Here is a 57,671-nt window from a genome sequence, read left to right as displayed (position 1 = left end):
TTGCGGCGTTGGCGTTCTCACCCCCACCCCTGGAGGCTGAGTGTAATACCTACTTCCTGGGCCGATGTTCCGTGATCCAGGCCCGCATCTGCGCCCGCGCCTGTTCTCGCGTCAGCTTGCCCTCCAGCACCTGGGCGCGAACCGACTGGCGCTGCGTGCGCAGCTGCTCGACGAATGCCTTCTGTTCCGGCGTGGCGTTGTCGAGGCGTCCGGCCCGCAGGCCGGCCCGGAGCCCGGCACGCGCGCCCGCCCGAATGCCCGCGCGGACGCCGTGCGCGCGCGCGAACCGGCCGTGGCCCTGCATCCGCGCCAGGCGCTGCCCGCGCATCTCCCGCAACTGCTGCCGATGCACCAGACGATTTGCCTCGATGCGAGCCAGTCGATCGACGGCCGGGAACTGCCCGGGTTGCAGGCTTCCCTGCGCGCGGGCTGGGAGTGCGGCCACGGCCATCGCCGCAACAAGGCCCAGGAACTTGATGGTGCGCATCTGCACCTCCGGATGTGCGTCGGGACTGAACTGCCCCGTTGCACCGTAGACGCTGCGGAGGAAGAGGAGTTAACCAAGGTACTTCAATTCACCGTATAGTACTTATGTAAACCATTTATTAATAGGATGTTACATCAATACACTACACATTTGTTTGCCAATACAAACAGCGGGTTGTCCACATTGCTGGGGCGTGTTCACTACCGGTGGCCAGCGAAGTCTCCATTTCTCACACGTTTTCGTTTGCAAATTCACCCTTCCCGACTAGCTTTATCGGTATGGCGGCCACCTCTCTCACCCTCGCCGGATTCAAGGGCCTTCGGAGCGATATCCTCGTCGCGCTCCGGAAGGAGCAGCCGCTTACCATCAAGGCGCTCGCCAAGCAGTTCGGCGTCACCGACAATGCGCTGCGCCGGCACCTGACGGAGCTTCTCGATGCAGGGCTGATCGTCTACCGCCGCGAGATTCGCGGCCAAGGGGCGCCGGTCTTCTCGTACTCGTTGAGCGAGGCGGGCGAAGCGCTCTTTCCGCGCGCCTACATCGACCCGCTCATGGATGCACTCACCTCGCTGCGCGAGCGCGAGGGAACCGAGGCGGTGGTCCAGCTGTTCCGCCGTCGGTGGGACGCGATGGCGGAGGCCGCAAAGCCGCGCCTGGCCACGCTGCCGCTCCAGGAACGGGCGCAGCTCCTCGCCGAGCTCCTCGCGGCCGAGGGCTACATGAGCGAGGCGATTGCCGGCCTCGGCAATGCCACGACCATTCGGCACCACAACTGCGCCGTGCGCGAGATCGCGCTGCGCTTTCCGGAAGTCTGCTCCGCCGAGGCGGAGTTCATCGAGGCGGTGCTCGACGCCCCAGTCGAGCGCCGCCAGCACCTGAAGGACGGCTGCAGCGCCTGCGAGTACGGTGCCATCGGACGCGCGCCCAAGGCCGTGCCCCTGCCTGTTTCCACACCTGAGACAACGCGATGAGTTCTTCGATCGAATCCCTGGTCAACAAGGAATACCAGTACGGCTTCGTCACCGACATCGAGTCCGACGCGATCCCGCGGGGCCTCACCGAGGAGACGGTCCGCCTGATCTCGGCGCGCAAGCATGAGCCGGAGTGGCTGCTCGACTGGCGCCTGAAGGCGTTCAAACGCTGGCAGGCGATGACCGAGCCGCGCTGGCCGAACGTGAAATACAACGAGATCGACTATCAGGCGCAGACGTACTACTCCGCGCCGCGGAGCGTGAAGCCGCTGCAGTCGCTCGAGGAGGTGGATCCGGAGATTCTCAAGACGTACGAGAAGCTCGGCATCTCGCTCAATGAACAGAAACGGCTCTCCGGCGTCGCGGTGGACGCGATCTTCGACTCCGTCTCGGTCGGCACGACGATGAAGGAGGAGCTCCGGAAGCACGGCGTCATCTTCTGCTCGTTCGGCGAGGCGGTGCTCGAGCACCCCGAGCTGGTGCAGAAGTACCTGGGATCGGTCGTCCCGTACTCGGACAATTTCTTCGCCGCGCTCAACTCGGCGGTCTTCAGCGACGGTTCCTTCGTCTACATCCCGAAGGGCGTGCGCTGCCCGCTGGAGCTGTCGACGTACTTCCGCATCAACGCGGCCGACACCGGCCAGTTCGAGCGGACGCTCATCGTCGCGGACGACGGGGCGTACGTCAGCTACCTCGAGGGGTGCACCGCCCCGCGGCGCAGCACCAACCAGCTGCATGCGGCGGTCGTGGAGATCGTCGCCCTCGACAACGCGCAGGTGAAGTACAGCACCGTCCAGAACTGGTACGCCGGCGACAAGGACGGCGTGGGCGGCATCTACAACTTCGTGACCAAGCGCGGCAAGGCGTTCACCAACAGCAAGATCTCGTGGACGCAGGTCGAGACCGGCTCGGCGATCACGTGGAAGTACCCGAGCGTCATCCTGCAGGGCGACAACTCCACCGGCGAGTTCTACTCGGTGGCGGTGGTGAACAACCACCAGCAGGCCGACACGGGGACGAAGATGATCCACATCGGCAAGAACACGAAGTCGACGATCATCTCCAAGGGCATCTCGGCCGGCCACGGGCAGAACTCGTATCGCGGCCAGGTGAAGGTGCTCCCGAAGGCGTCGGGCGCCCGCAACTACACGCAGTGCGACTCGATGCTGATCGGCAACCAGTGCGGCGCGCACACCTTCCCGTACATCGAGATCGCCAACAACACGGCGACGCTCGAGCACGAGGCGAGCACGTCGAAGATCGGCGAGGACCAGATCTTCTACTGCAAGCAGCGCGGCCTGAACGCCGAGCACGCCATCTCGCTCATCGTCGCCGGCTTCTGCAAGGAAGTCTTCAAGGAGCTGCCGATGGAGTTTGCGCTCGAGGCGCAGCAGCTGCTGGGAATCTCACTTGAGGGGTCGGTTGGATAGAGATGGCAGAAGGCGGATGGCGGATGGCAGATAAGTGCCCCGACCGTCCGAACCTTCTCCTGCCATCCGCCATCTGCCATCTGCCATCTGCCATCACTTTCCGACACACAAATACGCATGCTGAAGATTGAAAACCTCACGGCGAACGTAGCCGACAAGCAGATCCTGAAGGGCATCTCCCTCACCGTGAATCCGGGCGAGGTGCATGCCATCATGGGGCCCAACGGGTCGGGCAAGTCGACGCTCGCCCAGGTCATCGCCGGCCATCCGGGTTACCAAGTCACGGGCGGCACGGTGACGTACGAGGGACAGGACCTGCTCGAGATGGACGCCGAGGTGCGCGCCCAGCAGGGCATCTTCCTCGCGTTCCAGTACCCGGTGGAAATTCCCGGCGTCTCCAACGCCTACTTCCTGCGCGCCGCCTACAACGAGGTCCGCAAGGCGCGCGGCGAGGAGGAAGTGGACCCGATGGAGTTCCTCGACATCATGGCCCAGAAGCTCAAGATCGTCGAGATGACGGAAGAGATGCTGCAGCGCTCCGTGAACGCGGGCTTCTCGGGCGGCGAGAAGAAGCGCAACGAGATCCTGCAGATGGCCGTGCTCTCGCCGAAGCTGGCGATCCTCGACGAGACGGACTCGGGGCTCGACATCGACGCGCTGCGCATTGTCGCCGAGGGCGTGAACAAGCTGAAGCGCCCGGACAACGCGACGATCGTGGTGACGCACTACCAGCGCCTCCTCAACTACATCGTGCCGGACTACGTGCACGTGCTGGCGCAGGGGCGCATCGTGCGGTCGGGCGGCAAGGACCTGGCGCTCGAGCTCGAGGAGCGCGGCTACGACTGGCTGCTCGAGACGGCGGGAGCGTCGGCGTGAGCGCGCATCCGAACTACCGCGAGCTGTTCGAGAACGTCAGCCACCCGTCGGCGGCGAAGGACTGGCTCCCCAAGCTGAAGATCGCCGCCATCGAGCACTTCGAGGCGGTGGGCTTTCCGACGACGCGCGACGAGGACTGGCACTTCACGTCGGTCTCGCCGATCGCCGAGCGCACCTTCCGTCCGGCCAGGTCGTCGGGGACGACGCTGACCGGCGATGACATCTCGCAGTTCACCTACGGCCAGAAGGACTGGCACCTGCTGGTCTTCGTGAACGGCCGGTATGAGCCCGCGCTGTCGTCGTTTGCCGAGCTCGACGTGGATGCGCAGGTGATGACGTTCGGCGAGGCGCTCAAGGAGGCGCCGGAACTGCTCGCCGAGCGCCTCGGGACGCTGGCGCCCGCCACGCAGGCCTTCACGGCGCTGAACACGGCCTTCATGGCCGACGGCGTCGTGATCCGCGTGCCGAAGGACGTCGCCCTCGAGACGCCGATCCACATTCTCTACCTCACCGATGCGCACGCCAACAACGCCTCGCTGCATCCGCGCACGCTGGTGATCGCCGAGCGCGGCGCGCAGGTGACGCTGGTCGAGACGTTCGCGACGCTCGGCGGCGGCGCGTATTTCACCAATCATGTGGCCGAAGTGGTGGTGGGCGACAACGCGCGCGTCGATCACTACAAGGTGCAGCGCGAGGGCGGCGACGCCTTCCATGTCGGCACGACGCAGGCGACGCAGGGGCGCGACTCGATCTACCACGCCTTTTCCTTCGCCACGGGCGCCCAGCTCTCGCGCACCAACGTCTACTCCAAGCTGCTCGGCCCGAACGCCGAAGTGCGGCTCAATGGGCTGTACGCGCTGGAAGAGGCGCAGCATGCCGACCACCAGACGTTCGTGGAGCACATCGCGCCGGCCTGTTCGAGCCGCGAGGTGTACAAGGGCATCCTCGACGGCACGTCGCACGGCGTCTTCAACGGCAAGGTCTACGTCGATCCGCAGGCCCAGCAGACCGACGGCAAGCAGACCAACCACGCCCTGCTCATCGGGGACGGCGCGCGGGTGGACACCAAGCCGCAGCTTGAGATCTTCGCGGACGACGTGAAGTGCACGCACGGCGCGACGGTGGGCCGCCTGGACGAGATGGCGCAGTTCTACATGAAGAGCCGCGGCATTGGCGCGGACCGCACGCGCGCGCTGCTCACCTACGCCTTCGCCGCCGAGGTGCTGGAGCTGATCGAGCTCGAGCCGCTGAAGGTGGCGCTCGAGGGCCTGCTGTTCGAACGCTTCATCCCGCCGGAAACGGCCTGAGGGCTTTCGCGTGTCCGCCGAACTCGACGAGCTGTACCAGAGCATCATCCTCGACCACAACCGCCGGCCGCGGAATTTCCGCGTCATGGAGGATGCGAGCACGCACGCCGAGGGGAAGAACCCCCTCTGCGGCGACCAGCTCACCATCTGGCTGAAGCTCGACGGGGACGTGATCAGCGACGTGTCGTTCCAGGGGAGCGGCTGCGCCATCTCCAAGGCGAGCGCGTCGCTGATGACGGCGGCGATCAAGGGCAAGTCGCGCGAGGAAGCCGAGGCGATCTTCACCAAGTTCCACGGCGTGGTGACCGGCACGCATCCCGAGGATGCCGAGGCGCTGGGCTCGCTGAAGGCGCTGGGTGGCGTGTCGCGGTTCCCGCTGCGCGTGAAGTGCGCCTCGCTCGCGTGGCACGCCATGCACGCGGCGCTGCTGCGCAACGACGCGGCGCCGGCGGCGACCCCGGTGAGCACGGTGAGCACGGAGTAAAGGCGAGATGCGCACCGCCGGTGCAGGGTTCAGGAACCTCCGGGCCGACTTCCCGCTGCTCGCGGCCAATCCCGGGCTTGTCTATCTCGATTCGGCGGCGACGTCGCAGAAGCCGGGCGTGGTGCTCGACGCCCTCCGCACGTACTACGAGACGGTGAATGCCAATCCGCATCGTGGCGCCTACAAGCTGAGCGGCGCCGCCACCGAGGCGTATCACGGCGCGCGCGCCGAGATCGCGCGCTTCCTGGGCGCGGCTGACGTCGATTCGCTCCTCTTCACGCGCGGGACCACCGAGGCCGTGAACCTGCTGGCCACCGGGTGGGGCGTGCCGCACGTGCACCGCGGCGACCGCATCGTGGTGACGCGCCTGGAGCACCATGCGAACTTCGTCCCGTGGCAGCAGCTGGCCCGCGCCGTTGGCGCCGAGTTCCGCATCTGCGAGCTGACGAAGGACGGCCGCGTCGATCTCGACCAGCTGCGCCTGCTCGTGACCGCCAACACCAAGGTGGTGGCGTTCGGGCACGTGTCGAACGCGCTGGGCACCATCAACGACGTGCGAGAGATCGTGAAGATCGCGCACGCCATTGGCGCGGTGGCGTTCTGCGATGGCGCGCAGGGGGCGCCGCACCTGCGCGTCGCCTTCGACGACCTGGGCGTGGACGCCTACGCGTTCAGCGGCCACAAGATGCTGGGCCCGATGGGGATTGGCGGCGTCATCGTGCGGCGGCGGGTGCTCGAGACGATGCATCCGTACCAGTTCGGCGGCGACATGATCGAGTTCGTCTTTGACGGCGACACCACATGGAACGTGCCGCCGCACAAGTTCGAAGCCGGCACCCCGAATGTCGAAGGCGCCGTGGGACTCGCCGCCGCCGTGCAGTACCTCGACGCGCTGGGCATGGACGCGGTGCGGGCGCACGAAGTGGCGCTCACCCGCTACGCGATGGAGCAGCTCGCGGCCATCGAGGGGCTGCAACTCTACGGGCCGCACGAGGCGGACGCGCGCAGCGGCGTCGTGAGCTTCAACCTGGACGACATCCATCCGCACGACCTCAGCACGATGCTGGACGTGGACGGCGTCTGTGTCCGCGCCGGCCATCACTGCGCCCAGCCCCTGATGCGCGCCATCCACCAGAGCGCGACGGTGCGGGCGAGCTTCTACGTGTACAACACCGAAGCGGACGTGGACGCGCTCGTGGAGTCGTTGCAGAAGGCGAAGACGCGCTTCCACGCCCACGCCTGATTCATATGACGGCGCCGACGCCGGCGAGAGGGAACGCGGGCCTCGCGGCCCTCTATCAGGAGCGCATCCTCGACCACTACCGGCGTCCGCGCCACAAGGGAGCGCTCGACGGCGCCACCGGTGTGCACGCGGAGAAGAACCCGCTCTGCGGCGACGATGTCAGTGTGGCCGTCCGGGCGCAGGGCGGTGTGGTCGTCGAGGCGCGGTACACGGGCACGGGCTGCTCCATCATGCAGGCGACGTCCTCGATGCTGATGGAGCTCGTGCGCAACCGCACCCCCGAGGAGATCGGCGTGCTCGCCCGTCGCTTCGACGAGATGCTCGCGAGTGGCGAGGCGGAAGAGTCGCTGGGTGAGTTGAGCGCACTCGCCGGCGTGGCGTCGTTCCCGGCGCGCCATAGGTGCGCGAAGTTGCCATGGCGAGCGTTGCTTGGGGCGCTGGAGCAGTCGAGGGGGTAGGAGCGACAGACGGCGGATGGCGGATGGCGGATGGCAGATGGCGGAGGGCAGATGACGCACGGCACGACGCACATGCTGTCTCTGCCATCCGCCATCTGCCATCCGCCATCACTCTCCCTCAGCACTGTTCCTTGTCGCATCTTTACCCCATGCGCCGTTTCGCTCTCGTTGCCCTGGTCGCCTTGGTCGCCGCCTGCTCCGGGGATGGGCCGACCAGTCCCGTCACGCCGCCGGTCGTTCCGCCGGTCGTTCCGCCCGTCACGCCGCCGGTGACCCCGCCGAGCGCCACGCCGCCCACCGTGGCGCGAGAGTTCCGCGGGCTGTGGGTGGCCACCGTCGGCAACATCGACTGGCCGACGCGCACCGGATTGAGCCAGACCGAGGCGATGGCGGAGATGCGCACGATCCTCGACCGGGCGCAGGCGCTGCGGATGAACGCGGTGATCCTGCACGTGCGCGCGTCGGGCGATGCGCTCTATCGCTCGAACCTCGAGCCGTGGGCGAAGGCGCTGACGGGCACGCAGGGCGTGGATCCCGGCTGGGATCCGCTCGCCACGTGGGTCGAGGAGGCGCATATCCGGGGGCTCGAACTGCACGCCTGGTTCAATCCGTTCCGCGCCGGCAGCGTGAGCGACACGTCCAAGCTGGCGGCCAACCACCTCTGGAAGACGCGCCCCGACCTGGCGCGCATCTGGGAGGGCCAGCTCTGGTTCGATCCCGGAGAGCCGGATGTGCGCACCTGGACGCTGAACGTCATCAAGGACGTAATCACGCGGTACGACGTGGATGCGGTGCACCTCGACGACTACTTCTACCCGTATCCACAGGGGAGCGCGCCGGTCTTCAATGACGACTCGTCGTACAACCGGTACCTCGCGGCCGGCGGTGTGGCGATGGCACGCGCCGACTGGCGGCGCCGCAACGTCGACACCTTCATCCAGCAGCTCTACACCACAGTGCACGGTGCCAAGCCGGCAATGAAGGTCGGGATCTCGCCGTTCGGCATTTGGCAGCCGGGCTACCCGGCCGGTATCACCGGCCTGGATGCGTTCAGTGCCATCTACGCCGACTCGAAGAAGTGGCTCGAGAACGGCTGGGTGGACTATTTCGCGCCGCAACTCTACTGGTCGCTCGCGAGCACGGGACAGAACTTCACCGCGCTCCTCGATTGGTGGATCTCGGTGAACGCGCAGAAGCGGCACCTGTGGCCCGGGCTGGCCGCCTATCGGGTCACCAACGGCGACTATGCGTCCGCGGCAGAGATCACGAACCAGATTGCCGTGACACGCGCCCGGTCTGGCCCGAATGCGGGTGGCGGCAGCGGCACGCTGCTCTACAACACGACCGCGGTGCGCACCAACGCGAGGGGGCTTGCCGACTCGCTCGCCTCCGCGGGATACGCGGGCAATGCGGTGGTGCCGTCGTATTCGTGGCTCGACAACGTCCCCCCGGCGGCGCCAAGCATCGCCGTGACCGACCAGAACTCGATCATGCGCGTGACCATCACGCCAGCGGGCGGCGAGGGCGCGCGATGGTGGATGGTGCAGTGGCGCAACGCCACCACCTGGAACGCCCGCCTCGTCTTTGGCAGCTCAACGGTGGTGAACCTCGCGTACTCCGCCACGGCCGAAAAGGCCGACATGGTGGTGGTCACCGCGTTCGACGCGGCGTGGAACGCCTCGACGGCCGTGACGTGGAAGGCCAGCGGGCAGTAGCAGCCGTCGTTCGTTGCCGCCGGCTTTTTCACCGCGGATACACGGAGGAGCACGGAGGGCCACGGAGAACTGCCACAACTGGGGTAACGACATCGCGCCACGCAGAGTTCTGCGTGGCGCTCGCTGTTCCCCCAAGAAGTCGTAGTCCTCCGTGGCCCTCAGGCGTTTCTCCGTGTCTCCGTGGTGAAGAAAGCCAGCGCTACAGCGGCTCGAACCGCGCCTGGAAGAAGCGGAGGTACTTGGGCTCGTAGACCATCTTGAGCCCCTTCACCGATTCGCGCTGCTCGTACACGGCCTTCACCGACTCGGCCACGACGTCCATGTGCGCCTGTGTATAGACGCGGCGCGGGATCGTGAGGCGCGTCAGCTCAAGCTTGGGGCGGTAGTGGTCTCCCGTCTTGGCGTTGCGGCCCGCGCTCACGATGCCGCGCTCCATCGCCCGGATGCCGCTGTCGAGGTAGAGCTGCGCGGCCAGCGTCTGCGCCGGGAACTCATCCTGCTTCAGCTGCGGGTAGAACCGCCGGGCGTCGAGGAAGATGGCGTGGCCGCCAATCGGCTCCATCATCGGCACGCCCCACTCTTCCAGCAGTCCACCGAGATACCGGACCTGACCGATGCGGGCGCGGATGTGGTCATCCTTGACCGACTCCGCCGTGCCGATGGCCATCGCTTCCATGTCGCGCCCAGCAAGACCGCCGTAGGTATGGAGTCCTTCGAAGACGACCACGAGATTGCGCAGCTCCTCGAAGACGTCCCAGTTGTTCACCGCCACCCAGCCGCCGATGTTGACGAGCGAGTCCTTCTTGGCACTCATCCACGCCCCGTCGGTGTAGCCGCAGAATTCCTTCAGGATCTCCGCCACCTTCTTGTCGGCGTAGCCGGCCTCGCGCTCCTGGATGAAGAACGCATTCTCGATCGCGCGCGTCGCATCGAGGTAGACCTTGATGCCGTGCCTGTCGCCCCAGGCGCGCAGCGCCTTCACGTTCGCCATCGAGACCGGCTGGCCGCCGGCCATGTTGACCGTCGCCGCCAGCGACACGTAGGCGATCTTCTCGGCGCCGTGCTCCTTGACCAGCGCATCGAGCTTGCCCAGGTCCACGTTCCCCTTGAACGCGTTGCGGTTGATCGGGTCGTGCGCCTCGTCACAGATGACGTCCACGAAGATGCCGCCGGCCATTTCCTGGTGCAGGCGCGTCGTCGTGAAGTACATGTTGCCCGGCACGAACTGCCCCGGCTTGATCTCCGTCCGGCTGATCAGGTTCTCGGCGCCGCGTCCCTGATGCGTCGGCACGAGATACTTGTAGCCGTAGTATTGCTGGATGGCCGCTTCGAGATGGTAGAAGTTCTCGGAGCCGGCATAGGCCTCGTCGCCGACCATCATCCCGGCCCACTGGCGGTCGCTCATCGCATTGGTGCCGCTGTCGGTGAGCAGGTCGATGTAGACGTCGGCGGAACGGAGAAGGAAGGTATTGTAGCCCGCTTCGGCCATTGCGCGGTCGCGCGCCGGACGGTCGGTCATGCTCAACGGCTCGACCATCTTGATCTTCCACGGCTCGGCCCAGGAGCGGCGGCCGGCCTGCTGGCCCATGGTGCGGGGAACTTCGTGCTTGTCGGTCATGGCGTTCTGAAGGCGCAACGGCGCTGGTGGGAGGATGTCCCAGAAGGACAGAGGCAAATTCGCCATGTGAGCGCACCTCTATGGATCAGAGTTTTCACGACACGGTGTCAGGCAACACCTGTCTTCTCGAGGGCGCGGCACGGACCAACGATGATCTGGCGGCCGCCTCCAAATGACGGCATGCTATATGGTTCCGTCCGGCGGATTGCCCCCCGGCCGCATGCCACCCAATCCGGTCCCCGACGCCATGCGCCGACTGATTGCCGCCTGTTTCGCCGCGCTGCTCGCCGTTCCCGCCTTCGCCCAGCCTCAGACGGAGGCGGCCGCGCTCGCGGCGCGCATTCGCCAGAACTACCGCAAGCTCGAAGTGCGAATCCCGGTGCGCGACGGCGTGAAGCTCTTCACGTCCATCTACGTGCCGAAGGACACGAGCAAGCGGTATCCCGTGCTGATGTCGCGCACGCCGTATTCGGTGGCGCCGTACGGCGACACGTTGTATCGCGCGTCGATGGGTCCGTCCGGCAACCCGAAGTGGGTGGACGACGGCTACATCTTCGTCTATCAGGACGCGCGCGGCCGGAACTTCTCCGAGGGTGACTTCCGGGAGATGACGCCGATTCTCGAAAAACACGAGAAGCCGACCGACGTGGACGAGGGCACCGACACCTACGACACCATCGAGTGGCTGCTCAAGAACCTGCCGACGAACGGCCGGATGGGGATCTACGGCACCTCGTGGCCCGGCTTCTACGCCAGCGCCAGTTGCCTGTCGCGGCATCCGGCGCTCGTGGCCTGCTCACCGCAGGCGCCCATGACGGACATCTGGGCGGGCGACGACGACTTCCACGGCGGCGCCTTCCTGCTGGCGCACAACTTCGGCTTCTACACCGGCTTCGGCCGCGGGCCGCGCACCGAGCCCGGTCCCGACAAGCGCTATCCGTTTACGCGTGAGACAAACGATGCGTATCAGTTTTACCTCAACATGGGGCCCATCGGGCCGGGGTCGCGCAAATACATCACCCAGGGAACAAGTGAATTCTGGGAGGACCTGCTCGCGCATCCCACGTACGATGCGTTCTGGCAGTCGCGCGACGTGCGGCGGCACCTGCACGACGTGAAGGCGGCGGTGCTGACGGTCGGCGGCTTCTACGACACCGAAGACCTGCACGGTCCGTGGTGGGTGTATGGAAGCATCGCCAAACAGAGCCCGTCCACCGACAACACGCTGATCGTCGGCCCGTGGTCGCACGGCGGATGGAGCCGCGGTGATGGCACCGTGCTGGGCAACCTGCGCTGGGACTACCGGACGGGGCCGTTCTACCGTGACTCGGTGGAGTATCCGTGGTTCGCGCACCACCTCAAGGGGGCACCCAAGCTGGTGGCCACCGGCGTGCACGTTTTCCGCACCGGCGGCGAGCAGTGGGACACGTACGCAACGTGGCCCGCGCCCACTGCCAGGAAGACGGCGCTCTACCTGCAGCCCGACGGCAAGCTCGGCTTCTCCCCGCCCGGCACGAACGGCGCCTTTGATCAGTATGTGAGCGATCCGGCCAGGCCGGTGCCGGTGGTAGGTCGCATCGAACCCAATGGCATGCCACGCGACTACATCACGGACGACCAGCGATTCGCGTCACGGCGTCCTGACGTGCTCACCTACCAATCCGATGTGCTCACCCAGGACGTGACGCTCACCGGACCCGTGAACCCGGTGCTCCATGTCAGCACCACCGGGAGCGATGCCGATTTCATCGTCAAGCTGATTGACGTCTTCCCGAACGATGCCCCGAACTGGACGGGCGACCAGAGTGGATTCATCGTGGGCGGTTACCAGCAGCTCGTGCGCGGTGAGCCATTCCGTGCGCGCTACCGCCGGTCGTTCGAGAGGCCGGTGGCGATGGTACCGAACCAGGCTGATTCCATCCGGTTCGAGATGCCGTCCATCCACCACACCTTCAAGAAGGGACACCGCATCATGGTGCAGGTGCAGAGCACCTGGTTCCCGCACATCGAGCGGAATCCGCAGACCTTCGTGCCCAACATCTTCTTCGCGAAGCCCGCCGATTACCGGACGGCAACGATGCGCGTGTACCATAACGCAGCGAAGCCGACCCGGATCGAGGTGATGCAGCTGCCGTGACGGCTGCGGCGCGCCATCAGCGCCGCCCCAGCCACGAGAGCAGGTACAGTACGTTGGCCGCCCCGTCCATGATCGGCTCGTTCGTGGAGTAGTCGCCCCAGTCGTCGTGGTAGACGATGTGCCCGGTATTCCACTTCGCGTACTGGTCCGGCTTGGTGAGCGAGATGCCCGAAAGATTCCTGAAGATTGATGCATAAACCGGGCCGTCGAGCAGGCCACCGTCGAGCTGGTACTTGAGCTTCACCGAGATGACCGCATGCGGGTCGCGCGCGAAGTTGCCATCGGCGGGCACGCCAATGACCATCGACACGCCCCACGGGTTCGTGCCAAAGAGCCAGTCGATCGCGGCCTGTTCGAGTGCGCGATACTCCTCGTCGCCGGTGATGCGGCGATACCAGAGGGCAGTGACGGCCAGCGAGGTCATCAGGTCGTTGGAGCACCAGATGAAGGGGATGCCAACGCGGAAGCCGTTGTCGGCTTTTCCCGCCACCGCCTTCAGTCCGTCGCGGTAGTAGCCGGCGAGTTTCAATCGTTCATTCAGCGTGCCGCGCCGCGCGGCCTCGTAATGTCCGAGGTTGTGCCACGGATACCACTGGTAGTGATTCGCGGTGTCGGCGCCCATCCACGGCTTGACCTTGGCCTTCGCGGCGTACGACAGCGCCTTTCCCTGATAGCGCGCATCTGATGTCAGGGCATAGAGCGCGGCGGCGCCCAGCTCCATGTCGTCTTCCCAGTCATCCTCTTCGTAGAAGTACGCGCCGCGTCCCGGCGCGGTCTGGCACGCGCCGGGGTACTTCTCGCCGAGGGCAAACGCGGCCACGGCTTTCCGCCGGAGCGTGTCGGCGAGAGCGGGTTCGCGATCGCGATACAGTTGCGCTCCCAACGCGAACGCGGCCGCGAACTTCCCCGCCGTCGAGGCGTAGCCGGTGGCGCGGTTCTGATAGCGCAGCAATCCCTGCGGAATGCCGGTGCACGGATAGAGTGGCCGGGCGCCGCCCTTGCCCCACCCGTAGTCGGCGGAGTCGTAGGGCATCAGGTCGAAGAACATGTGGTCGCGATCATCGCCGAGCTGGTTGAGCATCAGCGAGTCGTCGGGGAACATCCGCAGCAGCCAGGCCAGTCCGTGGCGTGCCTCGTCGAGGACGTCCGGAATGCCGTTCGTTCCCGGCCGGCCGTCGGCGAGGTACTCGTCGCCGAACGCCCTGGGATTGTCGCGCCACGCCTGCATCAGCTGGTACGCGGCGGTGGCCGACGTCGTGACGTACTGCAGGTAGTCCGAGGCGTCGGCCCATCCGCCGGTGGCCGGCAGGTATTCGCCGGCGCGCGTGGGATGATCCACGATGATGCCGTCCTTCGTGTGAATCATCGTGTTGAAGACGGGGTTGTATCCCTTGCGCTGCTGCCGCATGTAGCGCAGTGGCATGTCGGCGAGGCCGTTCCACACCCCAGCGCCGATGCGGACGGCGGGCGAGACGAGGTCTCCGGCGTGGATGCGATAGGTGCCGCCGTCGCGCAGCGCCGTGAAGTCGAGCTGGTACGTCTCCGCGCACGGACCAAATTTCCCGGTCGCCCTGGCGGGCTTCGGACCGAAGACCCGCTTGCCCGCCGCGTTGCGCACTTCGAAGGCATCGAGCGCGCGTGGCGCGAGCGCGCAGACGACTGCCACCTTGGGGGCGTCGGGGAGATAGCCCACCTGATTCACGCGGATGGCATCGTCGGGCGTGCCGCCGCCCTGGGCGGCGCCGGTCAGTGGCTTAAGCGCGAGCAATAGGGGGACGACGGGGACGAACGAGAGCCGTGTCATGCACACGAAAGTACCGTCGCCCGCGGACCCCCGCGAGCACGCTTCACGAGTCAACGTCGGAGCCTTCCGTAGAGTATTTTGGGGTGTTGCCCAGTGCCTCTGCCCGACGCACGCATACGCGCCCCACCCTGAGGTATCTCCGGATGCGCCTTCGTTCGCTGACCACCGCCTGTGCCGCGCTTGCCTTGACCGCCTTTGCCACGCCGGTCGAAGCCCAGCGCACCGCCAAGCCACCCCTGCATGGCCGTCACTGGATGGCCGTGACCGGCAAGCCCCTCGCCGCGACGGCGGGCGCGATGATGTTCGCGAAGGGGGGCAACGCCATCGACGCCGCGTGTGCAATGCTCGGCGCGGTCACCACGATGTGGGACGTGCTGAGCTGGGGCGGTGAGACACAGGCGCTCATCTACCACCCGGGGCTCAAGAAGGTCATCGGCATCAACGCGCTGGGCGTGGCGCCCACGGGCGCGACGGCCGAGTTCTACCGCAACAAAGGTTACCGGTATCCCCCCGAGTTCGGCCCGCTGGCGGCCGTGACTCCGGGAACGCCGGGCGGTCTGCTGACGATGCTCGCCGAGTACGGCACGCTGTCGCTCAAGGAAGTGCTGGCGCCCGCCATCGAGATGGCCGACGGCTACGCCATCGAGGCGCAGACGGCGAATCTCATCGAGAACAACAAGGCGCGCATCAAGCAGTGGAAGTATTCGCCGGCCGTCTATCTCCCGCACCTTGGCCAGAAGCGCGAAGCGCCGGAGGCGGGCGAGATCTTCGTGCAGAAGGATCTCGCCGCCACGCTGCGCAAGCTGGTGGACGCCGAACAGGCCGCCCTGAAGGCCGGCAAGAGCCGCAAGGAAGCCATCTACGCCGCGTACGACCGGTTCTACAAGGGTGACATCGCGCAGGAACTCGTGCGCGGCGTGCAGGAAGAGGGCGGGCTCTTCACCATGCAGGACCTCGCCAACTGGAAGGTGAAGATCGAGGAGCCGCTCTCGACGAACTACAAGGGCGTGGAGGTCTACAAGCTGCAGCAGTGGCAGCAGGGTCCGGCGATGCTGCAGGCGCTCAACATTCTCGAGAACGCCGACCTCAAGGGGATGGGTTACAACAGCGCGCGCTACCTGCACACCGTCTATCAGGCGATGTCGATGGCGTTCGCCGACCGCGATTTCTACTACGGCGATCCCGCGTTCACCAAGGAGCCGCAGCCCATGAAGGGGCTCCTGAGCAAGGAGTACGCGAAGGCGCGCTACGCGCAGATCGACTGGATGAGGAACGACGCCAACGTGAAGCCGGGCGACCCGTACCCGTTCGAGGGGCGCACGAACCCGCTCAAGGCGCGGCTTGACTCCTGGACGGTGATTCCGGCGCCGCAGAGCCTGCCGAGAAGTGGACAGCAGGATCGGCTTCCGCCTGAGCAGATGGCGGATGGCAGAGGGCAGATGGCCGATGACAGCGCGTTCAAGGAGGCATTCTACGCGGGGACCACGTCCATCCAGGCGGCGGACGAGACGGGGTGGGTGATTTCCGTGACGCCGTCGGGCGGGTGGCCGCCGGCGGTGATCGCGGGGCACACGGGCGTCGGGCTCTCGCAGCGCGCGCAGAGCTTCGTCACCGACTCTGCCGACGGCCCATTCAACGTCATCGAGCCGGGCAAGCGTCCACGCGTCACGCTGACGCCCACGCTGGCGATGAAGGACGGCGCCCCGTACATCGCGTTCTCGGTGCAGGGGGGCGATTCGCAGGACCAGAACCTCCTGCAGTTCCTGCTCAACGTGACCGAGTTCGGCATGACGCCGCAGGAAGCGGTGGAAGCGCCCAACATCAACACGTTCCAGATGCGCTCGTCCTTCGGCCAGCACGAGAGCCGGCCGGGGCGGATGCTGGCAGCCGAATCGCTGCCGTTCTACGTGCGCAATGAACTGCGAAAGATGGGCTACACGATGGAGTACGAGGAACGCACGTCGGGACCCATCACGGCGATCCTGTTCGACCGCAAGCACAAGACCATGTGGGGTGCGGCCTCGAACCATGGCGAAGACTACGGCATTGGATGGTAGGGACATGTACGCACTGGTTGTCATGCGGTATCGCGCGCCCCTCGAGACGATCGAGGCGCATACCGAGGCGCACCGCGCCTGGCTGCGTTCGCTCAAGGCGAACGGCACGCTGCTCGCCTCCGGTCCGTTCGTGCCGCGCACCGGGGGCGCGTTCCTGCTGCGCGTCCCCGACGAGGGGGCGGCGGCGGCGCTGGACGCCGTGCGCGACGGCGATCCCTTCCACCGACTCGGGCTGGCCAACTACGAGCTGATCCAGTGGAATCCCGGGATCGGCCGCGAAGGACTGGATACGCTCTAGCGTCCGGCGAGCGCATTCGCCAATTAGGTTGCGGTGCGGGTATTCGCACCGCAGCGTGTCCCGCCGTTGATCCCGACGGATCATGCACCCTTTTGGGCAGGAACCATGGCAAGAGCCGAGCCGTGCACTCTCGACATCGTGGTGCCCTGCTTCAACGAAGAAGCGGTCATCGCCCAGACGCACCAGCGCCTGGCGGGGGTGGCGCGCGGGATCGCGGGCGCGCGCACCACGATCATCTACGTGGATGACGGCAGTCGCGACGCGACACTCGCGAAGCTGCGCGAGATCGCCGCGCAGGACGCCGCCGTTCGCATCGTCGCGCTGTCGCGGAATTTTGGCCACCAGTACGCGCTGACCGCCGGGCTCGATGCCTCGCGGGGTGACGCGGTGGCCGTCATCGACGCCGACCTGCAGGATCCCCCCGAGGTCATTCCCGAGATGCTGGCGCGGTGGCGCGCCGGCGCTGACGTCGTCTACGGGGTGCGTTCGAACCGGCAGGGCGAGTCGGCCTTCAAGCGCGGCACGGCGCATGTCTTCTACCGATTCCTGCAGAAGCTCGGCAACGCCGACATTCCCGCGGACGTCGGCGATTTCCGCCTGATCGACCGGCGTGTCGTCGCCACCCTGCACGAGATGCCGGAGCGTGACCGGTTCCTGCGCGGCCTCGTGGTCTGGGCCGGCTTCCGGCAGGAAGGCGTGTCGTACGAGCGCCAAGCGCGGGCGGCGGGCGAGACCAAGTTTCCCTTCCGCCGGATGTTCAGCTTTGCGCTCGACGGCATCTTCTCCTTCTCGACCGTGCCACTGCGCATGGCCTCGTACCTGGGGTTCTTCGTCTCGATGCTGTCGATGATCGGCATCGTGTACGCGTTCTACATCAAGCTCTTCACCGTCGGGGTGGTCCCTGGCTGGGCGGCACAGTGGATCGGCACGCTCTTCCTCGGCGGCGTGCAGCTGCTCTCGCTGGGCGTCATCGGGGAGTATGTGGGGCGCATCTACGGCGAGGTGAAGCGGCGCCCGCTGTACGTCGTGAAGGAGCGCATCGGCTTCGACCCGCAGGGCTGATGTTCTCCCTTCGCACCAAGCTGGCGCTGGCGCGCGGCCTGCTGGCCCGGGGACGGCACCCGCTGTACGTGCAGTTCTACGTCACGGCCCGCTGCAACCTGAGCTGCAAGCAGTGCAACATCATCTACGCGAATGCCGACGTCGGCGAGGTGTCCTTGCCGCAGGTTGAGGCGATGGCGGAGAACCTCGCGGCCATCGGCACCGGGATGGTGCTCCTGACGGGCGGCGAGCCGTTCGTGCGCAAGGACCTGCCGGGCATCATCCGGGCGTTCACGCGCCGCGGCCTCCACGTCCGCACCCAGACCAACGGCCTGGCGACGCTCGACCAGCTGCACGAAGCGGCGGCGGCCGGCGCCCGCGATATCTCCATATCGCTCGACTCGCTGCTGGCGGAGAAGCAGGACTTCCTGAATGGCTCGCACGACCGCAGCTGGCGGCGCGCCATCGAGGCCATCAGCCGGGTGACGCAGGCGTATCCCCCGCGCCGTTCCTTTGCGGCCTTCGGCACGGTGCTCTCGCCGCAGAACCTCCTCGAGATACCGAACGTCATCCGGTTCGCGTCCCGCATCGGCTGGTACGTCTCGCTCGTGCCGGCGCATGTGGCCGACCCCGCGGAGCCGCACAATTTCCGCAGCTACGACCGCGAGATGATCTTCCCGCCGACGATGTACCCGCTCGTCGACGAGGTGCTCGCGGAGTGCCTGGCGCTGAAGCGCGACGGCCACCTGCTGTACGACTCGCCGGAGTTCCTCGACAACGTCCGGCGATTCATCCGGCGCGAACCGGTGACGTGGCGGCGGCGCAATCACGACGTGTGCGACTCTCCGGGATTGTACTTTGCCGTGCGCCCCAATGGCGACCTGCAGCCCTGTTGCGATCACGTGCTGCAGGAGAGCTACCCCGTCTGGCACCCCGACTTCCCGCGCTGGTATCGCGAGACCGAACTCCGCGGCGCGGTGCACGCCATCACGAGCCGGTGCGGGGGCTGCATGTACGGCAGCTTCCCCGAGATGACGATCACCGCGCGCTTCCCGCTCATCACGCTGAAGCGCTCGCTCATCTTCCTTGGCCAGACCGCCGTGCGAAAACCGTGGCCGCTGACCACCGAGCAACTGCTGGCCATCGTGGACGAGATCAACACCGCGCACCCGGTGGACCACGCGCGTGCCGGCCGGCTGCTCGAGGCGGTGCCGCGGCACGCGGACGTCACGCGCTCGCTGCCGGTGCTCTCATGACCGTCCCGAACGACCTGCTCCATCGCGAGGAGACGTTCCACGACGAGTGGGCGAGGTCCGTGGATCCCGCCGCGGTGCCGGTGCGCGAGGCCTTCACCCTGCCCACCTGCCCGGAGAACCGCTGGATCCACGCCACGCTGGGTGACGTGAGCGGCAAGACGGTGCTCGAACTCGGCGCCGGGCTGGGCGAGGCCTCGGCCTGGTTCGCCCTGCACGGCGCGCGCGTCATCGCCACCGACCTGAGCGGCGGCATGCTGAAGCTTGCCCAGCGGGTCGCCACGCTGCACGGCCGCGCGGTGACCACGGTGCAGATGGATGGGGCGGTGCTTGCGCTCGCGGATGCATCCGTGGACGTCGTCTACGGCGCCAACGTGCTGCATCACGTCGATCAGGCGCAGTGCATCGCCGAGGTGCATCGCGTGCTCCGGCCGGGCGGTGTGGCCGTCTTCTGGGACCCGCTGCGCTACAACCCGGTGATCAACATCTACCGTCGCATGGCCACCGCGGTGAGAACCGAGGACGAGCATCCGCTCGGCGTGGACGACCTCCGCCTGCTGCAACGGACGTTCCATCGGGTGGAGGCCCGCTTTTTCTGGCTCGCCGCGCTGGGGGTTTTCGTCTGGTTCTTCCTCGGGTTGCGCGTGCACCCCAACGCCGAGCGGTACTGGAAGAAGATCATCACGGATTACGCGTCGATTGCGCCGTTGCACCGCGTGCTCGCGGCGGTGGATGGCGTGCTGCTCCGCATTCCCGGCCTGCGCTGGTGGGCCTGGAACATTGTCGTCGTCTGCCGGAAGTGACGCCGATGCTCTACGAACCTCGCGAATCGATCAACCCGCGCACGTTCGCGCTGCGGCACGCCCTGCTGGAGGAGCTCAAGCGCCGCCAGGTGCTGGTGCGCGCCGACGAACGGGCGCCGCTCGTCGCGCTCGCCAGGGCGCTGGATGTCATGTACAACACGTCGACGCGGCAGTTCGTGGTGGGCGGCACCAGCGGTGCGGCGGCACGGGTGCCACTGGATAGCTTCCGCTTCTACGACGCCCGCACCGACGTGGCGTCGGACGCCTGGCACCGGGAGGATGAGATCCTCCGCGCGAATCGCGCGCTGGCCGCGCGCGTCGTCGACCAGTTGCTGGCGCCGCCGGTGAACGAGACGCCGTGATTCGCACCCTTTCGTCGCCCAAGGCAGTTGGTACCGCGTGCGGTGCCACGGCATTTCTGCTGGCGTACCGGGGCGCGCCGACCGCGTTTGATGAGTGGCTGGCGCTGCCCATCGCCATTGAGACGGCCTTTCCCGGCACCTACCCGAAGACGGATCTCCTGGTGCAGGGGAGCATGCAAGGGCCGTTTCATCTCTACAAGCTGGCCAGTGTGCTCTGGACGATGGACGTGAACGTCGATGTGGCGTGGTACGTGCTGCTCGCGCTGTCGCTCGTAGCCTTCTTCCTGGTTGTCTGGCGACTCGCGGGCGCCATGGAGCTGTCCGACCGCGAGCGCGTGCTGCTCGTGCTGGCCATCGCCGCAACGCCGGTCTATCGGGGCACGCTGCACTGGTCGGCGCAACCGATGCTGTCGTTCATCACCGCGTCGGTGGCCGTGCCGGTGGGGCTGCTGGCGCTCACGGCAGCGCTCGAGGATCGACCGCATCTTGCGCTGCTGTACGCGGCCATCGCGTTTGACATCCATCCGTCCATCGGACTGTGCGCCGGCATCGCCGCGCTCAGTATCTCCACCGACTGGTGGACGATGCGGGCGCTGCGCACCGCGTGGCTTCCGGCCGCGTTGGTCGCGGCCCCGAACGTGGCCTACCTGCTGGGCCATCTGCCGGCGCCGGGTGCCGATGCCGGAGCCCAGACGTGGGAGGTGCATCTCACCTACGGGTATCACACGTTCTTTCGCGATCATGCCGACGGCTATCCGTGGTACGCCCTCGCGCTCGCTGTCGCGCTGGCCGGGGCCGCGCTGGGGCCGCGCGCACGGCGGGCGGGACGCGCCGCCCTGGTACTGACGGCGCTGGCGGCCGGGTGGATTGTCGTCATGAACTTCACGCCAGTCCCTGCCCTCCTCCCGCTGTATCTCATCCGCGCCTCGCTGCTGGCGAAGCCACTCATCGTTGGCCTCGCGCTGCTCGCGGTGACGCGCCGCCGCTATGCGGGACGCTACGCGTTCCTGACGCCCTGTGCAGCCGCGCTTGCGGTGGCCCACCCGGACCGCATCGTGGCGGAGGCGGCGCTGGCCATTGTGCTCGGCATCGTGCTGCGCCCGTCCCCCGATCGCCGGCTGGCCGCCGTCGGACTCGCCGCCTGGACGACCGGCATCCTGTTGCTGCTCGTCTTCCTCGCGCGGCAGGCACCCTCGCTCGATGCGCTGACCGAAGCCACCATGCCACTCCGGTGGGTAGGGTTCGCCGTCGGCCTCGCGGCGGCCGCGTTGCTCGTCATCACGCCGTCGGTCAGCGGCGAGCCACGCGCCGCGGTGCCGCGCTGGGCCGCGTGGTCGCTGGCCGTGGCGTTGCCCGTTTTGTCCATTGTCCTCGCGAAACCGATGGGCCGGGGATGGCTGCCCGATTCCCCGAGTCGCATCAGCACGCTATTGCACCTGTCGCGGCCAGCCGCCAGGGAAACGGGGGTGATGGAATGGGCGTTGCGCGCCTCACGGCCGGCCAGCCTCTTCGCCATCCCGCCCGTGGACCAGGCGTGGGTGCGGTTCCGCCTCGCCACGCATCGCGGCGCGTATGTGACGGTGCACGACATCAACCAGATGATGTATGTGCGCAGCAATGTGCGTGAGGCCGTGAACCGGCTCGCCACGCTCGGCGTCCTCGTGCGCGCGCCGCACAAGTTCGACCCGCGGCCGTACCTGCGTCCCACGTGCCGCCGGCTGGCGCAACTGGCCGGCGACCGTGTCGATTACTACATCCTGCCCGCAGAGGCGGCCTTTCCCACGGGAGGCGTGCTGGTGTATCGCGACAAGAGCTACGTCGTGCTCGACGTGCCGCGGACAGCCTCGCGGTGCTCGCCGGTGGCGCGCTGACGATGGCCGTGGAGCGCACCGCGCGCGCGCGCGTCGGAGTCGGGCGCTGGCTGGCCCGGCAGGTGACGCACGTCGGGCACGCCGCCGCGCTTTGCTCGCGCGCCGGGCATAATCTCGAGGTCTGGCGGTCCCGCGGGACGGTTCCGGCCGCGCCCACGCGCTGCACATTCTGCGGCGCGGGGTTCGAGCACCAACTCGTCCTGCCGCTGCGCACGAGCGCCGACGTGCGGGCCCTGGGCGATTACCAGGCCGTGCTCTGCACGGCCTGTGCGAATGCCCGCACCGTTCCCGTCCCGGAGGAGTCGGCGCGGGTCATCACCACGGACGTGCAGCGCGATTCGATGACCGGGATGCAGCGGGCGCTGCTGCGGCGTTTCATTCGTCAGCGGGTGGCGCGCGTTCGCCCGCTGCTGCCGTCCGTTGATCGGCCGCGGGTGGCCGATGTCGGCGGCGGAGCCTGTGCCTTTGCCAACGCGCTGGCTGCAACCGGATGCGATGTCACGGTCTTCGAGCCGAACGCGGCAAATGCGCCGTATGCCGGCGCCGGCGTGCGATTTGTCGCGGCGCCATTCGATGAGCAGGCCGTCCGCGCGTCGGGTCTCGCGGATGGCACGTTGGATGCCATCACGATGTGGCACGCCCTCGAGCACGTGCCGCATCCACCCGCCACGCTGGCCTTGGCGCGACGGCTGTTGCGTCCGGGCGGCGTGCTCTACGTCAGCGTCCCCAACCTCGACTCCCTGCAGGCGGATGTCAGTGCGACGCGCTGGTGTTACGCCGACATTCCCCGGCACCTCTCGCACTTCAGTCCCGAGGGGCTCGAAGGGCAGATGCAGCGGGCGGGGTTCAGCGCGGTCGTTCCGTACTGGTGGAACGCCGAGTATGAGATCTTCGGCTGGTACCAGACCTTGCTCAATCTCCTGACCGGCAGCCACAACTACTTCTACAATCGGGCCAAGAAGGGCAATGCGGCCGACGCCGGACCACATCCCACGTGGACGCGAGTCGCCACCACGCTCGCCCCGCTGCTCCTGCCCGTCGCCCTGACGGCTTCCTGGTGCGGCGCTGCATCGTCAAAACCGGCCTGTGTCGAGATGCACGGAATCGCGTCATGAAGCGCATCGTGATCACCGGAGGCACCGGCTTCATCGGCAGCCGCTTGCTGGAACGCCTCGCGGAGCAAGGCCTGCACGGCGAGCCCGTGCAGCTGATGGCGATCGCGCGTCACCCGGAGAACGCCCCCGCAACGCTCCGCGGCCGCGTGCAATGGTACGCGCTTGACCTCGCGACCGCACCGATGGACGCCATTGCCGCCGCGTGCGGGCGCGGGGCGCTCGTCTTTCATCTCGCGGCGAATGCCTCGGTCGGCGGCGGCGACGCCGCCGCACGACAGAACGTCCAGTCCACGGCACGGCTGCTCGAAGCGCTCCGCGACTGTGCCCCGCAACGCATCGTTTACGCCAGTTCGATCGGGGCCGTGGATCGCACGCCCGACGATTCGTGCTCCGAACCGCTCGGCGAGGAGGCGACGCCGCATCCGCTCACGCGCTACGGGGCGAGCAAGCTGGAGGGCGAGCGGCTGGTGGCCGCATCGGGAATGCCGTTTGCAATCGTGCGCCCGACCTGGGTGTACGGCCCGCGCATGCGCGCTGACAGCCACCTGCGCGTCTTTCTCGAGATGGTGCGCGCCGGGAAGCTCGCCACTCGCGTCGCCTTCCCGGGACGCGTCAGCGTCATTCATGTGGACGACCTCTGCGACGCCTTGCTCGTGGCCGGTGTGCATGAGTCGGCGCAGGCGCAGACGTTCTTTGCGACGGACAACGAGCCGGTCGCGCTCGGCACGCTCTTTCGCGAACTCGGCGAGATCACGGGACGGATGGCGGGCACCATCAAGGTTCCCGGTCTCGTCGTGGCGCTGGCCCGACGGGCGCGCCGCTGGTTTCCGCTGTCGGTGCAGTGCCTCAGTTCCGATGTCCTGCTGGCGAGTAGTGCGCGCCTCAGCGCGCTTGGCTTCACACCGGCGGTGTCGCGCCGCCGGGGCCTCGTCGAGCTGGCCCGCATGACTGCCCCCGCCGGCGCACGCTGGATTGTCACCGGTGCGGCCAGCGGCATCGGCCGGGCGTTGGCGGTGCAGCTACATGCCGCCGGACATACCGTAGTCGCGCTGGACCGCGATGCCAGCGGCCTTGAGGCGCTGCGTGAGGAGTGCCCAGGGATTGCACCGATCGTTGCCGACCTCGCGACCGAGAACGGGCGGGAGGTCTATTTCGGCGCCATCGCCGCCGGTTCATTGGCGGGTGTGGTGAACTGCGCCGGAATTGGCGTGCGGGGCGCGGCGCAGGAGATCCCGAATGACGCACAGGCGCGGCTGCTGGCCGTCAATACACTCGCCTTGGCCGATGCCTCCACACGCGCCGTGCGACGCATGGCGGCCCAGCCATCGGGCGGCATGCTCGTCAACGTGGCATCATCTGCCGCATTGCAGCCACTGCCCTGGATGGCCGCGTACGCTGCGTCCAAGGCTTTTGTCCTGAGCTACAGCGAAGCGCTGGCCGAGGAGCTCGCGACGACGGCGGTCCGCGTGATCACCGTCTGCCCCGGGGGGACGGACACCGGCTTCCAGGCGTCGAGTGGCGTGAAGCGGGTGGAAGGCGAGCGCCTGATGTCGGCGCCCCAGGTTGCCGCGCACATCCTGGCCGCCATCAACCACGGTCGTTCCACCACGCTCTTCGTGGGCGGACGCACGCACGTAATGGCGCTCATGGCGCGTGCGCTGCCGCGGCGGATACTCGTTCGACTCTGGGGACGGCTGATGGGAGCGATGCGCTAGGCGGACGGTCAGCAGAGGTGCACGGCCATCGCCTTGAACGAGGCCGTCACCACCACGCCCGGCCGCAGCGCCAGTTCCTTGGCCGACCGCGTCGTCAGCGAGGCCACGAGCGGAACGCCGTCCACCTCCACGGTCACCCGCGTGAGTGCGCCGAGGGTGGCGACTTCGACAATCGATCCACGGAAACGGTTCCGCGCCGAACCGGAGGGCGGTTCGAGCGACAACACGATCTCTTCGGCGCGAATCACCGCATAACCGGCACTGAGCGGGAAATCGCCGACGGTGTAGAGCGTCAGGGCGCCCGTCGTGAACTCGATGGCATGGTTGCCGTGCGCGAGCCGTGACGGTTCGCCGTCGAGCCAGTCGGGTGCTTCTTCCGCGAGCATCCGGGCCGTGCCGGCCAGCACATTCTCGGCGCCCAGGAACTCGGCGATGTACGGCGAGGCGGGGCGGCGGAACACGTCGTCGGGCGAACCCGACTGCAGGGCGCGACCGCTGTCGAGCAGGATCGCCACGTCGCCGAGCAGGCCGGCCTCGGTGAAATCGTGCGTCACCTGCAGGGTGGTCACGCCCCACTCGCGGTGCAGCGCGCGCACTTCGCGGCGCACGAGCGTGCGGCGACGCGGATCGAGCGAACTGAAGGGTTCATCGAGCAGCACCACCGCGGGCCGCCGCGCGAAGGCGCGCGCCAGCGCGACGAGCTGCCGTTCGCCCCCGGAGAGCGCACGCACGGGGCGGCCCGTGAGTGCATCGGCCCCAAAGCGACGCGCCACCTGCTCGGCGAGTTCCGGCGACGCCGCGCCGTACGCGATGTTGGCCGCCACGCTCAGGTGCGGAAAGAGGTACGCGTGCTGATACACCAGCCCCACGCCCCGCGCCTCGGGGGCGGTCATGGTGCAATCAACGCCGTGCAGCAGGAGCGATCCCGAGGTCGCGGGCACCACGCCGGCGATCGTTTCGAGCAGCGTCGTCTTGCCCGAGCCGGCCGGCCCGATGACGACGCCGTACTGTCCCGCCGGGACGGCAAAGGAGACGTCCGCAAGCCGAAACGTCCCGTGACGCGCACTCAGCGCGCGGCATTCGATCATGGCGCCGCTCCATCGTCCGCGCCACGCAGGGTGCGGAGCGCCGTCAGCGGAATCAGCGCGAGCAGTGCGAGCACGGCCGCCACCGGCAGCGCTTCGTTCAGGCCAAAGCTGGTGAAGCGGTCGTAACTCAGGACGCTCGCCACCTTCGGGTTGTACGTCAGGACGACGATGGCGCCAAATTCGCTGACCGCGCGCGCCCACATCACCACGGCCGATGCCACCAGGCCGCGGCGGGACAGGGGGAGCGTGATGCGCAGGAAGGCCCGTTGCGGGGTATCGCCGAGCGTTCGCGCCACGGCTTCGTATCGGGGGTCCACCTTCGCGAACGCTTCGCGCGCACCACTAATGAAAAGCGGCGCCGCGACGAAGAGCATTGCGGCGACAATGCCGAGAGGGGTGCCGACGACGCGCAATCCGGCCGTGATCATCGCACCGCCGACCACTGATTCGCGCCCAAGCAGGAGGAGGAGCGCGATGCCGGCCACCGGATGCGGGATGAGCAGCGGCAGGTCGAGGACCGCGGAGAGCACGGCACGCCCGCGGAATTCGCGCCGCGCGAGCAAGTAGGCGAGCGGCGTGCCGCCGAGCACACCGAGCAGCGTCGCCGCGGTCGCGGTCATCGCGGTGAGCGAAAGGGCGCCGCGCAGCTCGGCGTCAACGGCCAGCTGTCGCACCCCGGCGGCACCGCCGGCGCCGATCAGCTTGCCGATGGGCACCGCCAGAAAGAGCAGCAGGAGCGAACTGGCGAGCGCCGCCATCACCGCGATGAGGCGTTGGGCGCCCCGCGTCGGCGCGGTGCCAGCCATTGGCGTCACTTCACGATCCCCGCCGGGGCGCCCGTGCCGACGATGGATGGCTGTGCCAGCACATCGAGCCCCTGCTGGCGCAGCACGCGTTGCCCGTCCGCCGACAGGAGGTACCGGACAAAGCGCTCCGCGATCTCTCGATGCGGGGCGGCAAGCGGCACCGAGAGCGCGTACACGATCGGTCGCCCGCGGAACTCCACCGAGTCGGCCCCCCTGCCGCGCACGCGCACGTGCGCGGTCGCATACGAAGCCGAATCAGCCGGCGCGGACAGGTCAATCGCCTCCGGGAGCCGGACGAAGTTGAGTCCGAGGCTCCGCGCCATCGATTCGTACGACCAGATGTAGTCGAACTCGCCCGCCTGGAGCAGGCCAACGAGATCGGCCTCCTTGGGGCGCACATTGCGCGCCGGCATCGCCTGCAGCAACCGCCCGGCAAGTCCAGGCTGCGCGTAATGGCGCTCGGCGAGCTGAAGCACCAGGAGGGTGCGATAGCCGTTGGGGTCGAGTTGCGGGTCGCTGCGTCCCGTTTCAACGCCGTCGCGCAGCAGCACCCGCCACCAGTTGTCTCCCGTAATGGAATCGGCCCCGCGCGACCGGGGGGTGTAGGCCAGCACCATCCGGTTGTGCGCGAATCGCACGTACCACGTCAGGGCACTCGGCATCAACAACTGCGGAAAGACATCCTCGTCGGCGAGCGCGACGACATCGGGAATCTTGCCGAGTTCGGTAAGTTTCCTTGCGGTTTCGAGCGACCCGGCGCTCTCTTGCAGCGCGGTCACGCCTTCCCGCACGGCGAACGAATCGAGCGCCGCACGCAGCGGACGTGCGAGCGAGCCGGCGTTGAAGGCCACCAGCGTCTTGGAGGCCGTGCCGGTGTCGCCGGAGCGACCGCAGGCGGCCACGAAGGCCAACGCAAGAATCCACGAGCGCGTCATAGCCGTAGTGTCACTCAATTGCGCGCCCGTCTCAAGGCTTCCCGCACCCCTTCTCGTCCCCCTCTCTATATTCGGTCACACCTCAATCCAATGAGCCATGGCTGACCTTGCCCTCGAACTCCGGGGGATCACCAAGAAGTTTGCCGAGCATGTCGCGGTTCGCGACCTGAGTCTCGATGTCCCGCGCGGCAGCGTCTACGGACTGCTTGGCCCGAACGGCGCCGGCAAGACGACCACGATCCGGATGATCCTCAACGTGATCGCGCCCGATTCGGGTTCGATCACCGTGCTCGGCCTCCCCAACACCGCCGCGGGGCTGCTCGATCGCGTCGGGTACCTCCCCGAAGAACGCGGCCTGTACAAGAAGATGCAGGTGCGCCGCCTCCTGCGGTTCCTGGCGGAACTCAAGGGCGTGGACGGCCGCACGGCCGACCATCGCATCTCCGAATGGCTGGAACGCCTCTCCCTTCGCACCCCGGAAAAGGACTGGGGCGCCGCCAAGGTCGACGAACTGTCGCGCGGCATGCAGCAGAAGGTCCAGTTCATCGGCACGCTCCTGCACGATCCCGACGTCGTGATCCTCGACGAACCGTTCAGCGGGCTCGACCCGATCAACGCGCAGGCGCTCAAGGACACCGTCGTGGAACTGAAGCATCGCGGGAAGACCGTGATCTTCTCCACGCACCTCATGGACAACGCCGAGCGGCTCTGCGACTCCGTCTGCATCATCGCGCGCGGCGACAAGGTGCTCGACGGATCGGTCTCGGGCGTCAAGTCGGAGCACCACAAGCTGAATGTCGCGCTCTCGCTGGCCGGGTCGCCCTCCGATGCGGTGACCGCGGTGCTCGCCGACACGGGGCTCGTCTCCAAGATGGATGACAACAATCGGTATTTCGAACTCGAGATGGCGACGGGCGGCGATCCGCAGCGGCTCCTCCAGCGCCTCGTTGGCGCCGGGGCGCAGGTGCAGCGCTTCGAGCTGATCCAGCCGTCGCTTCACCAGATCTTCCTCGATCGCGTGGGCGCGGCGGGCGTGGAGGAGGGGATGAGCGGCCATGGCTAAGCTCTGGGCAGTGATCAAGCGCGAGTTCCTGGAACGCGTGCGGAACAAGTGGTTCATCGTCGTCACCATTTTCGGCCCGGTCTTCTTCGGCGTGATCATGGTGCTGCCGGCCTACCTGTCGGTGCGCGGCATGCGCGACGTGAAGGTGAGCGACATCCGCATCATCGACGCCACCGGCACCGGACTTGGCGACCGGGTGGCCACCCGCCTGAATGGCGGCCCGATGGGCGACGCCGCCTCCACCCAGGTCGTGGTCGTCGCGCCCAATGAAGTGGCGGCGGCCGAGTCGCTGGCCACGAAGGACGTGATGGCGAAGGTCCGGCGCGGCTACCTGGTGCTCGACTCCCTCACCATCCAGGAACAGAAGGCGTCGTACGCCGGGCGGAACGCGTCGTCGCTGAACGAGATGGAGTCGCTCCAGAACGCCCTGCGCTCGGCCCTGCTCGGCCAGCGGCTCGAGAAGGAAGGACTCGATCCGCGGCGCGTCGAGGTGCTCACGCGCATCAAGGTGCAGATGAACGCCGAGCGCATCACCGACAAGGGACGCGGCGGCTCCGGCATCGGCAGCGCGATCTTCGGCTTCCTCATCGCCTTCCTGCTGTACATGATGATCGTCCTGTACGGGCAGGCCATCCTGCGCGGCGTGCTGGAGGAGAAGACCACGCGGGTGGCCGAGGTGATCGTGTCATCCGTGTCGCCCGATATTCTGCTCGCCGGCAAGGTGATCGGCGTCGGGGCGGTCGGCCTGCTGCAGCAGGCCATCTGGCTGGGAAGCGCGGTGGCGCTCTATCAGTTCCGCGAGCCGATCTTCCTCAAGCTCGGGATGCCGGCGGCACCGGCCATTCCGCTGCCGCAGGTGCCGCCCATCCTGATCGTATCGCTCGTCCTGTTCTTCATACTCGGGTACGGACTGTATGCCGCGCTCTTCGCCGCCGTGGGGGCGATGTGCTCGAGCCAGGAGGACGCCAACCAGGCGGCACAACCGGTGGTGATGCTGCTCGTCTTCAGCATCATCTTCGCCCAGCCCGTGATGCTGAATCCCACGAGCCGTCTCGCGGAGATTGTGAGCTGGGTGCCGTTCTCGGCGCCGGTCATCATGCCGATGCGCATGAGCGCCATCCAGGTGCCATGGTACGAACTGGCGGCCACGCTTACCGGCGTGGCGCTGACGTGCGCACTCTGTGTCTGGCTTTCGGCGCGCATCTACCGGGTCGGCTTGCTCATGTATGGCAAGCGGCCGAGCATGAGGGAACTGGCGAGGTGGATACGGAAGGCGTAGGGGCAGACAAGCAACAGAGAAACAACAGACAAACAACAGAGAGACAACAGAGGTGAGAAGGCGATGAGGCATCGGCTCGGCGCGCGTTCAAACGCGCCAGGCCAATGCCTCTTCTCTGTTGTCTCTCTGTTGTCTGTCTGTTTTCTCTCTGTTGTTTCTCTCTCCTACCGTCCTCTCGTCGCCTCGATCAGCGCTTCCATATGCCCCAGGTAGCGCTCGAGGGCGCGCTTGCCGGCGGCGGTGAGGCGATACTCGCTCTTGGGCACGCGGCCATCGAAGCCTTTCTGGCAGGTCAGGTAACCGCCTTCCTCGAGCTTGCGCGCGTGCACGCTCAGGTTGCCGTCGGTGAGCGCGAGCAGGTCGCGCAGGTCGGTGAAGCTCAAGCGTTCGTTCACGGCCAGCGCGCTGATGATGCCGAGACGCACCCGGTCGTGGATGAGCTTGTCGAGCGCGGCCGGCACGGGCTCGCCGCCGAGCACGGGTGCCAGTGCCGGGCTCGCGGACGACGATTTGCGATCGCTGCGCTTGATGGCAGCAGACGTGGGCTTAGCCACCGTGGTACCTCGCGACGAAGTAGCCAAAGATCAGATGCGCCCCGCCGAACCCAGCACCGAGCATCCAGGCATGCACGGCCGGCGGGGTGAAGAGCGTGATGGCGCCGAGAACGACCAGCACCGTGCCAAGCGCGGGGACGACACGAACGGAGAAGGCGCCCCCCGAGACTACCGCCGCTCCGTAGCAGACGAGCCACATGCCGGGAATCACCTGCCACGCGCCGGCGGCCACGAGCGCAGCGGTCAGCAGGGCCCCCGCCACCAGGGCCGGCGCGAAGGCCAGCGCGAACGTGCGCGCGGGCCCGGCACGCAGCGACTGGCCCGACCGCCTGGCCTTGCGGGCGATGAACGGCACGGCCACGGCAATCGCCAGCACCGCCGCCGCGAGCCAGAGGAGCAGCCACGCCTGCGCCGAGGCCATCCTTGGCGAGAGCAGGGCGGCCGTGCCCCCGATGAGGCCAATGCCGATGAGGCCCGAGCCCGACACCGCCGTGAACGTCCCCGCGCGCATCATCGTCTCGCGAATGAACGCGAGTTGGTCCGCGGCATGATCAGCCAGCACGGAAGGTGGGCGAGAGGCAGGGCGAGACATGTGCTTTGAAATATAAAGAGAAACAACAGAGAGACAACAGAGAAACAACAGAAAGACAACAGAGCACACCCATTTCCGCGCTGTCTGTTGTCTCTCTGTTGTCTGTCTGTTGTCTCTCTGTTGTCTGTCTGTTGTTTCTCTGTTGTCTGTCTTAAACAAGAAGGACCGGCTCCCGGAAGCCGGTCCTCTTGTCCGCGGACGGTCGTGCCGCCGCGAAGACCAATGCCACGTTCGCATTGGTAACAGAAAAGCTATAATCGCTTCGTCATTTCGCGCCAGAGTCTCTGCACCAAATCTTTCAGCGTGCCGCGGCGGCGGCGCAATGCCGGTCGAAGGCCTGCACGAGGTCCTGCGCGACCTCGCTCGCCGTGCGGCCCTCGATCTGATGCCGCTCGAGCATCGTCACGATGCGGCCGTCCTTGAGCAAGGCAATGGACGGCGATGAGGGCGGATAACCGGTGAAGAACGCACGCGCCGCCTTCGTCGCGTCCACGTCCTGCCCGGCGAACACCGTGAAGAGCTGGTCCGGCTTCACCTCGTGCTGCAGTGCCGTCGCCACCGCCGGACGGGCGTTGCGCGCCGAGCAACCACAGACCGAGTTCACGACCACCAGGGCCGTTCCCTTCGCGTTGCCGAGGGCCTCGGCCACTTCCGCCGACGTGCGCAACTCCTTCACGCCAAGGCAGGTCAGTTCTTCGCGCATCGGCGCGACCATCGGTTCCGGATACATGATGGGACGTTCTTCCGTGTTGGGGGGTCTTCTCGCTGCGGGGGACGGCGGCCGGCGACGCCGCAGGGTGCCACGCGTCCCCATATGAACAATTGGCGTGTGCGCGACGTTCCGGCAGTCCCCGTGCGCGGTCGCTAACGGGCTAGCGTGAGGATCGCCGCCTGCGGCACGACGAGATAGCGCTCCTCGTCGAAGGTGATCTCCACGGCCGCCTTCCGGAAGAAGAGCGCGTAGTCGCCCACCTGCGCCTGCATCGGGACATGCCGCGTCTGTGAACCGGACGTGATGCGCCACGGCTCATCCAGGTGATCCTCGACCACCGGCAGCGGCTGGCCGGGACCGGTGGCCACGATCGTGCCGCCCTGCACCTGCTGCCCTTCGACCGCCGTGGCCGGCAGGTACAGGCCAACCTTGGTGCGCTCTTCGCCGTCCTCGACCCGAATGAGGACGCGATCGCCAACGACAATCAGTTCTTTCTTGCCTCGCTTCATCGCCTACCTCACCAGCCAGAGCTTCTTCTGCTGCCCCTTCACCCAACGCGGCGTTCCGTCCGTGCCGATCATCATGTCCTCTTCGAGCGCCATGCGGACCGCCTGCCCCTTCCACTCCGTGACCGGCGTTGTGGCCTGCAGTTCGATCGAGTACCACATGTTGGCGATCACCTTGGCGTCGCCACGCCCGGGCACGCCTTCCTGATAGTCCCACAGCCCGATCAGCGGCCCCGAGCCATGCCCGTGCATGCCGATGGCGTGCGAGTAGACGGTCCCGGTGATGCCGCGTGCCGCCATTTGTGAACGCGCAGCCTTGAGGATCTCGTTCCCGGTGCGCCCCGGCCGAATTTCCGCCATCACGATATCCTGCAGGGCGTTGCCGTTCGCCAGCGCCGTCCGCAGTCCCGCCGGCGCATCCGTTTCGCCCGGCTTTAGCACATAGGCCATGTGCTGAGTGTCCGAGTTCAGCCCCAGGGCCGTGATCCCGACATCGCAGTGCAGCACGTCACCGCGCTGGATTACGGGATCTGCACCCAACGATTCCTCCGTCGCCCCGGTGCGCTGCACTTCGATGCTGGGCTGGAACCAGGTCCCAAGCCCAAGATCGTTCACGCGCTGGCGCCACCACCAGACGAGGTCGCTGGTCTTCGTCTTGCCCGGTACGATGACCTTGGACGAGTACATCTCGCCCACCAGCTCCCACACCAGCTGCGTGAGCTCCCCGTAAAACGCCTCCTCATCGGCCACGCGCGAGGCGATGAACTGCAGCGGCAGTTCCTCCGCCGGCTTGAGCCGCGCGGTCCAGCGGTCGCCCAGTGCCTCGGTCATCCCGAGATACTCGCCGTGCGTCAGTCCGTCGGAGAAGGCGAAGGTGCGCGAGTAATCGATGCCGATCACCTTCGGGTTGCGCGCGTCCACCACCTTCTTGAGCAGCTTCCACTGCTCATCGCCCCAGAGCTCCGCCTGCTGGCCGCCCACCGGCGCTTCCACCGCCGCCGTCGAGCGCGTTGCCTTCCACACCCCGCCCTGCGATGAACCACCAAGCGCGATGCGCTCCACGCAGGATCCGTCGCCCACGTCGGTGCGCCCGCTCGCCGAGCAGACGTCGAACATCACGTAGATCGTGCGACGACGCGCCGCAAAGGTGGTCGGCGACACCAGTGACGAAAAGACGGGATCCTCGGCGTACTCGCGCATGGGGACGATCCACATGTCGATGCCATTGGCGCGCATCAGCGCGGGAAGGACCGTCTGCATGCGGACCTCGAGCCACTTCTGTTGGCGCGCGGCCTGTTCGCGCAGCGTGCCAAAGGGATGGCGGCGGTCGGCAAGTCGCGCCGCGGGACGCTGGGCGGCCAGCGGCACCGCGGCGCAGAGCAGGGCGGCGGCGAAGGCAACGCGCATAAAACGTGTCATGGGGTCCTGCCCGTAGATGGAATCTCAGGCCGGCGGGGCCGGCGGTTCGTCGCTGACCGCACGCTGGGCTTCCGACACGCGCTGCGCCGTGGAGGTGCGATGCTCCGCCGACAGCAGGAGCCGCCGCACGATCGTCACGACCACGGCCAGCAGCGCCGTGAACGGGATGATCAGCAGAACGCGCCACGCCAGGACCTGCGCGGCGATCGGCAACCAGTCGCTCAGCGACGCGACCCGGCTCCCGATCTTCTCCAGCCCGACCGCGGTGAGCGCCAGCGACATCATGATCTCGGTTCCGGCCTCGAGCGCGGCGAACGTCGGCGCGCGCCACCACCAGTGCCGAACCGTGTGATTGGCCAGGTGCACCGTGAGCATCACCAGCAGCAGCACGGCCCCGATGATGAGCGTCGACCCCACCCACAGCCCGCTCTCCGGCGACCCGTGCGACAGCACATAGGCGCGGTAGAGACGGAGCGTCACGCCCGTGACGAGCGCCATCTCCGGCAGGGAGTTCGAGAACCGCCGGAGCGCCGTCGGATCCTCGACGACTTCCCAGGCGATCGTCTTGCGGGGGAAGAAATCAGTCACGATGGATAATTATGGTGTGGCGATCACGCCCGCGAGCCAGGGGAGGCTCTCGCGGGCGTGGGCGCGCCAGTAGTTCCAGTCGTGCACGCCGGGAAATTCGTCATAGGCCAGCGGCACGCCGCGGGCCTTCAGTGCATCGCGGAAGGCCCGATTGCCTGCCAGGAACGGATCGCCCAGGCCAATGTCGGCCTTGAGCGCCGGCACGGCCGCACCACGCGTTCTCACCCGGTCGACCAGATGCACCGGGTCTCTCGCGTACCAGGCAATGGTGTCCTTGCCGAAGACGGCGCGCATGCTCTGTCCGACCGCGTTGCCATAGATGCGGGTCCACGTGGAGTCGGCGGTCCCGGCGGGCCGATTCAGCACGCCCCCCGGCGCCCACTCGAGCGGCCAGAGCACGCCCGAGTGCGACGCTGCAGCCGCGAACGTCTCGGGAAACTCGAGCGCCAGCAGGAGCGCCCCGTACCCGCCCATGCTCAGCCCCGCCACACCCCGGTGCGCCCGGTCCGCCTTCGTGCGGAAGGTGGCATCCACCCACCGCACCACGTCGTAGTTCACGTAGTCATCGTAGTGCGGCCAAGGAACACAGTAGCTGGCCGCGTCACCGGCATAGTTGGGGAGCGTGCGCACACACCCTGGCAGGTCCGGCAGCGAGTTCGACGTCATCCACCACGCGTCGTCGCCGTCTGGCATGACGACGAGCATCTCACGCATCCCCCGTGCCACCAGCGTGTCCATGGAAGCGTCGATCTTGCCCGCCTTCACCCAGTTGCTCTCGTTCCCACTCCAGCCGTGCAGGTAGTACGCCACGGGATACCGGGTCGACGATCGGTCATACGAGGGCGGCAGGTAGACGACCAGTTTCTTGTAGGCGCCGAGCGCGTACGACCAGAGCGAATCGGTGACGACCCGCCCGGGGCGGACGGCCTGCGCCTGCACCACGGCCGGCGTGAGTAACGTCAACGCCAGCACACTGGTGACGAGGCTCCGCATCCCGGCCGGCATCTGCTGGGTTCGATCCGAGTTCACTTGGCGGCCGCGATGCACTCGATCTCGACGCGCGCATTGAGCGCGAGGCCATTGGCGCCAAAGGCCGAGCGCGCGGGGAAGTTCGGCGCCGTGAAATAGGTGCGGTAGACCGCGTTCATCGCGTCCCACTCCTTCATGTCGGCCATGAAGACCGTGCATTTCACCACGCGGTCCATGGACGACCCCACCGCGGCGAGGACCGCCTTGATATTCTCGAGGGTCTGCTTCGTCTCGACAGCGATCCCGCCGCTCACCACCGCGCCGCTCGCCGAGGCGTCGGTGCCGATCTGCCCAGCAAGGTAGATCAGGTTTCCCACCCGCACGGCTGGCGAGAAGGGGCGCGTCGGCGCCCCATAGGGGTGCAGGAAGGCGACATCAGCGGCGGGCGCTGGCGCCGTGCGTGCGCTTGAGAAGTGGCAGGCGCCCAGCAGGCCGGTGGCCGCGAGTGTGGCGACACGGAGCATTCGCATCGTTCGCATCGGTTAAGGTTTCCCCAAGAGTGCGCCTTGGTCTCGAGGCGGCGCAACCTCCACGCGCTACTTCTTCTCGCCCGAACCCGGGCGGAGCCATAGCACGTGCTCGGTGGCCTGCTCCACCGCGCGCCGACTGTAGACCAGCGAGAAGTACTGGTCGGCGCCCCACAGCGGCAGGAGGTCGCCGTAGTGCGGACTTCCCGGCTGCCCGCTCTGTCCGGGCACGCTCGTCGCCACCGAACGATCCCAGTCGGCCACGTCGATGATCTCCCGGTACGACGCGCCGTGCGTCTGGCGGTCTCCTGCTCCGCCGGAGGCGTAGACGGTGTTCGCGTCGCCGGCGCGTGATACCGCGGGCAGGTCGAACGCCTTGTCCAGCGGGTGCGGGAAGCGCGCCGTGTGGAGCGTCCCCCACCGCCAGCCCGTCGAGTCCGCCCCGTAGGTCTTCAGCACCACACGCTCGACGTCATCCAGCGCGGCGAGCAGCAACGCATCGCGCGACGACGCCGGGCTTGCCCCGAAGGCCGCGTCGGGGGAGCGCAGCAGGGCAATCAGCGCCGGCAACGACCAGCGCGACCCGATGGCGGCGCGCGCCGCGGCCGGTACGCGCGGGGCAAAGACCCGATCGCCAAGCGCATCCACCCAGGCGTGGAACCAGACCACCTGAATGGCATCGCGCGACATCCGGTAATCCCACCGCGCGAACCGCTGCACCGACGGCTTGTCTTGCACTCCGATCCGCTCAGCGGCCGACACGAGCAGCGGCACCAGCGCCGCCGCCGGCAGGGAGTAGTCATCGTGCTGCAGGGCCTGCATCCGCTCGACGGTCAGGCGGCGTTCATGCGCCAGCACGTCGCGCAGGCGATTGCCGCGGAACGGTGCGGTGAACTCGTAGTTGAGGGCGTGACGGTAGCCGGGCGGCAGGATGTTGTCGTTGGCCGTGCCGATAAAGCCGCTTGGCGGATTGTACGCCATCGGCAGTGAATCGAATGGCAGGAAGCCGGACCATTCGAAACCGCCCGTGCCGGGGACGGGCAGCGTTCCCGTCCAGTGGCGCAATGGCATCAGCCCCGCAGCGACCCATCCGATGTTCCCGTCCACGTCGGCATAGACCAGGTTCTCCGTTGGCAGCTTGAAGCGCGCCGCCGCCGACTTGAACGTCGACCAATCACTCGCGCGATCGAGCGAGAGCGATGCCGCATACCCGGCCGTTCCCGGCTCCGCCCCCACGAACTTGAGGGCGAAGGCCCGCTGTCGGCTTGGGTCCTCACCGACGATCGGTCCGTGCTCCGAGTATTCGGTGGCGATGACGCGCGGTGCGGCGCCCTTTACGTGGATCGTGTCCACCTCGCGGCGCAGCGGTTTCCATTGTCCGTTGTTGAGGTAGCATCGTCCCCCCGCATTGGGGCACGCCCCGACCGTTTCGACATAGAGATCCTGCTGGTCCATTCCGACAATCGTGATGCCAAATGCGATGCGGTCATTGTGTCCGATGGCGACGCCGGGCAGGCCCGGTTCGCCCGAACCTATGACGTCCCACCCCGGCCCCACGAGATGCGTGAGGTAGCGCAGTGACGGGTTCTGGATGGCGCGGTGCGGGTCATTGGCGAGGAGCGGCTTGCCGGTGGCCGTCTTCGCGCCGCTCACCACCCAGTTGTTCGAGCCCTGAATGGCGGAGTAGGTGATCGGACCGGCGGTCTCGATCATCGCGGCGATCGCCTTCTCATCGATTCCGGCGTAGTCGAAGCCCGGCACGGGGTCGAGGTCGTGCGCCGGATCGAGCGGCCAGAGCTGCTGCGTCAGCTCCTTCCCCAGCAGCGACAGGCGCCGGGCACGCGTGGCCTCGGCGCTGGCGTTGCGCGTCATCGAGAAGGCGGCGAGGCGCTGCAGCGGAACGTCCGGTGTCCACGGCATTGGCTCGATACCGAGCATCGTGAACTCGATCGGGAGTGCGCGCCGCTGCCGGGCGTCGGCGATGGCAGCGTTCACCCCCTGCACGAATGCTTCCATGATGACCCGGCCGTCGGGGGCATAGCTGGCGTATTCCGCATTCCAGTCGCCGCGGTAGCGCAGGGCGCGCGCAATGCGGTCACGCTCGACGTAGGCGGGTCCCAGCACTTCGGCCAGCCGTCCTTCGCCCGCGCGCCGCCACATCTCCATCTGCCACAGGCGGTCCTGCGCGGCGACGAAACCCTGGGCGAAGAAGAGGTCGTGCTGTGTCTTCGCGTAGATGTGCGGGACGCCCCACCGGTCGCGCCGCACTTCGACGGCGCTGTCAAGACCGGCCAGAGGCACGGTGCCGTCGAGGACGGCCAGGCGCGTGCGCGCCGAGTCCAGGAGGGCGGAAGGCGCCTGCGCCGTCAGCGGCGCAGCGGCGAGCAGCAAGAAGAGCGCGCGCTTCATGGAGCCTCACAATGCAGGAAAGGCGCGGAACACCCCCTCCGCCTCGCATTCCCTGTCTGTTGTCTCTCTGTTGTTTCTCTGTTGTCTCTCTGTTGTTTCTCTATCGAATGATGTGCCCTATCCGTCCCCACCGAATATCGGTGATGAACGACAGGACCTTATCCGACTCGGAACTCGGCACGAACGTGTAATAAATGAAGATCGGGCGTCCGCGGACGTTGTCGCGCGGAACGAAGCCCCAGTAGCGCGAGTCCTTCGAGAAGTAGCGATTGTCACCCATCATGAAGAAGTGACCGGGCGGCACGACGAGCGGCCCCCAGTTGTCGTGCGTGGGCTGGTCCGGCGCCGCCCCGAAACGCGACGCCTTGAGCCCCACCTTCTTCTGCCAGTCGAAGAGCGGGTGCGTCTCGTCGGGATCGCCCTTGGGGTTCTGCTCGGCGCCATATCCCTGGCGCTGGGCGATACCGTCGACGTACAGCACGCCCGCACGCATATAGATGGTGTCGCCCGGCATCCCGACGAGGCGCTTCACCAGTGTCGGCGTCGGGTCGTTGCCGATCTCCGCCTCATCCGGCTGGTACGGCGACTTGAAGACCACCACGTCCCCGCGCTTCGGATCGGAGTAGCCCGGCAGGTTCACGCTGGTGAACGGGACGTTCGGTCCGTAGACGAGCTTGTTGACGAAGAGCCAGTCGCCGACCAGCAGCGTCGGGATCATCGAGCCCGATGGAATGCGGTACGCCTCGACGAAGAAGGCGCGAATGAACAGGAAGATCGCCAGCGTGGCGGCGATGGACTTGAAGTTCTCCCAGGCGCGGCGGGCCATGGGGGGGTTGCCGCCACGGGCGGCGGCGACGGCACTCTTCGGCGTGTCGGTCTTCTTCTTGGCCACGATCGCTGGACTCGAGGGAACGGGTGCGCTCAGTACCCCGCAATCTAACAAAAAGGGGCGCCCCTGCGGGCGCCCCTCTCGCTCTGGCAAGCGTGCCTTACTTGGCGTGCTTGAAGATGTACTTGGTCATCTCGAACATCGTCACGGCGGCCTTGCCACCGAACAGCGCCTTGAGCTTGTCGTCGGCGTTGATCTGACGCTTGTTCTTCTTGTCCTGGAGGCTGTTCTTCTTGATGTACGCCCAGGTTTTCTTCATGATCTCGGTGCGGGGCTGCGGCTTGTCGCCGACGATCGGCGCAAGGATCGCATCCGGCTGAACCGGCTTCATGAACGCGGCGTTCGGCTTGCGGGCGGTCTTCTTCTTCGCCGGCTTCTTGGCGACCTTCTTCGCGGCCTTCTTCGCCGGCTTCTTCGCAGCCTTCTTCTTGGCAGCCATTCGGATTTCTCCTGGAAAGGATGTTCGCGGTCGGCGCTCTCCCGGTAGAACACGCGCCCCGACGTCTCGAAAGTAAATTGTTTCCCTCTGAGCGCAATAGCGTTTCCCTCTGAAAACGACCGAATTTTCGGGGACCCCCAATCCGTTTCCAGAGGGAAACCGCCCGTGGCCCGGCGCACACGGGCGCTCCCCCCGGCCAAAATGGGCACCGGCGCGGCTGGTTGAACGGTCGTTTTTCAGAGGGAAAACGTCGCTACGGCGTGTGCGTCCCGGTCCAGGCGCGGAGGAGCGCCATCATGCGCAGGTCGGCGGAATCGGCGCCGGTGTCCTCGTCTTCCACCTCGCCATAATCGTGCGGCGTCTCGAGGATGCAGGGCACCGTCAGCGCGCGCCGGTCGGCCAGCAGCCACTGGAAGGGCGCCGCGCCGATGGCCCCCTCCCCCAGCAGGGCATGGCGATCCTTGTTCGACCCGAACGGGTGCTGGCTGTCATTCAGGTGGAAGAAGGCGGGCGGCTCGCCAATTGCCTGCTCGAACCGGTCGAGCACGGCGGTCAGCGACGCCGCGCTCGTGGCAATGTCATGCCCCGCGGCGAACAGGTGGCAGGTATCCAGTCCATACCCGGTGCGGTGGCGCAGTTCCGCCGGCACCTGAGCCAGCATCAGGGCGATCTCTTCCGGGGTGCGCCCCATCGTCTTCCCCGCCCCCGCGGTGTTTTCCACCAGCACGCGCGCCGTCCCCGGTACAGCCGCCACGGCATGCCGGATGGTCTCACCCACCTGAATGGCGGCCCGTTCGGGGTCGCCGGTTCCGGCCGAGCCGGGGTGAAAGCAGCATCCCAGCGCACCGATGGCCTGCGTGCGCTCGAGTTCCTTGGTGAGCCCGGCGCGGGCCCGCATTGCCTTCTCTTCCTCCGGAGAGGCGGTGTTCAGCACATACGCCGCGTGCACCAGCACGTCGCCGGGGTTGATCCCTCCCTCGGCCAGCGCGGCGTGGAACTTCGCCGCCTTCTCCGCACGCATCCCGGCGCGTTCGCCATAGTACGTGGGCGGCGCGGTGAACAGCTGCAGGGTGGTCATCCCGGCGGAGGCCGCGCGTCGCGCCGCTATCGCAATGCCACCCGCGTCGTTCGGATGCGATCCGAGCAGTCGCCTCACTTGGGCTTGCCCGGCAGGCTGACGGCGGCGGCGCTCCGCAAATCGAGCATCCGCGCCTCGTTCAGGTACTCCACCGACGCCGCCCGGCGTTCGCGCTCGACGGCGCTGAGCCGCTTCACGACGTCGGCAATCCGCCGGGCCTGCTCGCCGATGACGAGCATCGATTCCTTCATCTCCGCCTCGCCCACCAGCCCGTGCTCGATGAGGGAGGTGTGGGTCAGGAGTGCCGCGAGGGGGTTGTTGATCTCGTGATGCAGGGCGAGCGTCGTCTCGCCGATGCCGGCCAGGTAGCGTGCCCGGCGCAGCTGTTCCTCGGCCGCCTTTCGCGCCCGCGCCACCTCGATCTGCCGTCCGGCGATCCGCAGGCGGGCCTTCAGGTTGTCGGGGGTCACCGGCTTGGACATATAGTCGTCCGCCCCGGCGTCGAGTACCGCCGTCAGGTCCTCGGAGGCGTCGCGTACCGTGACGACGAGGACGAAAGTCGTATCCCCCGCCTCGTGTGCCCGGATGCGGCGGCAGACCTCGAGGCCGTCCATCCCGGGCATCTGCCAGTCCAGAATGACCATCGCCGGGATCTCGGACTGGAAAAGCGTCCACGCCTCGAGGCCGTCGCTCGCCAGCACGGGGTCGTGCCCGCATACCCGCAGCACTTCCTCGTGCAGCAGCCGCATCAGCGGATCGTCATCGGCAATTAGTACGCGCACAAAGCCACGGTCGTCGGGGATGGCGGCAATTTGGGCAGTTGCCCTTACAGTCGCGAGGGGGGAACCGCTCCGGGACGTGCGCGGGCCGCACGGCCGTGAGGGTTGCCGTACGGTTATCTTTGGAGAGCCCTTATCCCACTCGTTCGAGGCTCGACGTTCCATGAACATTCCCGCCGCCCCGGTCAACGCCCTCCGCCGCGTCCCGCCCCCGGTCAACGAACCGGTCAAGTCATACGCTCCCGGCTCTCCCGAAAAGGCTGAGCTGAAGCGCCGCCTCGCCGCCATGTCGGCTGACTGCGCCGACATCCCGGTGGTCGTCGGCGGCAAGGAGATCCGCACCGGGGATCTCGTGGACGTGCGCTCACCGCATAACCACCAGCAGGTCATCGGGCGCTTTCACCGGGCCAAGCCCGAGCATGTGCACGCGGCCATCGCCGCGGCCGCCGAGGCGCAGAAGGAATGGGCGTCGTGGCGCTGGGAAGACCGCGCCGCCGTGATGCTGCGCGCGGCCGAACTGCTGGCCACCACCTGGCGCAGCACGCTCAACGCCGCCACCATGCTGGGCCAGTCGAAGACCGTCTACCAGTCGGAAATCGACGCCGCCTGCGAAATGACGGATTTCCTTCGTTACAACGTCCATTTCGCGCAGGAACTCTACGCCGAGCAGCCCGTCTCGTCGCCGGGGATGTGGAACCAGACCGACTACCGCCACCTCGAGGGCTTCGTCTACGCCGTGACGCCGTTCAACTTCACGGCCATCGGCGGCAACCTCTCGTCGTCGCCGGCGCTGATGGGCAACACGGTGCTCTGGAAGCCCGCCAGTTCGGCCATGCTCTCGGCCTGGTACATGTACCAGCTGTTCGTCGAGGCCGGGCTGCCGCCGGGCGTCATCAACTTCCTGCCGGGCGAGGCCTCGGCCATCTCGGCCGTGGCGCTTTCGGATCCAGGCCTCGCCGGCGTGCACTTCACCGGCTCCACCGGCGTCTTCAACTCGATGTGGGAGACGATCGGCAAGAACATGAACCGTTACCGCTCGTATCCGCGCATCGTGGGCGAGACCGGCGGCAAGGACTTCATCGTCGCACATCCAAGCGCCGACGCCAAGGCGGTGGCGGTGGGGATCGTCCGCGGCGCGTTCGAGTATCAGGGCCAGAAGTGCTCGGCCGCCAGCCGGGCGTACATCCCGAAGTCGCTCTGGAAGGACGTCCTGACGTACGCGCAGGAGATGATCGCCGACATCAAGATGGGCGACGTCGCCGACTTCCGGAATTTCATGGGAGCCGTCATCGACAAGAAGGCGTTCACGAGCATCAGCGAGTACCTGACGGACGCGAACAAGAATGCCAAGGTGCTGGCCGGCGGCAAGGCGCACGGCGAGAAGGGGTGGTTCATCGAGCCGACGCTGGTGCAGACCGACAATCCGTCGTACCGCCTGCTCTGCGAGGAGATCTTTGGCCCGGTAATGACGGTCTACGTGTATGACGACGCCAAGTGGGCGGAGACGCTCCAGATCGTCGACCAGACCTCGCCCTACGCCCTCACCGGCGCGGTCTTCGCGCGCGAACGCCGCGCGATTCTCGAGGCGCACACCGCGCTGCGCAACGCCGCGGGCAATTTCTACGTGAACGACAAGCCGACGGGCGCCGTGGTGGGTCAGCAGCCGTTTGGCGGCGCCCGCGGGAGCGGCACCAACGACAAGGCCGGCTCGAAGATGAACCTGATGCGCTGGGTCAGCGCCCGCACCATCAAGGAAACCTTCGTCCCGCCGACGGACTACAAGTATCCATTCATGGCCGAGGAGTAGGCGACGTTGTCCACGATCCGCTTCATCACGACTGACGTCTTCACGGGCGTTCGCTTCGGCGGCAATCAGCTGGCCGTCATCCCGGACGCCCGGGGGATTCCGGAGGAGCTGCTCCTCCCCATCGCCCGCGAGTTCAACTACTCCGAGACGACCTTCGTGTATCCCCCCGAGCAGGCGGGCCATACCCGGCGCGTGCGCATCTTCACGCCCGGGGGTGAGGTGCCGTTTGCCGGCCACCCGACGATCGGCACCGCAATCGTGCTGGCGGCGACGGGGGAGATCCCGGTCAGCGACGGGGAGGCGCGCATCATCTTCGAGGAGAACGTCGGTCCGGTGCCGGTGGTGATCCGCGGGGTGCATGCCGGCGGCGGGTGGGCGCAGTTGTCGGCGGCGAAGATGCCCGAGATCGGGCCGCCGGTCCCCTCGCGCGGCGTCCTTGCGAAGATGCTCGGCCTGTCCACGGACGACATCATGGCCACCTCGGAGCGGCCGCAGGCGGTCTCGTGCGGCCTACCGTTCCTGATCGTCCCGCTCACGAGCGTCAAGGCAGTGAGCCGCTCGCGCGTGAACGTGGAGCGCTGGGAAGAGACGCTCGCCAACGCCTGGGCGCCGATGATCTTTGTGTACGCGGCGGATCCGGAGGGGGGCGAGCGGCACTACCGCGCCCGCATGTTCGCGCCGGGGATCAGCGTCCCCGAGGATCCGGCCACCGGCTCCGCGGCGGTCACCCTCGCCGGCTACCTCGCGGCGCGGTCACGCGTGCGCGGCGGCACGCTGGCGTGGACCATCGACCAGGGCGTCGAGATGGGTCGCCCCAGCCGTCTCGAAATCGAAGCCGACAAAGCCGACGGCACCATCACCGCACTGCGCGTGGGCGGGGAGGCGGTGTTGGTGTCTGAGGGGCAGATGAGGATCTGAGAAGAGAGACAACAGAGAGACAACAGAGAGACAACAGAAAGACAACAGAGAGACAACAGAAAGAGCGCGCCACGGCATCCGGCCCCGGCGCGCTCTGTTGTTTCTCTGTTGTCTCTCTGTTGTCTCTCTGTTGTCTCTCTGCCCTTACGGCAGCCTTTCGATCTCCCGTGACAGCCTCCGATCCGGCATTCCGAGCTCTCCCGAACTCCGACCGGTCGCCGAATCAAAGACGCGCATCCCGGTCTGCCAGAGCACGGCCTGATCGCGGCCGTTGCGCTTGGCCACGTAGAGGGCCTCGTCGGCCCGTTCCGTAAGGATGCGCACCACGTCGACCGCCGCGGCGGCGTCCGAGGCGACGCCGATGCTGATGGTGATCGTGATCTGCCCGCGAACACTCTGGAAGTAGCGGGTGCGGAAGGCTTCGTTGATGCGCCCCGCCAGGTGCATCGCGCCGGCTTCATCCGTGTCCGGCGCCAGGATGCTGAATTCCTCGCCGCCGAGTCGTGCCACCACGTCGCCGGCGCGTGCCGTATCGCGAATGAGCGCACCGATCTCCTTGATGGCCTCGTCCCCCGTCAGGTGGCCGAAGTCGTCATTGATCCGCTTGAAGTGGTCGACGTCGAGCGCCAGCACCGCCACGCGCCACTTGGCGCGAATGCCGCGCGAGACTTCGCGGTCGCTCAGCTGCTTGAAGCCGCGCCGGTTGAAGCAGCCGCTCAGCGGATCGGTGAGGATGATCGTTTCGAGATGGCCGCGCAGTTCATTGTACGCGCGCCCGATCTGCGTGATGTAGTCGGGGAATTTGTCGCGCCCGTCCGCGTATGGTTCGCTGAAGTCGCCGTCCCGTGCCTTGTCGAACAGGTGCGTGAGGCGTTTCATGCGGACGCCCTGATGCCCAAGCATCCACGCGTACGCCAGCGAACCGGCGCCGAAGAGCGCAAACGTCCACAACTCCTCGATCGGCGATGAAATCATCCCCGCCGCATTCGACACGGCGACGATGCTCCCGTAGCTGATGCCGACGCTGCCGAGCATGAACAGGGTCGTGCGCCAGCCGAAGGAGAGCTGGCTGAACTGCACGAGGAACATCGAGATGATCAGGGTGCGATCGTACTGCGCGGGCGGCGTCAGGAGCAGGGCGCACACGTGAACCGCCAGGGCGTCGGTCGCCAACTGGGTGCGGACGAGCGCCCGCGACGCCTGCCGACGCGTCCGCGCGCGCCACTGGATGACACCCGTGATGGCGATATAGATCGCCGTCGCAAATGCGAACCCCAGCGCGGCAATCTCCGTTCCCCACGCGAGCGCCCCATACGACTCGGCAGAAACAATTTCCAGCGAGCGCAGTAGCAGCGCGCCACCGGCCAGCGCCGCCGCGATGCCCATGCGGTAGGTCCCCTGCCAAAGCAGGACCTCGGCGCGGGCAGCCGCGTCTCCAGTGGCGTGGGTGGGGTCGGTCACGGCGATTTAGACGCGTTAAGAGTGACCAGATTTGTCACTCTGTCGCGAATTTAGCAACCGTTACGCGCCTTGCAGCGTTCAGAACCGAGCCTCCACGCTCAGGTCCACCCGCACCGCCTTTTGCGGATACAGCCCGCGTGCCACGTCGAACCGGATCATCCCGTCGAGGATGGACGCACCAACGCCGACTCCGCTCATCGGACGACCAGGCGACGAGAAGTTCTTCCGGTCGCCCGCCCAGCCAACATCGCCGAAGAGGACCGGCTTGACGACTCGCCGTGACATGGCCAACTCGGCGCGTCCCATCCAGAAGGCGCTGCCGCTCATCGTCCCGGGACGGATGCCGCGCACCGTCTGCAGGCCACCCAGCTGGAAGTTGCGTTGCGCCGGGGCGGTGCCTCCCGTGCTGCCGGCCGACGCGGTGACTGCCAGTTCGGTTCCGAACGGCGTGCCGTGCGACACGGTCAGGTCGAGCAATCCGCGCGTGTAGTCGAAGTCGCCGGCGGCGGCCTCGGCGCGTCCATCCACATTGACGCGCAGGCGACGCGGGTCGAGCCCCCATCCTTTCTGCACGCGCGCCGCGCCGCCGAATTCCACCGCCTTGGCGGCGGTCACGTTTGGCAGCACGCGATCATCCTGCGCGCCGCGGAAGAGCGTGAAGCGCGTCGTCATGGGCGCGTTCCACTGCTGCTCGGCGAAGAGGCGCCATTCGGTCCGCCCGAACCGCGGGGTGGCGCCCGACAGTTCCGCGCCCCACGCGCGGTAGTAGAACCCCTCATCGCCGGCGTACAGCAGCGATGCCAGCCCGGCGCCAAACGAGAGCGGTGAACCGAAGTCGCTGGCCACGGCCAGCCGGCGGAAGAGGGTGCCTCTCAAGGTGGAGCGTCCATTCGAGCGTTCCATGCCGAGGTCGCCGTTCAGCTGGCGGTCGGCCCACGAGCCGCGCAGGCCGGCCATCGCGGTGTAGCCGCGCCCCAATGTCATGCTCGCGAGGGCGCCGGTGCTGAAGCCCTCCACGCGATTGTAGCGCGTCTGGCTCAACCCCCAGACGATGACCGGCTTCTGCGGCATCCACGCCGCCTGCAGGTCGAAGCTGAGCGCCTTCTTGAGGTCTTCGATGTCGTTCGTGCCGAAGACGGACTCGCCCGCCCCCATCAGCGACCCCACGAACTCGGGCGATGATGCGAGTTTCAGGCTGTCACACGGCATCTGCACGGCCATCTGGAGCGCACCGTTGTACTGCGTGCGCATGCGTGTATAGGTGCTTCCGGTCGCGCATTCCTGCTTGCGCAGCGCCTGGGCCCTTGCGTCGCGCTGCTTGCGGAAGTCGCGCAGCAGCGAGTCGCGGGTGACGGAATCCACGCCCGCCTTGCGCAGCGAGTCGCGGACGGCGGCATAACGCACCGCCGGACGCGGAAAGGCCGGCAGCGAATCGAGGCCGTTGACGGACGCGTAGCGAAACCGCTGCTCCACCTGCACCGGCACGCGCATCAGGCTCACCTGCGCGCCGGCTTCCAGCACCTGCAGCTTGGGCATCCAGAAGCGCCCGTTGTACAGCCCGTACTCGATGCTGATGGCGTCCACACCCACCTTGAGCGGCGAGATCATCGGCTTCACCCAGAACGGGACGTCCTTCATGTCCTCCTTGGCCTCGTCCATTGACCAGACGTCGATGGGTACGCTCAGCCGATACACGGCGCGCACGAGATGCGCCGATCCCTGGTCGAACCAGAAGGAGCCGACCGACAGGTTCCACTTGGGAACGCGGGCCTCCACCTTGATCTCGCGCAACGTGAGTTTGCTGTTGTCGGGGAGCGTCATGATCACCGAGTCGCCCGTCTGGTACGTGTAGTACGCCTCGGATCCCTCGGCGATCGGATGCACCAGCTCGCGTTCGTCCACCTCGGTCTTGGCCATCCCGCTGCCGATCCAGAGCTGTTCGCGCCCCGGGAAGTAGGGGATCGGCGGATCGCTCCCCATGTCGACGTTCTCGTCCACCTCGTCCTTGGGCGCGACCGGGAGGGCGGTGCGCGAGCCCTTCACCTCCACCCACGCGCCGCGGGCGCGGTGCCAGCGCACGTTGCTGATGTCCTCGTGGCGCATCAGCACGCGTTCGCGCCCGAAGGCGCGGAGTCCCATCCCCACCGAAAAGCGCTGGTAGGTGCGCGCTTCGTAGCTGACCAGGAGCGAGTCCTGCTTCAGGCGCGCGGCGCGGGCGCGCAGGAGCAGGTCGCGCGCGGTCGCATCCTTGAAGGCCGTCCGGCGCATGTCGTCGGTGACCGCAATCCGCCGCGGCGTGGCGTGATCCTCGTCGTCGTCGTCCGAGCCGCTGCCGCCAATCTGGATGCCAAAGCTGACGTCGCGCTCGTTCTTCTTCGTGGTATCGGCCGCGGCGCGCGCCTTGGTGCTATCGCCCACCGGGCGCTTTTGCACGCCGGCTTTCACCTGGACCTGCAGGGCGGCAACGACGACGAACGGCAGGACGTGCAGCAGCATGCGAGAACTCCCGGGCGTGGACCGGTTTGGGGGTCACCCAATGGTACGCGCCGCGCGAGCCGCCGGTTTCGAGGGGCGCGCCGGCTCCGGGCTACTTCGCCGGCGGCGCTCCCGGCGCCGGTTTCGTCGGCGCGGGCTGGGGTGGGCCGGCCGGCGCGGGAGCCGCGGTCGGCGCGCGCCGCAAACCGCGCGCGGCGCCGATCGAGTCGCGACGCGCACGGTCACGCGACGCCATGGCGTGCCGCTGACTCCGCCGGTCGGCCGCCTCCTCCCGGTCCATCCGCGCCGCATCCTGCACGAGCAGCAATCCCAGCAGGGCCGGCGCCAGCAGTGCCGCCACCCCGCCGGGGAAACGCGGTACCTGCGAAGGATCTCCGGCCATGCGCCGGATCAGGTCAGGGAAGCGCTTCTGCACCCAGACGGTCAGGATGATGATCGAGACGCCAATCATGGCCAGCACGATGGGGAACGCCGTCGTCACCTTGAAGACATCGAAGGCGAGCCATCCGAGGAAGCCGAAGACGCCGAACAGCCCGACAATGAGCAGCACGCGCCGTCGCAGGATGACCGATGCCGTGATGACGAGCAACGACACCGGCGCGAGATACCAGCGCAGACCATAGTCGAACTGGAAGAGCATCAGGCAGCCGAACCAGGTGGCCACGGCCACGGGAAGCCAGAGCCAGGCGCCGTAATCCTCGTCGCGCCGGCGGCGGTCCACCGTGTACGCGACGGCCGCCAGCAGGCTGGCGATGATCACCCACCGCCACCCCATCGCCGCGCCATCAATGCCCGGTCCCGGCGCCCATTCCCGCAGCAACCGTTCCGGAAGCGTGATGCTCACCACCGCGACCGGAATCATGAACGGCGAGAAGGCGAGGAACCGCATGGCCACCAGCGCCGCGCCGACCGCCGCCAGCTCGATGGCGAGCGGCTGGCCCTGACAGACGGCGAACGGATGGTGTTCCTTGACGCAGAGGGCGTCGAGTTCCGGTGTCCACACGCCGATGAAGCGCAGCAGCGCATACATGGCGATCGGCGCCATCCCCACCGCCAGCAGCATCGACACGCCGCGGGCGAAGCTGAACCCTTCCCGCTTCATTACGTGCGCCACGACCAGGAAGATCGCCGCATACCCGAGCGACAGCGCCAGCACTCCCCCGTCGCCGAGCACCTTCCAGCGGTCCACCATGAACCAGCCGAAGGCGAAGAGCACCACGATGGCGCCAATCGCGTACGCGATGGCGATACCGTTGAACGAGCGCTCGGCTTCCTGCGGACGCTCAGTCGATTCCACCGCTCCCAGCAAGGTCTGCAGGGCGGCGCGCTGCTCGGCGGTGATGATGCCCTGAGTGACGCCGAGATTTAGGAGCTCGCGAGTAGTCATGAGTCGAGAGAGACGACAGAGAGACAACAGACAGACAACAGAGATACAACAGACATACTCCCTTCTCGTCGGGTTGGCTATCGCCGTGCAGGCCGGCCCGCAATGGAGTATTTCTCCTCTGTTGTCTCTCTGTTGTTTTTCTGTTGTTTTTCTGTTGTCTCTCTGTTGTCTTTCTGAACATGGATCTGTCACCCGAGCAATACTCTCTCCACGCCCATCGGCTCGCCGACTGGATCGCCACCTACCTGCGCGACGTCGGGGAGTACGAGGTGCTGTCGAGCGTGAAGCCCGGCGCCATTCGCGCGCAGCTTCCCAAGGCACCGCCGGCGGCCGCGGAATCGCTCGACGACATCCTCGCCGACATCGACCGCGTCATCATGCCCGGCGCCACGCACTGGAACCATCCGGGGTTCCTCGCCTATTTCGCCAACACGGCGTCCGTGCCGGGCATCCTCGGCGAGATGATCGCGGCGGCGCTGAACCTCAATGGCATGCTCTGGCGCACGTCACCGGTCGCGACCGAACTCGAACAGGTGGTCACCGATTGGCTGCGTCAGCTCTTCGGCATGGGCGACGGCTGGTTCGGGATGATCACCGACACGGCCTCCATCTCCACCATGTACGCCCTCGCCGCCGCGCGCGAACGCGACCCCGCGCTCGGCATTCGTCAGCGTGGGATGGCCGGGCGCCAAGACCTCCCGCGCCTGCGCGTCTACTGCAGCGAGCACGCGCACTCGTCGGTGGACAAGGCGGCGATGACGCTTGGCCTCGGTCTCGAGAATGTCGTGCACGTGGCGAGCGACGCCGACTTCCGCCTGCGCCCCGAGATGCTCGCTCGCGCCATTCAGGCCGACCGCGCGCAGGGATTTCGCCCCATGGCCGTCGTCGCCACGGCCGGCACGACGAGCATGACCAGCGTCGATCCCATCGACGCCATCGCCACCATCTGCCAGCGCGAGAGCCTCTGGCTGCACGTGGACGGCGCCTACGGCGGCTCGGCGATGTCCGTCCCCGAACTGCGGCCGCTCTTCGCCGGACTCGAGAAGGCCGACTCGCTCGTGGTGAACCCGCACAAGTGGCTCTTCACCCCCATGGACTGCTCGGTGCTCTTCACGCGCCAGCCCAAGGTGCTCCGCCGCGCCTTCTCGCTCGTCCCCGAGTATCTCACCACCACCGAAGGCGACGACGCGCTCAACTACATGGACTACGGTCTCCAGCTCGGGCGCCGCTTCCGCGCGCTCAAGCTGTGGATGGTGGTGCGCGCCTTTGGCGCCGACGGGATCGCCGACCGCATCCGTTATCACTGCCAGCTGGCGCAGCGTTTCGCCGAGACGGTGAAGGCCGCCGGCGACGGCTGGGCCGTGTGCGCCCCCGTGCCTTTTTCAACGGTCTGCTTCCGTCACGTCCCAGCGGGTGAAACCGACGAGGCGGAGATCGCCGCGCACAATGCGGCCATTATGTCCCGGGTGAACGAGAGCGGCGACGTCTTTATCTCCCATACCAAGCTCGGAGACCAGTACGTCCTGCGCGTCGCCATCGGCAACCTGCGCACGTCGGACGCGACCCTCGAGCGAGCCTGGACCTTGCTCCGGGCTGCCGTCGCATAGGCGGTCTTCCTCGCAGTCTCTAAACCGCGACCCCGGGGCAAATCGCCAGTCCTGAGACGCCGAAGTTGACGGCGCATTAACATTCAGAGGATCCCAACGTCCCAGAGGGGCGTGGGCATTCCCTCATCCGACGACAGCCTGCGATCTTCCCCGGGGATCGGCCGGGACATCAGGAGAACCTTGCACATGAAGCTCAGGATTGCCGCCCTCTTTGCCGCCGCCGCTTTCGCCAGCGCATGCGACAACGCCGCCACCGGCCCAAACGCCGCCCGCGAAGCTGCCCTGCTCCAGTTTGACGCGCAGGCAACGATGGACTCGGCGACGCTGGTTCCGCGCGGCCCGGCGTACGAAAACGAGGGTCCGCCGGATGCGCTCAGGCTGACGGATGCACAGAGGGCGGCCATCAAGGCATTGCACGATGCCTTCGCGGCCGCGCACAAGACGCAGTTCGACCAGCTCAAGGCCATCCGCGAGGAGGCCCGTGCCGCCATTCAGGCGGGCAAGACGCGCGAGGAAGTGCGGGCAATCATGGAGAAGAGTCGCGCGATCATGGAAAGCATGAAGACCGACTTCGAGGCGCTCCGCGCCGCGATCGCCGCCATTCTCACGCCCGAACAGAGGGCGTGGGCCGCGGAGCATCGCCGCCAGGGCGGTGGCCCGATGGGCGGCCCTGGACTGGGCGAGCGCGGTGGTCCGATGGGCCCAATGGGTCCCATGGGCCCAATGGGTGGTAACCGACCGTAACAACCAGATAGTCGGCAATGCAGGGAACGCGGAAGGGCCGGGAGCAATCCCGGCCCATCCTTATCCCCCGCACCTTGCACCACACCGTGCCCGTGCTCTTGCACCCTACTTAGCGTTTGCGCAACTGCTCCGGCACCATGTACTCGTCCGTCGGCGGCCGCTTCGGGAAGTTGAACAGTCCGACCACCTTGCGCCGAATGTCGTCGAGGATCTCGTACATCGTCGGGATCACGAGCAGCGTGAGGAACGTGGACGTGATCACGCCGCCGATGATCGCGCGTCCCAGCGGCGCGCGGAAATCGGCCCCTTCGCCGCGGCCGAGCGCCACCGGAATCATGCCCGCGATCAACGCCATCGTCGTCATCATGATCGGACGCAGGCGCACGCGCCCCGCCTCGATGATGGCCGTGCGCCGGTCCATCCCCTGTTCCTGCCCCCACTTGGCGAAGTCGATGAGCAGGATCGCGTTTTTCGCGACGATGCCCATCAACAGGATCACCCCGATCATCGACATGATGTTCAGCGTGTCCCCGGTGATCAGCAGCGCCAGCACGACGCCGATGAGCGACAGCGGGAGCGACATCAGGATTGCGATGGGCTCCAGGAAGCTGCCGAACTGCATCACGAGGATCAGGTACATCAGCATCACGGCGAGTCCCAGCGCCGCCAGCACGCGGCCGAACACTTCCTGCTGGTCCTTCACCTCGCCGCCAGATGAGAACCGCACCCTCGGCGGCGGCACGTAGCCGGCCATCGCCTCGGTGATGGCGCCGTTGACCTCGCCGAGGCTGCGCCCTTCGGCGTTCGCCTGGACGATGACCACGTGGTCGCGGTTCAGGTGCGTGATCACTGCGGGGCCGAGCCCCTGGCGGACGGTCGCGATCTGGCCGAGCGGCATCGTGACACTCCGACCCTGCTCGCCCACCGAGAGCGGGAGCTGTTCGATGTCGGCCGCGCGTCGCCGCGATTCCGGTGACAGGCGCAGGCGGACCTTGCGATTCTCGCCCGACGGATCCACCCAGTCGCCGGCATCGATGCCCGCGAAGGCCGGGCGCATCGCCTGGGCCACCTGTCCCACAGTGACGCCGAGCGACCCGGCGAGTCCGCGGTTCAACTCCACCTCGAGCTCGGGCTTCTGTCCCTTGGTGCTCAGGTCCACGTCCACCGCGCCCGGCACGGTCTTCACCAGCTTCATCACCGTGTCGGCCACGGCGGCGAGCACGCCGGCCTCGTCGCCGCGGATCTCCATCTGGATCTGCTTGCGGGCCCCGCCCATGCCGCCGGTGAAGACCGCCACCTTCGCGCCGCCGATGGCCTTCACTTCGCGCCGCAGGATCTCGCCGAACTGTTCCTGATGAATGTCGCGCGACGCCTTGGGCGTCATGCGGATGTAGACCTGGCCCTGGTCGGTGGCACCGACCGCCGAGCCGGCGTCCATGGACGTCATCCCGCTCCCGATGGTCGCGAACGTGTAGCGCACCAGGCCGCCGTGGCTGCGCGCCAGGCGCGCCGCCTCCTCGGTCTTCATCTTCGTGTATTCGAGATTCGACCCCGGCGGCGTCTGCACGGTCATGATCAGCTCCGAACGGTCGGACTGCGGCGCGAAGCCAAAGCCGCCAAACGTCGCCTGCAGCCAGAGCGCGCCGAAGAACGACGCCGTCGCGATGGTCACCATGCCCAGTCGGTGATCGAGCGCCCAGCCGATGACTCTCGTGTACTGCTCCGCCCGGCGGTCGAACCAGCGGTTGAACTTCTCCAGGGTGCGGGCAATCGGGTTCCGCCGCTCATGCGCCTCGGTCTGCGGATCGGGCCAGTACGCGCTCAGCATCGGGTCGAGCGAGAACGACACGAAGAGCGACACCAGCACGGCGCAGGCGATGGTCAGCGCAAACGGCTTGAACCACTGGCCGGCGATGCCGTACATGAACCCGATCGGCACGAAGACCGCGACAATCGAGAACGTCGTTGCCGCCACGGCGAGACCGATTTCATTGGTCCCCTCGTGCGACGCGCGGAAGTGGTCTTTCCCCATCTCGATGTGGCGTACGATGTTCTCGCGCACCACGATGGCATCGTCAATCAGGATGCCGATGGCCAGCGACAGGCCCAGCAGCGACATCGTGTTGAGCGTGAAGCCGAACGCCCAGACGGCGATGAACGAGGCGAGCACCGAGACGGGCAGGGCCAGGCCGGTGATCACCGTCGAGCGCCACGAATTAAGGAAGAGGAAGACGACCAGCACCGTGAGGGCCGCGCCCTCGATGAGCGCCTCCTCCACGTTGGCGACGCTGCGCTCCACGCGCTCGCCGCTGTTCTGCACGATGTCGATGCTCGTGCCCGGCGGCAGCGTCGTCCTGATGCGCTCCACCGCCGCGAGCACGCGCGTGCTCACCTCGGTGGTGCTGTACCCCTTCGCCTTCTTCACCAGGATACCCACGGCATCCTTGCCATTGTAGATGGCCGCCGTGGAGGCCTCGGCGGTGCCGTCGCGTGCCGTCGCCACTTCACCCAGCCGAATGGCGCGGCCGCCGCGCTGCGCGACCACGAGGTTCATGAAGTCATCCGGCGTCTCGAGCTTGCCCTTGAGCCGGATGGATCGGTCCTCGAGCGAGCCGCGTACCGCGCCCACCGGCACCGCGAGGTTCTGCTGCTGCAGCGCGCCCAGCAGCTGCCCGATGCTGATGTTCGCCTGCTTCATCGCGTCGGGACGGATCTCCACCGTCAGTTCGCGCTGCACCCCGCCCACCACCGACGCCTCGGCGACGCCGCTGATGCCGCGGAGTTCACGCGTGATCCCCGGGTCCGCGATGCGCGTCAGCTCGGGGGACGTGAGCACCGTCGAGTTGAGCGAGAGCTGCACGATGGGCAGGTCCTGCGGATCGAACCGGCTGAGCACCGGCTCCTTCATTTCCGCCGGCAGCTCGCTGCGGATCGTGGAGATCTTGTCGCGGATGTCCTGCGACGCCTGCTGGATGTCCTTCTCGAACACGAACTGGACGGTGATGTTCGCAAAGCCGTCCTGCGCCGTGCCGCTGATGCGGTCCACGCCGCTGATGCCGCTGACCGCCTCTTCCACGCGATCGAGCACCTCGCGCTCCACCACGTCCGGCGCGGCGCCGGGATACGCGATGGCCACGTTGACGATCGGCTGGGCGATGTCGGGGAACTCGTCGGTCTCCAGCTGCCAGAGCGCGAAGAGTCCGAATACCACCAGTGCCACCATCGAGACGATGGTGACGATCGGGCGCTTGATGGCGAAATCAGAAATGAACACGGATGGGCCTCGTTAGCGCTTGGGGTGGTCCGTCGGCACGCTCACCTTGAGCGGCGTGCCGGGGGTGATGCCCAGCGCGGCGCCCACCAGCAGCGTGTCGCCGCGGGCCACGCCCGCCTTGATCTCCACGCGCTCGGTGGCGTCGTCGCGCGCGCCAAGCGTCACTTCCACGCGTTCCACCTTGCCGCCCTTGAGGCGCGACACCAGCGGACGAATGCCACGCAGGTCCACCGCGTTCATGGGCGCGGTGAGCGCCTCATGCACCGTGCTGCTGACGCGCCCTTCCGCAAAGAGCCCCGCCACCAGTCCGGCCCCCGCGTTCGGAATGCGCGCGATCACGCGCACCTGCCGCGTCGTGGCATCGGCGGCCGGCGCGATATGCGTGATCGTTCCCTTGAATCGGCGATCGGGATAGCCGGTGACCGAGAAGGTCACCGGAGCGCCCACGCGCACCGCGCCCAGCTGACTCGCCGGAATGTTCGCCTCCAGCCGCATCGTCGACGGATCGATGACCGTGAACAACGGCGTCCCCGGCGCCACGATGTCGCCGGCGTTGACCGTGCGCTCGGCAACGAGCCCGGCGTACGGCGCCTTCACCACCGTTGCGTCCTTCTGTTTCTGCGCCTGCGACAGGCGGGCCTTGGCGTCCTCGTACTGCGCCTGCGCGGCCAGGCTGGCGCGGCGGGCGTTCTCGGCATCACGGTCGCTGATCGCGCCCGCCGCGCTGAGCTTGGTCGCGCGCTCGAGTTCGCGCTTGGCGATATCCGCGGCAAGCTCGGCCTGCGTCACGCCGCTGCGCGCGCCGAGCCACGCATCGGCGATGGCGCGATCATCGATGCGCGCCAGCGGCTCGCCGGCGGCTACCCGGTCGCCGGGTTCGTGCAGGATCGCCAGCACCTGGCCGTTCACTTCGGCGCGAATCGCCGCGGTGCGTTCCGCGGCGAGCGTGCCGCTCAGCGCCGGGCCGGTGGCGAGCATCGAGACCTCGGTCACCACGATGGCTTCCGGACCGACGAGAACTTCGGTCGGCGCGCCGGCGGACGGCTGGGACTGGCGGCCGCAGGCGGCCGTTGCCGCGAGCGAGACGAGGAGGATCGTATGGCGAATGGACATCGGAGTCATTGGGAGTGAAAGGGCACGGGCACGGTGGGGTGCAAGGGCACGGGCACTGTGTGGTGCAGGGTGCAGGGGAGTCATTAGCGCATTCCTCCCGTCGTGGAAGCGGACGACATGCCGGCCGGCGCACCGCTCAGCGGCAGGTCGCGGAGCAACACCAGGCGCAGGCGGGCCAGTTCAAAGTCGCGCGCCGCCAGCACGCGATTGATGCGCGCCTGCTGCAGCTGCGTGCGCGACTGGTCCAGTTCCAACTGCGTGCTGATCCCCTCCTGATAGCGCACCTCGGCGATGGCGTATGCCTTGGCCGCCTGTTCGTCGGTGCCGACGCTCGCCGCGTACGCGGCCTGCGCCTGTTCGTACTGGCTGATGCTCACGCGGGCGTCGAGTTCCGCCGCCTCGCGCGCCTGCTGCAGGCGCTGCTGCGCCTCCGCGTAGTTGGCCTGCGCCACCATCTTCTCGCCCAGCAGGCGCCCGCTCGTCCAGATCGGGAAGCTGAAGCCCATCGTCGCCGTCCAGTTCGGGTAGAACTGCGCGAACGAGTTCGGCAGGAAGGTGCCATCGCGCGGATAGCCAAAGCGCTGGTAGCTGCTGCTCAGCTGAATGCTCGGCAGGCGCTGCCAGTTGGCGGCGCGCAACGCGTAGCGCTGCGCCTCGAGCGCGTCGGCGGCCTGCCGCACCGCGGCGCGGTGCTCCACGCTCGTGTCGGGCACCGCGCTGGCGTTCTCGCGCGGCAGCGCCACCGGTCCCGTCAGCACCGTGCGGGCGGTCTGCGCCATCGCCTGTTCGGCGGTCAGGTCGTCGCGCACCGAACTGGTGAGCGTCATCGGTCCGGACAGCGAGAGCCCCAGCATCTGCCGCAGGTGCATGTACGCGATGTCGCGGGTGGCGCGCGCCTGGATCGCCATCGGCCGCGAGTTGTCGCGGGTCACGCGCGCGCGCAGCAGGTCAAACTCGGCGCTCGTTCCCACCTGGCGCGCCAGTTCCGTCTGCTTGAGCGCGCGCTCGGCCTGCGCTAGCGCGCTGTCGGCAATCGCCGCCATGCGATCGGCGGCCACCGCGTTGTAGTACGCCTGCGCGACGTCGATCACCAGTTGGGCGCGCGCGGTCGCCACGCCGGCCTGCGCGGCGCGTTCGGCCGCGTCAGCGCCCTTGTTGGCCGCGGTCAGCTTGCCGGCCGTGAAGAG

At 67.3% G+C, this 57,671-nt stretch carries 49 protein-coding genes (1 of these 49 running past the window's edge); 24 read left to right on the top strand and 25 right to left on the bottom strand.

Annotation, left to right across the window (positions count from 1 at the left end):
• Positions 1 to 49 precede the first annotated feature (49 nt).
• Entirely contained in the window at positions 50 to 487 is a 438-nt protein-coding gene (locus VGJ96_11905) for a hypothetical protein (GenBank protein HEY3287811.1), read from the bottom strand.
• A gap of 278 nt (positions 488 to 765) precedes the next feature.
• On the opposite strand from VGJ96_11905, the gene VGJ96_11900 reads away from it, so the two are divergent.
• From VGJ96_11900 to VGJ96_11865, 8 genes are all read left to right on the top strand, one after another.
• Complete coding sequence (locus VGJ96_11900) at positions 766 to 1,458, top strand: helix-turn-helix domain-containing protein (protein ID HEY3287810.1); 693 nt, start codon at positions 766 to 768, stop codon at positions 1,456 to 1,458.
• The gene (gene sufB, locus VGJ96_11895; protein ID HEY3287809.1) at positions 1,455 to 2,888 is read left to right on the top strand and encodes a Fe-S cluster assembly protein SufB; all 1,434 of its coding nucleotides are present in this window, start codon (positions 1,455 to 1,457) and stop codon (positions 2,886 to 2,888) included. Before VGJ96_11900 ends, sufB begins: the two co-directional genes overlap by 4 nt.
• A gap of 117 nt (positions 2,889 to 3,005) precedes the next feature.
• Positions 3,006 to 3,764 carry a Fe-S cluster assembly ATPase SufC gene (gene sufC / locus VGJ96_11890; protein HEY3287808.1) on the top strand — a complete coding sequence of 253 codons (759 nt, stop codon included), beginning with the start codon at positions 3,006 to 3,008 and terminating at the stop codon, positions 3,762 to 3,764.
• Positions 3,761 to 5,071, top strand: a complete 1,311-nt coding sequence (gene sufD, locus VGJ96_11885; GenBank protein ID HEY3287807.1) for a Fe-S cluster assembly protein SufD — start codon at positions 3,761 to 3,763, stop codon at positions 5,069 to 5,071. The genes sufC and sufD overlap by 4 nt, the downstream gene beginning before the upstream one ends.
• A 10-nt stretch (positions 5,072 to 5,081) precedes the next feature.
• On the top strand, positions 5,082 to 5,555 hold the full coding sequence (locus VGJ96_11880) for an SUF system NifU family Fe-S cluster assembly protein (GenBank protein ID HEY3287806.1): 474 nt from the start codon (positions 5,082 to 5,084) through the stop codon (positions 5,553 to 5,555).
• Positions 5,556 to 5,562: 7 nt separating this feature from the next.
• Positions 5,563 to 6,798 carry a SufS family cysteine desulfurase gene (locus VGJ96_11875; protein ID HEY3287805.1) on the top strand — a complete coding sequence of 412 codons (1,236 nt, stop codon included), beginning with the start codon at positions 5,563 to 5,565 and terminating at the stop codon, positions 6,796 to 6,798.
• A gap of 5 nt (positions 6,799 to 6,803) precedes the next feature.
• A complete protein-coding gene (locus VGJ96_11870; GenBank protein HEY3287804.1) occupies positions 6,804 to 7,256 on the top strand; it encodes an SUF system NifU family Fe-S cluster assembly protein in 453 nt (150 codons plus the stop codon).
• Positions 7,257 to 7,405: 149 nt separating this feature from the next.
• Positions 7,406 to 8,971: a family 10 glycosylhydrolase gene (locus tag VGJ96_11865; GenBank protein ID HEY3287803.1), complete on the top strand. Its 1,566-nt coding sequence runs from the start codon at positions 7,406 to 7,408 to the stop codon at positions 8,969 to 8,971.
• A 199-nt stretch (positions 8,972 to 9,170) separates the two neighbouring features.
• Here the strand turns inward: VGJ96_11865 and VGJ96_11860 are convergent, their stop codons facing one another.
• Positions 9,171 to 10,589 (bottom strand): tyrosine phenol-lyase, encoded by a 1,419-nt coding sequence (locus VGJ96_11860; GenBank protein ID HEY3287802.1) that lies wholly within the window; start codon positions 10,587 to 10,589, stop codon positions 9,171 to 9,173.
• Positions 10,590 to 10,836: 247 nt separating this feature from the next.
• Between VGJ96_11860 and VGJ96_11855 the strand changes: the two genes are divergently transcribed.
• Positions 10,837 to 12,726, top strand: a complete 1,890-nt coding sequence (locus VGJ96_11855; GenBank protein ID HEY3287801.1) for a CocE/NonD family hydrolase — start codon at positions 10,837 to 10,839, stop codon at positions 12,724 to 12,726.
• 16 nt (positions 12,727 to 12,742) lie between these two features.
• Here the strand turns inward: VGJ96_11855 and VGJ96_11850 are convergent, their stop codons facing one another.
• Complete coding sequence (locus VGJ96_11850; GenBank protein HEY3287800.1) at positions 12,743 to 14,530, bottom strand: glycoside hydrolase family 9 protein; 1,788 nt, start codon at positions 14,528 to 14,530, stop codon at positions 12,743 to 12,745.
• Between the two features lie 143 nt (positions 14,531 to 14,673).
• Between VGJ96_11850 and VGJ96_11845 the strand changes: the two genes are divergently transcribed.
• The 9 genes from VGJ96_11845 (at position 14,674) to VGJ96_11805 (ending at position 25,045) form a co-directional block, all read left to right on the top strand.
• Complete coding sequence (locus VGJ96_11845) at positions 14,674 to 16,587, top strand: gamma-glutamyltransferase (GenBank protein ID HEY3287799.1); 1,914 nt, start codon at positions 14,674 to 14,676, stop codon at positions 16,585 to 16,587.
• A gap of 4 nt (positions 16,588 to 16,591) precedes the next feature.
• Positions 16,592 to 16,885, top strand: a complete 294-nt coding sequence (locus VGJ96_11840) for a YciI family protein (protein HEY3287798.1) — start codon at positions 16,592 to 16,594, stop codon at positions 16,883 to 16,885.
• A 105-nt stretch (positions 16,886 to 16,990) separates the two neighbouring features.
• On the top strand, positions 16,991 to 17,947 hold the full coding sequence (locus VGJ96_11835; protein HEY3287797.1) for a glycosyltransferase family 2 protein: 957 nt from the start codon (positions 16,991 to 16,993) through the stop codon (positions 17,945 to 17,947).
• Positions 17,947 to 19,182, top strand: a complete 1,236-nt coding sequence (locus tag VGJ96_11830; protein ID HEY3287796.1) for a radical SAM protein — start codon at positions 17,947 to 17,949, stop codon at positions 19,180 to 19,182. The genes VGJ96_11835 and VGJ96_11830 overlap by 1 nt, the downstream gene beginning before the upstream one ends.
• Positions 19,179 to 19,982 (top strand): class I SAM-dependent methyltransferase, encoded by an 804-nt coding sequence (locus tag VGJ96_11825; protein ID HEY3287795.1) that lies wholly within the window; start codon positions 19,179 to 19,181, stop codon positions 19,980 to 19,982. Before VGJ96_11830 ends, VGJ96_11825 begins: the two co-directional genes overlap by 4 nt.
• A 5-nt stretch (positions 19,983 to 19,987) precedes the next feature.
• Positions 19,988 to 20,344 carry a hypothetical protein gene (locus tag VGJ96_11820; GenBank protein ID HEY3287794.1) on the top strand — a complete coding sequence of 119 codons (357 nt, stop codon included), beginning with the start codon at positions 19,988 to 19,990 and terminating at the stop codon, positions 20,342 to 20,344.
• Complete coding sequence (locus VGJ96_11815) at positions 20,341 to 22,215, top strand: hypothetical protein (protein ID HEY3287793.1); 1,875 nt, start codon at positions 20,341 to 20,343, stop codon at positions 22,213 to 22,215. The genes VGJ96_11820 and VGJ96_11815 overlap by 4 nt, the downstream gene beginning before the upstream one ends.
• Positions 22,194 to 23,330 (top strand): class I SAM-dependent methyltransferase, encoded by a 1,137-nt coding sequence (locus VGJ96_11810; protein ID HEY3287792.1) that lies wholly within the window; start codon positions 22,194 to 22,196, stop codon positions 23,328 to 23,330. Before VGJ96_11815 ends, VGJ96_11810 begins: the two co-directional genes overlap by 22 nt.
• Positions 23,327 to 25,045: an SDR family NAD(P)-dependent oxidoreductase gene (locus tag VGJ96_11805; GenBank protein ID HEY3287791.1), complete on the top strand. Its 1,719-nt coding sequence runs from the start codon at positions 23,327 to 23,329 to the stop codon at positions 25,043 to 25,045. The genes VGJ96_11810 and VGJ96_11805 overlap by 4 nt, the downstream gene beginning before the upstream one ends.
• A gap of 8 nt (positions 25,046 to 25,053) precedes the next feature.
• Here the strand turns inward: VGJ96_11805 and VGJ96_11800 are convergent, their stop codons facing one another.
• The 3 genes from VGJ96_11800 to VGJ96_11790 are packed head-to-tail and all read right to left on the bottom strand — an operon-like array spanning position 25,054 to position 27,874.
• Positions 25,054 to 26,133 (bottom strand): ABC transporter ATP-binding protein, encoded by a 1,080-nt coding sequence (locus VGJ96_11800; GenBank protein HEY3287790.1) that lies wholly within the window; start codon positions 26,131 to 26,133, stop codon positions 25,054 to 25,056.
• A complete protein-coding gene (locus tag VGJ96_11795) occupies positions 26,130 to 26,939 on the bottom strand; it encodes an ABC transporter permease (protein HEY3287789.1) in 810 nt (269 codons plus the stop codon). Before VGJ96_11795 ends, VGJ96_11800 begins: the two co-directional genes overlap by 4 nt.
• A gap of 5 nt (positions 26,940 to 26,944) precedes the next feature.
• On the bottom strand, positions 26,945 to 27,874 hold the full coding sequence (locus VGJ96_11790) for an extracellular solute-binding protein (protein HEY3287788.1): 930 nt from the start codon (positions 27,872 to 27,874) through the stop codon (positions 26,945 to 26,947).
• A 97-nt stretch (positions 27,875 to 27,971) separates the two neighbouring features.
• On the opposite strand from VGJ96_11790, the gene VGJ96_11785 reads away from it, so the two are divergent.
• On the top strand, positions 27,972 to 28,937 hold the full coding sequence (locus VGJ96_11785) for an ATP-binding cassette domain-containing protein (GenBank protein HEY3287787.1): 966 nt from the start codon (positions 27,972 to 27,974) through the stop codon (positions 28,935 to 28,937).
• Entirely contained in the window at positions 28,930 to 30,216 is a 1,287-nt protein-coding gene (locus VGJ96_11780; protein ID HEY3287786.1) for an ABC transporter permease, read from the top strand. The genes VGJ96_11785 and VGJ96_11780 overlap by 8 nt, the downstream gene beginning before the upstream one ends.
• 164 nt (positions 30,217 to 30,380) lie before the next feature.
• On the opposite strand, the gene VGJ96_11775 is transcribed toward VGJ96_11780, so the two are convergent.
• From VGJ96_11775 to VGJ96_11715, 13 genes are all read right to left on the bottom strand, one after another.
• Positions 30,381 to 30,770 (bottom strand): transcriptional regulator, encoded by a 390-nt coding sequence (locus VGJ96_11775; protein HEY3287785.1) that lies wholly within the window; start codon positions 30,768 to 30,770, stop codon positions 30,381 to 30,383.
• On the bottom strand, positions 30,763 to 31,332 hold the full coding sequence (locus VGJ96_11770; protein HEY3287784.1) for a hypothetical protein: 570 nt from the start codon (positions 31,330 to 31,332) through the stop codon (positions 30,763 to 30,765). The genes VGJ96_11775 and VGJ96_11770 overlap by 8 nt, the downstream gene beginning before the upstream one ends.
• Positions 31,333 to 31,660: 328 nt before the next feature.
• Complete coding sequence (locus VGJ96_11765) at positions 31,661 to 32,092, bottom strand: BrxA/BrxB family bacilliredoxin (protein ID HEY3287783.1); 432 nt, start codon at positions 32,090 to 32,092, stop codon at positions 31,661 to 31,663.
• Between the two features lie 134 nt (positions 32,093 to 32,226).
• Positions 32,227 to 32,583, bottom strand: a complete 357-nt coding sequence (locus tag VGJ96_11760) for a co-chaperone GroES family protein (protein ID HEY3287782.1) — start codon at positions 32,581 to 32,583, stop codon at positions 32,227 to 32,229.
• Between the two features lie 3 nt (positions 32,584 to 32,586).
• A complete protein-coding gene (locus VGJ96_11755) occupies positions 32,587 to 33,999 on the bottom strand; it encodes a M24 family metallopeptidase (GenBank protein HEY3287781.1) in 1,413 nt (470 codons plus the stop codon).
• Between the two features lie 24 nt (positions 34,000 to 34,023).
• Positions 34,024 to 34,587: a hypothetical protein gene (locus tag VGJ96_11750; protein ID HEY3287780.1), complete on the bottom strand. Its 564-nt coding sequence runs from the start codon at positions 34,585 to 34,587 to the stop codon at positions 34,024 to 34,026.
• Positions 34,588 to 34,596: 9 nt separating this feature from the next.
• Positions 34,597 to 35,616: an alpha/beta hydrolase family protein gene (locus tag VGJ96_11745; protein ID HEY3287779.1), complete on the bottom strand. Its 1,020-nt coding sequence runs from the start codon at positions 35,614 to 35,616 to the stop codon at positions 34,597 to 34,599.
• On the bottom strand, positions 35,613 to 36,086 hold the full coding sequence (locus VGJ96_11740) for a RidA family protein (protein HEY3287778.1): 474 nt from the start codon (positions 36,084 to 36,086) through the stop codon (positions 35,613 to 35,615). The genes VGJ96_11745 and VGJ96_11740 overlap by 4 nt, the downstream gene beginning before the upstream one ends.
• Positions 36,087 to 36,152: 66 nt before the next feature.
• Complete coding sequence (locus tag VGJ96_11735) at positions 36,153 to 38,492, bottom strand: penicillin acylase family protein (protein ID HEY3287777.1); 2,340 nt, start codon at positions 38,490 to 38,492, stop codon at positions 36,153 to 36,155.
• Positions 38,493 to 38,592: 100 nt separating this feature from the next.
• Positions 38,593 to 39,384, bottom strand: a complete 792-nt coding sequence (gene lepB, locus VGJ96_11730; GenBank protein HEY3287776.1) for a signal peptidase I — start codon at positions 39,382 to 39,384, stop codon at positions 38,593 to 38,595.
• A 97-nt stretch (positions 39,385 to 39,481) separates the two neighbouring features.
• The gene (locus tag VGJ96_11725; GenBank protein ID HEY3287775.1) at positions 39,482 to 39,820 is read right to left on the bottom strand and encodes an SWIB/MDM2 domain-containing protein; all 339 of its coding nucleotides are present in this window, start codon (positions 39,818 to 39,820) and stop codon (positions 39,482 to 39,484) included.
• Positions 39,821 to 40,073: 253 nt separating this feature from the next.
• Positions 40,074 to 40,976: a deoxyribonuclease IV gene (locus VGJ96_11720; protein HEY3287774.1), complete on the bottom strand. Its 903-nt coding sequence runs from the start codon at positions 40,974 to 40,976 to the stop codon at positions 40,074 to 40,076.
• Entirely contained in the window at positions 40,973 to 41,680 is a 708-nt protein-coding gene (locus VGJ96_11715; GenBank protein ID HEY3287773.1) for a response regulator, read from the bottom strand. Before VGJ96_11715 ends, VGJ96_11720 begins: the two co-directional genes overlap by 4 nt.
• 160 nt (positions 41,681 to 41,840) lie before the next feature.
• Between VGJ96_11715 and pruA the strand changes: the two genes are divergently transcribed.
• Both pruA and VGJ96_11705 read left to right on the top strand, forming a co-directional pair.
• Positions 41,841 to 43,484, top strand: a complete 1,644-nt coding sequence (gene pruA, locus VGJ96_11710) for an L-glutamate gamma-semialdehyde dehydrogenase (protein ID HEY3287772.1) — start codon at positions 41,841 to 41,843, stop codon at positions 43,482 to 43,484.
• Between the two features lie 6 nt (positions 43,485 to 43,490).
• The gene (locus VGJ96_11705) at positions 43,491 to 44,402 is read left to right on the top strand and encodes a PhzF family phenazine biosynthesis protein (protein ID HEY3287771.1); all 912 of its coding nucleotides are present in this window, start codon (positions 43,491 to 43,493) and stop codon (positions 44,400 to 44,402) included.
• 144 nt (positions 44,403 to 44,546) lie between these two features.
• Here VGJ96_11705 and VGJ96_11700 read toward each other — a convergent pair whose 3' ends face one another.
• The 3 genes from VGJ96_11700 to VGJ96_11690 form a co-directional block, all read right to left on the bottom strand.
• The gene (locus VGJ96_11700) at positions 44,547 to 45,863 is read right to left on the bottom strand and encodes a GGDEF domain-containing protein (GenBank protein ID HEY3287770.1); all 1,317 of its coding nucleotides are present in this window, start codon (positions 45,861 to 45,863) and stop codon (positions 44,547 to 44,549) included.
• A 78-nt stretch (positions 45,864 to 45,941) separates the two neighbouring features.
• Positions 45,942 to 48,359: a ShlB/FhaC/HecB family hemolysin secretion/activation protein gene (locus VGJ96_11695; protein ID HEY3287769.1), complete on the bottom strand. Its 2,418-nt coding sequence runs from the start codon at positions 48,357 to 48,359 to the stop codon at positions 45,942 to 45,944.
• 91 nt (positions 48,360 to 48,450) lie between these two features.
• Positions 48,451 to 49,746 carry a hypothetical protein gene (locus VGJ96_11690; GenBank protein ID HEY3287768.1) on the bottom strand — a complete coding sequence of 432 codons (1,296 nt, stop codon included), beginning with the start codon at positions 49,744 to 49,746 and terminating at the stop codon, positions 48,451 to 48,453.
• 179 nt (positions 49,747 to 49,925) lie between these two features.
• On the opposite strand from VGJ96_11690, the gene VGJ96_11685 reads away from it, so the two are divergent.
• Positions 49,926 to 51,353 carry a pyridoxal-dependent decarboxylase gene (locus VGJ96_11685; protein ID HEY3287767.1) on the top strand — a complete coding sequence of 476 codons (1,428 nt, stop codon included), beginning with the start codon at positions 49,926 to 49,928 and terminating at the stop codon, positions 51,351 to 51,353.
• A gap of 186 nt (positions 51,354 to 51,539) precedes the next feature.
• Positions 51,540 to 52,097 (top strand): Spy/CpxP family protein refolding chaperone, encoded by a 558-nt coding sequence (locus VGJ96_11680; protein HEY3287766.1) that lies wholly within the window; start codon positions 51,540 to 51,542, stop codon positions 52,095 to 52,097.
• Between the two features lie 109 nt (positions 52,098 to 52,206).
• Here VGJ96_11680 and VGJ96_11675 read toward each other — a convergent pair whose 3' ends face one another.
• The 3 genes from VGJ96_11675 to VGJ96_11665 form a co-directional block, all read right to left on the bottom strand.
• Positions 52,207 to 55,371, bottom strand: coding sequence for an efflux RND transporter permease subunit (locus VGJ96_11675; protein ID HEY3287765.1), 3,165 nt, complete (start codon positions 55,369 to 55,371; stop codon positions 52,207 to 52,209).
• A gap of 12 nt (positions 55,372 to 55,383) precedes the next feature.
• The gene (locus VGJ96_11670; protein HEY3287764.1) at positions 55,384 to 56,484 is read right to left on the bottom strand and encodes an efflux RND transporter periplasmic adaptor subunit; all 1,101 of its coding nucleotides are present in this window, start codon (positions 56,482 to 56,484) and stop codon (positions 55,384 to 55,386) included.
• A gap of 83 nt (positions 56,485 to 56,567) precedes the next feature.
• On the bottom strand, positions 56,568 to 57,671 hold the 3' portion of the coding sequence (locus VGJ96_11665) for a TolC family protein (protein ID HEY3287763.1). 468 nt of this gene lie beyond the right edge of the window; the window shows 1,104 of its 1,572 coding nt (coding positions 469–1,572); the start codon falls outside the window, past its right edge; it ends in the stop codon at positions 56,568 to 56,570.

This window comes from Gemmatimonadaceae bacterium (assembly GCA_036504815.1).
Classification (GTDB): domain Bacteria; phylum Gemmatimonadota; class Gemmatimonadetes; order Gemmatimonadales; family Gemmatimonadaceae; genus PNKL01.
The sequence above is the reverse complement of the archived record's forward strand: the minus strand, read 5'-3'. Positions and strand labels throughout refer to the sequence as shown.

What these genes read in the sequence shown, in the direction of transcription:
- VGJ96_11740 (HEY3287778.1), bottom strand. Translation starts at nt 36,086, where the DNA reads ATGCGAATGCTCCGTGTCGCCACACTCGCGGCCACCGGCCTGCTGGGC.
- VGJ96_11805 (HEY3287791.1), top strand. Translation starts at nt 23,327, where the DNA reads ATGAAGCGCATCGTGATCACCGGAGGCACCGGCTTCATCGGCAGCCGC.
- VGJ96_11850 (HEY3287800.1), bottom strand. Translation starts at nt 14,530, where the DNA reads ATGACACGGCTCTCGTTCGTCCCCGTCGTCCCCCTATTGCTCGCGCTT.
- VGJ96_11865 (HEY3287803.1), top strand. Translation starts at nt 7,406, where the DNA reads ATGCGCCGTTTCGCTCTCGTTGCCCTGGTCGCCTTGGTCGCCGCCTGC.
- VGJ96_11670 (HEY3287764.1), bottom strand. Translation starts at nt 56,484, where the DNA reads ATGTCCATTCGCCATACGATCCTCCTCGTCTCGCTCGCGGCAACGGCC.
- VGJ96_11790 (HEY3287788.1), bottom strand. Translation starts at nt 27,874, where the DNA reads ATGACGCGCTCGTGGATTCTTGCGTTGGCCTTCGTGGCCGCCTGCGGT.
- VGJ96_11860 (HEY3287802.1), bottom strand. Translation starts at nt 10,589, where the DNA reads ATGACCGACAAGCACGAAGTTCCCCGCACCATGGGCCAGCAGGCCGGC.
- VGJ96_11685 (HEY3287767.1), top strand. Translation starts at nt 49,926, where the DNA reads ATGGATCTGTCACCCGAGCAATACTCTCTCCACGCCCATCGGCTCGCC.
- VGJ96_11820 (HEY3287794.1), top strand. Translation starts at nt 19,988, where the DNA reads ATGCTCTACGAACCTCGCGAATCGATCAACCCGCGCACGTTCGCGCTG.
- VGJ96_11765 (HEY3287783.1), bottom strand. Translation starts at nt 32,092, where the DNA reads ATGTATCCGGAACCGATGGTCGCGCCGATGCGCGAAGAACTGACCTGC.
- VGJ96_11825 (HEY3287795.1), top strand. Translation starts at nt 19,179, where the DNA reads ATGACCGTCCCGAACGACCTGCTCCATCGCGAGGAGACGTTCCACGAC.
- VGJ96_11835 (HEY3287797.1), top strand. Translation starts at nt 16,991, where the DNA reads ATGGCAAGAGCCGAGCCGTGCACTCTCGACATCGTGGTGCCCTGCTTC.
- VGJ96_11755 (HEY3287781.1), bottom strand. Translation starts at nt 33,999, where the DNA reads ATGACACGTTTTATGCGCGTTGCCTTCGCCGCCGCCCTGCTCTGCGCC.
- VGJ96_11680 (HEY3287766.1), top strand. Translation starts at nt 51,540, where the DNA reads ATGAAGCTCAGGATTGCCGCCCTCTTTGCCGCCGCCGCTTTCGCCAGC.
- VGJ96_11855 (HEY3287801.1), top strand. Translation starts at nt 10,837, where the DNA reads ATGCGCCGACTGATTGCCGCCTGTTTCGCCGCGCTGCTCGCCGTTCCC.
- VGJ96_11900 (HEY3287810.1), top strand. Translation starts at nt 766, where the DNA reads ATGGCGGCCACCTCTCTCACCCTCGCCGGATTCAAGGGCCTTCGGAGC.
- VGJ96_11905 (HEY3287811.1), bottom strand. Translation starts at nt 487, where the DNA reads ATGCGCACCATCAAGTTCCTGGGCCTTGTTGCGGCGATGGCCGTGGCC.
- VGJ96_11870 (HEY3287804.1), top strand. Translation starts at nt 6,804, where the DNA reads ATGACGGCGCCGACGCCGGCGAGAGGGAACGCGGGCCTCGCGGCCCTC.
- VGJ96_11760 (HEY3287782.1), bottom strand. Translation starts at nt 32,583, where the DNA reads ATGAAGCGAGGCAAGAAAGAACTGATTGTCGTTGGCGATCGCGTCCTC.
- VGJ96_11725 (HEY3287775.1), bottom strand. Translation starts at nt 39,820, where the DNA reads ATGGCTGCCAAGAAGAAGGCTGCGAAGAAGCCGGCGAAGAAGGCCGCG.
- pruA (HEY3287772.1), top strand. Translation starts at nt 41,841, where the DNA reads ATGAACATTCCCGCCGCCCCGGTCAACGCCCTCCGCCGCGTCCCGCCC.
- VGJ96_11840 (HEY3287798.1), top strand. Translation starts at nt 16,592, where the DNA reads ATGTACGCACTGGTTGTCATGCGGTATCGCGCGCCCCTCGAGACGATC.
- VGJ96_11875 (HEY3287805.1), top strand. Translation starts at nt 5,563, where the DNA reads ATGCGCACCGCCGGTGCAGGGTTCAGGAACCTCCGGGCCGACTTCCCG.
- VGJ96_11800 (HEY3287790.1), bottom strand. Translation starts at nt 26,133, where the DNA reads ATGATCGAATGCCGCGCGCTGAGTGCGCGTCACGGGACGTTTCGGCTT.
- VGJ96_11735 (HEY3287777.1), bottom strand. Translation starts at nt 38,492, where the DNA reads ATGAAGCGCGCGCTCTTCTTGCTGCTCGCCGCTGCGCCGCTGACGGCG.
- VGJ96_11780 (HEY3287786.1), top strand. Translation starts at nt 28,930, where the DNA reads ATGGCTAAGCTCTGGGCAGTGATCAAGCGCGAGTTCCTGGAACGCGTG.
- VGJ96_11830 (HEY3287796.1), top strand. Translation starts at nt 17,947, where the DNA reads ATGTTCTCCCTTCGCACCAAGCTGGCGCTGGCGCGCGGCCTGCTGGCC.
- VGJ96_11795 (HEY3287789.1), bottom strand. Translation starts at nt 26,939, where the DNA reads ATGGCTGGCACCGCGCCGACGCGGGGCGCCCAACGCCTCATCGCGGTG.
- sufB (HEY3287809.1), top strand. Translation starts at nt 1,455, where the DNA reads ATGAGTTCTTCGATCGAATCCCTGGTCAACAAGGAATACCAGTACGGC.
- VGJ96_11690 (HEY3287768.1), bottom strand. Translation starts at nt 49,746, where the DNA reads ATGACTACTCGCGAGCTCCTAAATCTCGGCGTCACTCAGGGCATCATC.
- VGJ96_11785 (HEY3287787.1), top strand. Translation starts at nt 27,972, where the DNA reads ATGGCTGACCTTGCCCTCGAACTCCGGGGGATCACCAAGAAGTTTGCC.
- sufC (HEY3287808.1), top strand. Translation starts at nt 3,006, where the DNA reads ATGCTGAAGATTGAAAACCTCACGGCGAACGTAGCCGACAAGCAGATC.
- VGJ96_11845 (HEY3287799.1), top strand. Translation starts at nt 14,674, where the DNA reads ATGCGCCTTCGTTCGCTGACCACCGCCTGTGCCGCGCTTGCCTTGACC.
- VGJ96_11695 (HEY3287769.1), bottom strand. Translation starts at nt 48,359, where the DNA reads ATGCTGCTGCACGTCCTGCCGTTCGTCGTCGTTGCCGCCCTGCAGGTC.